Genomic DNA, 56,597 nt, shown 5'->3' with positions numbered 1-56,597 from the left:
CTGGCCCTGCAGATCCCCAAGTCGGAGCTGGCGCTCGGCGGCGACCCCGCGGCCAACCCCGTCATCGGCGTCTGGACCACCGCCTCCCGCAAGTCCAGCGGCGTGCTCGGCTCGGGGGAGGCCGGCTACAAGCAGGTCTCGCGGCTGGGCAACCCCAACTTCAACGAGGTCATCATTCCGCTGAAGCAGCGCGACCGCTTCAACACGCTGCGGCCCGACGGCGACGATAGCGGCGGGCTGGTCGTGCCGTCCACGCTCGACCCCGGCCAGGCCAAGGTCGTCGCGAAACAGGCCAAGGTCGCGGCGCCGCCGGCCCCGCGCAAGGACCTGGAGGAGATCTACCTCACCGGCCTGACCACGCAGGGCGACGGGCCGATCGACCGGAACCTCAACTCCCACCTGCTGAACCGGGACGTTTCGCGCATCGCCAAGGCGGAGGAACTGCGCCTCAACATGAGCACGCCGGTCGCCGCCGAGCCGGACAAGTACGGCCTGCTCAAGGGCGACACGCAGGGCTACCCCAACGGCCGCCGCCTCATCGACGACGTCGTGACCGTCAACCTGCGCATGCTCCTGGGCGAGCCCGCGGGCCCCGGCGCTCCGGGCCTCATCGCCGAGGACAACCCGGCATTCCTCTACAAACCCATCTCCGGCAGCTTCCCCTACCTGGCGCTGCCCGTCACCGCCGGCTGAGCCCGCACCGAGGACACCCGATCAGATGAGTCGTATACGGCGATCGTTGCCCCTGCTGGGATGCCTGCTGCTGGGATGCGTGCTGCTGGCCCTGTACGCCCCTGGCGGCGCCCTGCGCCAGGACGAACCGGCGCCCAGGCAGGCGGGGTGGTCGCCGTACGACCTGGCCGGGTCGATCGAGGACGCCCAGAACCGCCTGCGCCGTCACCCGGACGACGCGGCGGCCTGGGCGGGCCTCGGTTTCCTGTACCTGGAGCAGGTCCGCCGCACCGCCGACGGCGCCTACCACGCCAAGGCGCGTGGCGCGTTCGAACGTTCGATGCGCCTGCCCACGGGCGACGGTGAGCCGTACATCGACGCCGTGATCGGCATGGGCGCGCTGGCCAACGCCGCGCACGACTTCGCCGGAGCGGTCCGGTGGGCCGAACAGGCCCGCGAGGCCGCCCCCTACCGCTGGCCGCTGTACGGCGTGCTCACCGACGCCCACCTCGAACTCGGCCACTACCGCGAGGCCGAGAGCACGCTGCGGCACATGCTCGACGGCCGCCCCGACTTCGCCTCCTTCACCAGGGCCGCACGCCTGGAGCAGGTGCACGGGCGGCCGGAGCCCGCACGCGAACTGCTGCACCGCGCGTGCGCGATCGCCGGCGACCCTGCCGAATATGCCTTCTGCCAGGGGCAACTCGGCGACCTGGCCTGGGAAACCGGTGACCCGCGCTCCGCGCTCGCCGCCTACGCCGAGGCGCTGGCCGCCGATCCCGGGCACGTGCCCTCGCAGGCGGGCAAGGCCCGCGCACAGGCCGCGCTCGGCCACGTCGACCAGGCGCGGCGCGGCTACGCCGCCGTCGTCGCCAAGGCTCCGTCGTTCGTCGTCGAGTACGGCGAACTGCTCGAACACCTCGGCGACCGGGCCGGGGCCAGGCGCCAGTACGCCGTGTTCACCGCCCAGCACAAGCTCCTGGCCGCCGCCGGGAAGACCGACCACCTGGCCATGGGCACGTACGAAGCGGCTCACGGCGATCCGGACACCGCGGTCCGGCACCTGCGGGCGGAGTGGAAACGGCGCCATAGCGTCGAGGTCGCCGACGCCCTGGGCTGGGCGCTGCACCGGGCGGGCCGCCACGCCGAGGCCGCCACGTACGCCGCCCGCGCCGGAAGGCTCGGCGGGCACCGCGCGCTGTTCGCCTACCACCGCGGCGAGATCGAGCAGGCGCTCGGGCACACCGCCTCCGCCCGCGCCCACCTGGCCAGGGCCCTGTCCATCAACCCGCACTTCTCCCCGGCAGGGGCGGCGCGGGCGCGCAGGCTGCTGGCGGCGACGGCGTGATCGCTCCCCTGACCGCCCCTCTGGTCTCGGCGGTGCTGGCCGCGCATCCGCTGGGCAACTTCAGCGTCAACCACTACGACGGGCTGACGATCCACCGCGACCGGATCGAGCACGTCGCCATCGTGGACAGCGCCGAGATCCCGACCCTGCAACAGCCGGTACGCGGCCCCGTGGACGCCCACGCCCGTCGCGCCTGCGCCGAGTTGCGCGACGCCGTCAGGGGCACGGTGGAGGGGCGGCCGCTGGCCTGGCGGGCCACCGAGACGTCCTTCGCCTACCAGGCGGGTGCCGCGGGACTGCGTACGAGCAGGCTGACGTGCCACCTGACCGCGCCCTTGCGGGTGGACCGGCCGCTCACCCTCACCTTCGCCAACGCCCACCGCGCCGGCACCGTGGGCTGGCGGGAGATCACGGCCCGGGGGGCCGGCGTGCGGCTCAGCGCCTCCAGCGTGCCCGCGCACAGCGTGTCGGGCGCGTTGCGCGACTACCCCGCCGACCTGCTCAGCTCCCCCCTCGACGTACGCCGGGCGCGCGTCACGGTGGAGCCGGGCGCCGGAGACGCCGGGACGTCCGTGGCCGTGCCGGGCGTGGACATCATCACCCGCTACACCACCCTGCTGGCCGACCGGCTGAACACGCTGGTGGGCGCCGACCGGCTGACGGTGCCGCTCGGCATGCTGGCCCTGCTGCTGTCGCTGGTGCTCGGAGCCGTGCACGCGGCGATGCCCGGCCACGGCAAGACCGTCATGGCCGCCTACCTCGCCGGGCGTGACAGACGGCTGCGCGACACGGCCGCCGTCGCGGCCACGGTCACCGCCACCCATACGGCGGGGGTGCTGGTCCTGGGGCTGCTGGTCACGCTTACCGCGTCGTTCACGGGGGAGGCGGTGCTGAGCTGGCTCGGGGTGGCCAGTGGCCTCATCATCGCCCTGATCGGCGCCGGCCTGCTCCGCTCCGCCCGCCGCCGCACCCCCGCCCCCGGCTCCGTCCCCGGTCACGGGCATGGCCACGGGCATGGCCACGGGCACGGGCACGGGCACGGGCACGGGCGGCGGTCGGGTGGGGTGGTGGCGCTGGCCGTGGCCGGCGGGCTGGTGCCGAGCCCGTCCGCCCTGGTGGTCCTGCTCGGCGCGGTGGCACTGGGACGTACCGTGTTCGGTGTCATGACCGTCGTCTGCTACGGGCTCGGCATGGCGCTCACGCTGCTGGCCGCCGCGCTCGCTCTGCGCAGGCTGGGTGACCTCGCCCTGGTGGGGCGGCTGCAGCGCCTGCGCCCCTACAGCGCCACGATGACCGCCGTGCTCGTCCTGCTCGTCGGCACAGGCGTCACCCTGCGCGCGGTCGCCGCCCTGGTGTGACCGTCCCACCTCTCCCGGCAGGCGTTCACCAGGACGGCCTCAGCAGTGCCGCGAGGTCGTCCCACCGCGCCAGCAGCAGTCCCGCCACCGCGCCCAGAGTTCCGGCAGCCGCGCTGATCACCAGGTCGGCGGGGTCGTTCGCCAGCGATCCCACCAGCCCGAGCAGGGACGCCGCGACGAGGATCAGGTTGCGCACCACGTGCGCCACGCCGACCGGTGTCCCGGAAGGGCCGAAGCAACGGCACGGCACCGGGGCCGGCCTGCGGGCTACCGCGCCCACAGCCACGGTGAAGCAGCCCAGCAGCACCGCCGCCAGCGCGAATCCCGCCGTCCCGGCCCAGCGTGGCGGCGCCACGACCAGCACGATCACCGCGGTCTCCGCCACGGTGACGGCCACGGCGGCCATCGGGACGACCGCCCAGCCGACCACGGCCATCTCCCTGAGCGACCCGACGAACCCCTCCCAGGCCCGGCGTCCGCGCACCTTGCCCGCCAGGGCGAGCGCGAACACCGTGACCAGTAGCAGCCTGCTCGCCACCTCGACGTACTGCATGATCGATCACTGTTCCCCTCGTCGAGGCAGGGACCTGATGACCGCCACCACGTGAGAGGCGGGCAGCAGGCCGAAGTGCCGGGAATCCACGCTCCGGCCCGGGTTGTCACCGAGGACCGCGACGCGACCGGGGGGTACGGGACCACCGCCCAGCACAGCGGGCAGCTGTTCCCCTTCGCAGGCGGCCAGCCGCTTGACCAGCAGCGGCGGAGCGAAGTGCGGGTTGCGCACGATCACGACGTCGCCCGTCACACCCCGGGTACGCCGGGCCAGCAGCCGCTGCCCTGGACGCACGGTGGGCTCCATGCTGACGCCCTCGACCGTGACCGTGACGAACCGCCCGCGCAGCCACACCAGGGCGGCGACCACCAGCACGATGCCGGCCACGTATCTCATCCGATGTGCTCCGTGACGTAGCCCGCGGACTGCAGGGTGAAGAGGTCGGCGTACGGGCCCCGCAGGTCCATCAGGTCCTCGTGCCGCCCTCGCTCGGCCACCCGCCCCTCCTTCAGCACGACGATCAGGTCGGCGTCGCGCACCGTGTTGAGGCGGTGCGAGATGAGCAGGCTGGTACGCCCTGACCGGCCGGCGCGCATCCGGACGTGGATGTCGTGTTCGGCTTCCGGGTCCAGCCCTGAGCTGGGCTCGTCGAGGATCATCAGGTCGGGCCCGTCGCGCAGCAGCGCGCGGGCGATGGCGATCCGTTGCCACTGCCCGCCGGACAGTTCGACCCCGGTGGACGCGGAGTCCTCGTCGCCGTCGCTGAAGAAGAGCCGGGTCAGCAGGGTCTCGTAGCCGCGCGGCAGTACGGCGAGCGCGTCGTGGATGCCGGCCCGCCGGGCGGCGGCCTGGATGTGGGGTCCGGAGTCGATCAGGGGGAGATTCCCGAGGCCGATGTTCTCGGCGGCGGACAGGTCGTAGGCCATGTGGTCCTGGAAGACGGCGCTGATCCGGGCGCGCAGGTCGGCGGGGTCGCTCTGGCGCAGGTCCACCCCGTCCCACAGGATCGTGCCCTTGCTGGGGTCGTAGAACCGGCACAGCAGCTTGACCAGGGTGCTCTTGCCCGCTCCGTTCAGCCCGACCAGGGCGACGGTGCCGCCGTACGGGATGAACAGGTCGACGCCGCGCAGGATCCAGGGGTGGTCGTCGCCGTACCGGAACCACACGTCGCGCAGTTCGATGCCGCGCCGCAGCGCCGGCAGCGGGGCGGTGGCCGCCATGGGCAGGTCGGGCGGGGTGTGGGTGACGTCGAGGTAGTGGCCGAACATGCGCAGGCTCTGGGCCATCTGCGCGATCATGTGCACCATCGTGTTGAGCCCCAGCTGGGTGCCCGCCACCGCGCCGATGAACATCACCACGTCCCCCGCGCTGATCCCGCCTTCGCGCGCCACCATGCCCGCCCACACCAGCCCGCCGCCGGCCACCAGCGCGGCCAGCAGTTCGAGCGCGCCGTTCGTGGCCAGCCGGCGCAGGTCCAGGCGGCGCTGGGCGCGGTTGACGCCCCTGCGCTCGGCCAGCATCCGCCCGCGCAGGAAGCCGCCGATCCCGAACAGCCGGACCTCCTTGGCGGCCTGGACGCCGGTCAGCAACTGGCCGTAGAAGAACTCCCTGCGCTGGGCGGGGCTGGTCTGCCACATCATCGTCGTGTACTGCCTGGCCAGGCGTAGCTGGGCGGCGAGCGCAGGCGCGAGCGAGGCCAGCACGATCACGGCCATCCACGGGTTGATGAGCGCCAGCGCCCCGAGGAACCCGGCGACCGTGAGCGCGGCCCTGCCGACGTCGAAAGCGGATCCGAGCAGCCCGTGGCAGTCGGTGGTGGACTGCTGGGCCAGGCGCAGCCGGTCGAGGAAGGCGGGGTCTTCGAAGTAGCGCAGCCCGGCGAACCTCCCGGTGGCGGCGAACAGCCGGTCGGTGGCGCGCAGGCCGACCGCCCTGCCCAGGGCGCCGTTGGCGTAGGTGGACAGGCTCGGCAGCACGCCGGCGGCCAGCCCGCTGGCGGCCAGCCCGAGCGCCGCGCCGAGCACGGAGCCGCTGCCGGCGGTCAGCGCGTCGAGCAGCGCCTTGGTGAACCAGGTCGTGGAGATGGGGACCGCGGCCTGGGCCAGGGTGGCGCCGACGTAGAAGATCACCGTCGCGGGCGCGCTGCGCCAGGCCAGCCCCGTGACGGCGGCCAGCGCGCGCGGCCAGGACCACTCAGCCACGCGCGGCGGTCAGGGCCAGCACGTCGGCCAGGTCATGTCCTGTCGCGAGCACGGTACGGCTGTCGTCGATGAGGAAGACCCGGGGGAAGGCCGCCACCTTGAACGCCTTGGCCATCGACCCGCCGTCCGGGCCGGCCGTGTCGACCATGGCGACCGGTTCGAGCAGCTCGCGCATCGGCCCGGTCTCGTCGCGAAGGCCGGCGATCACGGCGATGACCTGTTCACGCGGCATCGTCGAGGCCAGCTCGGCGAACTTGGGGGCCAGCTCCGTGCAGGGCGAGCACGACGGGGAGAAGAAGCCGACCAGCGTACGCCCGCGCAGCGCGTGCCCCGCCTCGAACTCCGCCACCGTCTCACCGGGGAGGAGCGAGGGTGGCGGGGCGCCGCCGGCCTGCTCGTACAGGCCGTTGAGGCGCTCGGTGTGTTCGCGCAGCCTGCGGATGATGCCCAAGCCCAGCGCCAGGTTGAGTGCGCACAACACGGCCAGCACCACCACAGCCGCCCACAGGGCGTAAACCATCACGATCTCCTCATCGCGGAACGGAGGGGCCGGGCCTGATCAGAGGCCCGGCCCGTGGAATCACGACACCGGACCGGCGTCTAGCAGTAGGACCAGCCGTTGCACCTGGTCCCCGTGTTGTAGCTGCAGCACCTGCGGTACTGGCACCGGCCACCCATCACGGTGCGGTATTCCTCCCAGCAGCTGCTGGCGGCGGCCCTGACCTGGGGGACGAGTCGTTCGACGAGCCGATCGGTGAGTCTGGTGAGAACCGTCATGACGTCCTGCTTTCTGTTCCCGGTCAGCAGCGGACCCAGCCGTTACATCTGGTCCCGTTGATGTACTCGCAGCACCAGCGCTTGTAGCACTGCTGCGGCTTGTCGTCCCACTGCCAGTAGCACCCCATGGCTGAGGCCTTGACCTGGGGGACGAGCCGTGCGACCAGGCGGTCGCAGAGTCCGTGTAAGGCGTGCATGAGCCCTCGCTTCCTGAAGAGGAGCCTTCTCCTGGCAGCCTCACCCGGGCACCTCAGTGATTTCTCAATGACTTCTCAATGCTGTTCCGAAGGCATGACAACCTGGGAGGAGTCGATCTCCCTTGACTACGCTGGAAGGCCATGTTGATTCGGTTGCTCGGACCGGTGGAGCTGGAGCGCGCGGATCAGACCAGTGCGGTGCGCCCTCCGCAGGCCGCGCTCGCTCTCGCCGCGCTCGCCTGGGAGGTCGGCCGGGTCGTTCCCGTCGAGACGCTGCTGACCCGGATCTGGGGCGAGCGGATCCCGTCCGGCGCGCGGAACACCCTGTACACGATCATCACCCACCTCCGCCACGAGGTGCTCGGCGACGACGGCGACGTGCTGCGCAAGCTCGGCGGCTACCTGCTCGACGTGGACGAGTCCACCGTGGACCTGTCACGGTTCCGCCGCCTCACCGAGCGGGCGGCAGCCGTACCGGATCCTCGGCCGCTGCTGAGTGAGGCGCTGGCGCTGTGGCACGGTGACCCACTGACGGGGCTGCCGGGCGAGTGGGCCGAGCGGGCCCGCGGGCGGCTGCGGGACGAGCACAAGGAGGTCGTGCTGCGGTGGGCGCGTTCGGTGACCGACGCCGACCCGGGAGCCGCGGTGGCGGCGCTGTCGCCGCTGGCGGAGGAGTACCCGCTGGACGAGCTGGTCGCCGTCGCGCTGATCGAGGCGCTGCACGCGTCGGGGCGTACGGCCGAGGCGCTGACCTGCTTCGCCGGCGTGCGCCACACGCTCGCCGAGGAGCTGGGCGTCGAACCCGGGACGGCGCTGCGCCGGGTCCATCGCCTGTTGCTACGGCACGGCGAGGTGGCCGGGGCCGAACGTCCGGTTCCCGCGCAGTTGCCCGTCCACCTCGGGTGCTTCGTCGGCCGCAAGGCCGAGCTGGAAGGGCTGGCCGCCGCCGGCGCCGTATGCGTGATCTCGGGACCGCCGGGCGTGGGCAAGTCGTCGCTGGCGCTGCGCTGGGCCCACCTGCACCGCGACCGTTTCCCCGGCGGCCAGCTCTACGCCGACCTCGGCGCCCTCCACCCCGCCGGCGCCCGCGCGGTCCTGCCCCGCTTCCTCGGCGCGCTGGGCGTCGCGGAGAGCCAGGTGCCCTCCGGCGTCGAGGCGCAGATCGGGCTCTACCGCAGCCTGGTGTCCGACCGCCGGGTGCTCGTCATGCTCGACGACGCCCGCGGCGCCGACCAGGTCGCTCCCCTGCTGGCCACCGCGCCCGGGTCGCTGACGCTGATCACCAGCCGGTCCGAGCTGCCCTCGCTGTCGGTCACCGTTGGAGCGTCCCTCCTCCATCTGGGTGTCCTTGCCCGTGAGGAGGCCCGCCACCTGCTGGCCGCCCGGGTCGGCGAGGCCCGCCTGGCGGCCGAACCCGAGGCCGCGGAGCTGATCATCGACAGGTGCGGCCGCCTGCCGCTGGCCCTGGCCATCGTGGCGGCACGGATGGTACGGCGGAGCGACCTGCCCCTGGCCGAGATCGCCGCCGACCTCGAACGGGCGGAAACGGACCTGGAGCCGTTCGCCGACACCGACCCCGCGATCGACCTGCGCGTCGTGTTCGCCCGGTCCTACCGCGAGCTCACCGAGGAGGCGGCCGGCCTCTTCCGGCATCTCGGCAGGCAGGCCGGCCCGGACTTTCCGCTGTCCGCGGTGGCGAGCCTGGCCGCCCTGCCCGTGGAGCGTACGCGGAAGCTGATCGACCACCTCGACCGCGCCAACCTGGTCGACCTCTCCGCCCGCGGCCGCGTGCGCCTGCACGACCTGCTGCGCGCGTACGCCGCCGAGCAGGCCCGCGCCACCGACAGCCGCACCGTGCGCCGGTCGGCCACCCGCCGCCTGCTGGACCACTACGTGCACTCGGCCTGCGCGGCCAGCGCCGTCTGCTACCCGCACCGCGAACGCGTCAAGCCGGACCCGCCCGCCCCCGGCGTCGCCGTGGAGCACTTCGCCGGGCGGGCGGAGGCTCTGCGCTGGTACGCCGCCGAGTCGGTGGCGCTGCCCGCGGTGGTGTCGGAGGCGGCCGAGGCCGGGCTGGACCGGCACGCCTGGCAGCTGGCGTGGGGGTTCGGCGAGTTCATGCAGCGCCGCGGCCCCTGGGAGGAGATCCTGCACGTCGAGGCGGTGGCGCTGAGCGCCGCGGCGCGGCTCGGCGACCGCCTGGCGCAGGCCGGCAGCCACAGCCGCCTGGCCCGCGCCCACGCCAAGCTCGGCCACGACCAGGAGGCGGTCACGCACTTCGACCGGGCCATCGAGCTCCACCGCGACCTCGGTGAGCCCGTCCTGGAGGCGCACCTGCACCTGGGCCTGACGGTCCCGGTCAGCCGGGTACGGCCCGGCGAGGAACTCCGCCACGCGCTGCGGGCCCTGGAGCTCTTCGACGCGGGCGGAGACACCATCGGCAAGGCCCGGGCGCTGAACAACGCCGGTTGGTGGCGCGCCCAGCTCGGCGAGTACGACCAGGCGCTCACCGACTGCAGCCACGCGCAGCGCATCCTGGCGGACCTCGGCTACGCCCAGGGCGAGGGGCATGCCTGGGACAGCATCGCCTACGTGCTGGACGCCATGGGTGACCACGCGCGGGCGGTGGCCGGCTACGAGCGGGCGGCCGAACTGTTCCAGGAGTGCGACGACCTCCACCCGGCCGCGCAGACGCTGGTCCGGCTCGGGGAGACGCACACGGCGGCGGGCGACACGGCGGCCGCGCTGGACGCCTGGAAGCGGGCCGTGGAGTGCTACGACGCTGTCGGGGACACCGAGGCGGAGGCGGTCCGCGCCCGCTGCGCGGCGCTGGGCCGCCCCACGTGGCGCTAGGGAGGGATCACCACTCGGCGAGGCCGCCGTCGTCGCGGCGCCAGACGGGGGAGCGCCAGCGGTGGCCGGTCTCGGCGGCGCGTTCGACGGCGGCGGTGTCGATCTCGATGCCGAGGCCGGGGCCGGTCGGCAGCGGCACGTGCCCGTCGGCGTACCTGAACACCGACGGGTCCACCAGGTAGTCGAGCAGGTCGGCGGGCTGGTTGTAGTGGAGGCCGAGGCTCTGCTCCTGGATGAGCAGGTTGGGGGTGGCGAAGCCTATCTGCAGGCTGGCGGCCAGGGCGATCGGGCCGAGCGGGCAGTGGGGGGCGACAGCGGCGCCGTAGACCTCGGCCAGGGCGGCGATGCGCCGGGTCTCGGAGATGCCGCCCGCGTGCGAGACGTCCGGCTGGGCGACCGCGATCCCCGCCTCCAGCGCGGGACGGAAATCCCACCGCGAGTACAGCCGCTCCCCCGCCGCGATCGGGATGGCGGTGGCCGAGGTGACCGCCGCCAGCTCGCCGGTGAGCTCGGGCACGACCGGCTCCTCCACGAAGAACGGCAGGTACGGCTCCAGCAGCGGCAGCACCCGGCGGGCCATGGGCAGGCTCAGCCGCCCGTGGAAGTCCAGCGCGATGTCCACCTCGTCGCCGACCGCGGCGCGCACCGACGCCAGCCGGTCCACGATCGCCTTGACGGAGGCCGCCGTGTCGATGGTGCGCAGGATGCCCGCGGCGTTCATCTTCAGTGCGGTGAACCCGGCCTCCACCAGTTCCACCGCCGCGTCGGACGCCTCGGCGGGCGAGTCGCCGCCCACCCAGCCGTACACGCGGACGCGTTCTCTGACCGGTCCGCCGAGCAGCCGGTGCACCGGCACGCCGTAGGCCTTGCCGGCGATGTCCCACAGCGCCTGGTCGATGCCGGCGACCGCGCTGGACAACACCGGCCCGCCCCGGTAGAAGCCGCCCTTGGTGAGCACCTGCCAGTGGTCCTCGATGCGCAGCGGGTCGGCGCCGACCAGGTAGTCGGACAGTTCCGCCACGGCCGCGGCCACCGTGGCCGCCCTGCCCTCGACCACCGGCTCGCCCCAGCCGGTGATGCCCTCGTCGGTGTCGACGCGCAGGAACAACCAGCGGGGCGCCACCAGGTAGGTGGTGAGCGAGACGATGCGCATGAGTCCCTTTTCGATCAGTAGCGGCTCGGCGGGTTCAGTCGGAGTCCTTCATGACGCTCCAGCCGCCGTCGACGGTCAGCGCGGCGCCGGTGATGAACGACGCCTCGCCGCTGGCCAGGAACGCTATGGCGGCGGCGACCTCGTCAGGGCTGCCCAGCCGCCCGGCCGCCGTGGCGCGGGCGCTGCGTTCCAGGCCGGCCTCGTCGACGCCGTCCCACGCCCCGGTCAGGATGGGGCCGGGCACCACCGCGTTGGCGCGTACCTCGGGGCCGTACTCCACGGCGAGCTGCCTGGTCAGCGAGAGCAGCCCGCCCTTGGAGGCGGCGTAGGCGGGGCGGCCGGGCAGGCCGAAGCCGGCGTGCACGCTGGAGACCGCCACGAGGGCGCCGCGCGCCCGCCGCAGCTCGCCGATGAAGGTGCGCACGCCCAGGTAGAACCCGCCGAGGTTGACCGCGAGCTGGGCGTTCCAGTCGTCCGGCCCCACCTGGTCGGCGGGCCCCTGCCGCAGCAGGTACGCGTTGCCGACCAGCACGTCCAGCCGCCCGAACCGGTCCAGGACCAGCGTGCGCAGGTCGTCCCACGCCTGCGGCGAGGCCACGTCGCAGTTCGCGTACACGGCCCCGGGGACGATGTCCGCCACGTCCCGGCCCGCCGCCTCGTCGATGTCGGCGACGACCACCGAGGCGCCCTCCGCCGCCAGCCGGCGGACCGTGGCGGCGCCGATGCCCCGCGCGCCACCCGTGACGACGGCCGCCTTCCCCTCGAACCTGCTCATCGGACGGTGACCTCCGCCGCCGACAGGTAGGACCCGCCGCTGGCCCGGCTGCCCTCCAGCCGCACGTAGCGGGCGTCCGCCGCCTCGAACGAGGCGCTCTTCAGCCGCGCGTCGGCCGCCCACGATCCGCTGGTGACCTCCGTGAACGTCCGGCCGTCGGTGCTGAGGTAGACCTTGTAGTCCAGGATCGTGCCGTTGAGGTTGCCGTCGAACCGCGGCTGGTAGTCCAGGGCGCTGACCTGCCTGGTCTCGCCCAGGTTGAGGGTGATCGACTGGGGCAGCGGGTGCGGCGGCTGGTACTCCGAGTGCCAGTAGGTCGCGATGTCCCCGTCCACCGCCAGTTCGGGGCCGAAGCCGGAGTGGAAGCTGGTCGCGTACACCTTCGGCTCGACGCAGTCCTCGGTGACGGTGACCGGGATCTCCCGCTTCTCGCCGCCGATCGTCACGGTGACGGTGTGCTCGCCCGGCTCGGTGTCCCTTGGCGCGGTGACGGTCACGATCACGTTCTTCGCCTGGCCCGCGGGCACGTCGAGGGCTGCCTCGGCGGGTGTGGCGGTGAGCGGCTCGGGGGCGCTCACGCGGACCGGCCGCGACAGCGGCGCCGCGGTGTTGTTGACGACCCTGGCCATCACGTCGGCGGTGCGCACGGCGAGCTCGCAGTGGTCCAGGGCGAGCTTCGCCGGGACCACCGACTGCTGCTCGTCGCGGGCGGCCCCGAGGAGCGCCCACCCGAACGGCTCGTCGGCGTAGTACGCGGCGCGGCAGTCCCGGTCCGCCGTGTGCGAGCGCCCGGCGTCGAAGGCCGCCTTGCAGTCCGAGACGTCCGGCATGTCGGTGTCGATCGCGGCTTTCAGCACATCCCCTCTGGTGAAGACGTACCCGCTGTGCCGGCGCGCCTGCGCGTCGCCGCGCTCGAAGTACGCGTCGGTGTAGGCGCGCGGCCCTGTCAGGTCCGCCCAGAACGCCTGCGGCTCGCAGCCGATGGCCTGGTCCTCCGCCGGTACGGCGCAGCGCCCGGCGCGGAAGTCGCCGCCGAGCACGGTGACGCCGTCCTCGCGGGCGAACCGATCGGCGAGCCAGCCGGCGGCCGGCGCGGGATCGCCACCGGGGTGCGCGGCGACCAGCGGTACGCGCAGCGTGCCGTCCCGCCGCGCCGCCACCACGTAGGCCTGGTCCTCGTCCTGCACCCGTTCGAAGCCGCCGCGCGCGGCCGCGCTCATCGTCCCGGTGTTCAGGATGATCGCGTTCTCCCTGACCGCGCCGTCGGGAAGGAAGGCGGAGCGTTCACCCGCCACCTCGGCCCGGTAGTGCTGCCCGGTGGCCCGGCTCAGCGCGTTCGCCAGGTGGCGGGCGCCGGGGCCGAGGATCTCGGTGAGCAGCAGGGCGTCCGGCGCCACGGGGGTTTTCTCGGCCAGCAGCCTGGCGAAGTTGTCCAGGTCTCGGGTGTCGCGGGCGTCCGCCTGGCGTACCGAGTCCTGCAGGTTGGCCTGCACCACCAGGACCTGGCCCGCCGGCGTGACGGGCAGCCGCCGCACCGCGGACCCGGCGGCGGCGGGCGAGCCGGGCAAGGCGGACCCGGCGGCGGCGGGCATGGTGAACAGGCCCGAGCAGAGCGCCACCGCGGCGGCGGCGTGGAACGTCCTTCTCATGATCCGCCTCACATGTCCTGCAGGGCCGGGCGGCCGGATTCGACGACGAACGATCTGCGCACCGACGCCGTGCCACCGGCCGTGGTGACCTTGTCCACCACCACGTAGTCGGTGGTCAGCGTGTCGGCGTCGGCCCGGCAGCGCACGTATCCGCGCTGGTTGTTGAAGAACTTCAGATGGGGGTTGGAGGCCAGCCACTCCTGGCCTCCTGGAGTGCTGTCGGATCCGTCGCCGCCGGAGGTGATCGAGGTGCCGACGAACTCCACGCCCACGCTGGGCGAGCCGGGATCGGCGAAGTCCGCCTTGAGCTCCGCGGCGCAGTTGACGTGGGCGTCGCCGGTGAGCACCACCGGGTTGGACACGCGGCGCTCGCCGATGCCCGCCCACAGCCGGTCGCGCGCCGCCGCGTAGCCGTCCCAGGTGTCGGGGTTGAGCTGCTGCAGCCCGGGGTCGGTGAGCCGGTCGAGCTGGAACATCATGACCTGGTTGGCCAGCAGGTTCCAGGTGCTCGACGAGTCGGCGAGCCCTTCGAGCAGCCAGCGTTCCTGCTCCTCCCCCAGCATGGTGCGGGAGGGGTCGAGCCGCGCCCCGATGTCGATGGGGCTGCGGAACTGCCGCGCGTCCAGCACGAAGAAGCTCGCCAGCCGCCCGTAGTCGATCCGGTGGTGCATCGCCATGTCGGGCCCGACCGGCAGCGCGGAGGGACGCATCGGGTTGTTCTCGTAGAAGGCGCGGAACGCGGCGGCGCGGCGGCGCAGGAAGTTCTCCGGGGTCGCGCCGGTGGGCGACCGGTCGGCGCCCCAGTTGTCCTCCACGTCGTGGTCGTCGAGGGTGAAGAACCAGGGGGCGGCGGCGCGGGCGGCCTGCAGGTCGGGGTCGGTGGCGACGAGCGAGTGCCGCAGCCGGTACTGCGACAGGGTCTGGACGAGCGCGCCGTGCGCGGGCGACAGCGGCGTGCCGCGCCTGCCTCCGGTGGCGCCGATCCCGTTCTCGTAGATGTAGTCGCCGAGGTGCCCCACGAGGTCGAGGTCCTGGGCCGCCATGTCGCGGTAGGCGGTGTAGAAGCCGACGTCCCAGGCCTGGCAGGAGGCGAAGGCGAAGCTGACCGGCACGGACGCGCGCGGGTCGGGCGCGGTCTTGGTACGGCCGACCGGGCTGTCGTCGGAGCCGGCGGTGAACCGGTACCAGTACGCCCGGCCGGGGCGCAGCCCGTGCACCTCCACGTGCACGGCGTGCGCCAACTCCGGGCGCGCGGTGGCCACTCCTCCGCGGACGACCTTGCGCATCCCGTCGTCCTCGGCGACCTCCCAGCGCACCGGTATCGGGGTGCGCGGCATGCCGCCGAGCCCGTCGTCGGCGAGCGGCTGCGGGGCGAGTCTGGTCCACAGGACCACGCCGTCGGGCCGGGGATCTCCTGAGGCGACGCCGAGCGTGAACGGCGTGCCGGGCAGGGCGGGTGCGGAGTCGGTCCAGCCGCCGGGCACCTGGGCCACGGCGGCCAGCCCGGCGAGCCCTGCGGCGTAGGCGAGCATGCGCCGCCTGGAGGTCATGTGGGGGGTGGTCATAATGCGGCTTCGTCCTTTCCGGCCTGCGCGAGCAGGTCCCGCATGGCGGATTCTGCGGCGTCTGGATCGGCGCGGCGGACCGCGTCCAGGACCGCCCGGTGCGTGGCGGCGAACCCCGGGCGCTCGCCGCCGGCGTGCACCAGCCGGTCCCGCGCGTAGAGCGCGGCGGCGATCACGATCTGGAGGCAGTCGAGCACCTCGTTGCGCGCGGCGGCGAGCAGCGTGCGGTGGAAGGCGATGTCCGCCTCGGTGTGCGCGACGGGGTCGGAGACGGTGTCGGCCATGCGGGCCAGCGCGGCCTCCAGGACGTCCAGGTCCTCGTCGGTGCGGCGCTGCGCGGCCAGCCGGGCGCCGGCCGGCTCCACCACGGCCCGGACCTCGGCGAGGTCGCGGAGCATCCGCTCGTCGCCGCGCTGGGTGAAGCGCCACCGCAGGACGTCCGGATCGAGCATCGACCACTCGGCGCGCGGCCGGACGTACGTGCCGCGTTTCGGCCGCGCGTCCACGAGCCCTTTGGCCGCGAGGGTCTTCAGCGCCTCCCGCATCACCGTCTGGCTGACGCCGTAGTGCCTGGCCAGTGCGGTCGGGTCGAGGGTGCCCCCGGCGTCGGGATCGCCTCCGAGAATGCGCCGGCCGAGGTCCTCGACGACCTCACCGTGCATGCCGCGCCGTGGATAGCTCAAGGCCGCACATCCCTTCCGATCCTCTTGTGAAGATGATAAAAGCATATTTTATGGTTATTTGGCCACGACGCTTGGGATCCCCCCTCCTCAGCCTGGCCGCGGTGGCGATGCTGCTCGTGAGCGCCTGCGGGGGCGGCGCCGCTCAACCCGGACGGGATCCCGTCCGGCTCACCTTCTGGGCGTGGGTTCCCGGGATGGACAAGGCCGTCGAGCTGTTCAACCGCACCCATGACGACGTCCAGGTCACGCTGGACAACATCCCGCCGGGCCCGAAGGGCGGGTACGCGAAGATGCACGCCGCCGTGCTGGCCGGCGACGCCCCGTGCCTGGCCCAGATGGAGTTCCAGGAGTTGCCGTCGTTCCTGCTCAACGTCGAGTTGATGGACCTCGGCCCCTATCTCACCGACGCCGACCGGGCCGACTTCCAGCGCAACACCTGGGACCTGGTGACGTACGAGGGCGGCACCTACGCCGTGCCCCAGGCGACCGGCCCGATGGCTCTCTACTACCGGGCCGACCTGTTCGACAAGTGGGGCATCGAGGTGCCGAAGACCTGGGCGGAGTATCGCGAGGCGGCCGCCCGGGTCCGCGAGGCCGACCCGGACGCGTACGTCACGAACTTCCCCGCCAACGACACCTCGCCCTTCATCAGCCTCGCCTGGCAGGCCGGCACGCCGTGGTTCGACACCCGCGGCGGCGTCTGGAACGCCAGGATGACCAGCCAGGAAACGCTGAAGGTGGCCGACTACTGGCAGGGCATGGTCAACGACGGGCTGGTCAAGGTCGCCCCGCACTTCGCGCCCGGCTGGTACAAGGACCTCGCGTCCGGCCACCTGGTGGCGATCCCCCTCGCGCAGTGGGCCGAGGCCATCCTCGCGGCCAACGCGCCGGACACCGCCGGCAAGTGGCGGGCAGCGCCGCTGCCCCAATGGGAGGCGGGCGGCAAGGCCTCCGCCAGCAACGGCGGCTCGTCCACCGCGCTGCTGCGCGGCTGCGAGCATCCCCGCGAGGCCGTCGAGTTCGCATTGTGGATCAACCGCGACCCGCGCAGCGTCGCGATGCTGATCGAGAGCGGCTACGGCTGGCCCGCCGCGATCGACGGCATGTCCAGCCCGTCGCTGACCAAGCCCTCCGCGTTCCTCGGCGGGCAGCGTACCGACCAGCTGTTCACCGAGTCCTCCAGCCAGGTGCCGGGCGGCTGGGTGTGGTGGCCCGGCTACGAGGAGACCAGGCAGCGGCTCAACGACGCCTTCCCGCGGGCCGTCGCCGGCGAGGGCACCTTCGCGAGCGCGCTGCGGGCGGCGCAGACGCAGGTGGTCGAGCAACTGAGGGAGAAAGGGCTGAGGGCCCAATGAGGAAACGCACCGCCGCGGTGTTCCTGGCGCCGTTCGTGCTGCTGTTCGCCGGGTTCTTCGTCACACCCATCCTGTACGCGCTGGCGCAGAGCTTCACCGTCGTCGAGCGCTCCGGCCTGCTCGGGCTGCGCGGCCAGAGCACGCGCTTCGCCGGCCTGGCCAACTACGGCAAGGCGCTGTCCGACCCGGGATTCGTGGACAGCCTCGGCCGCATCCTGCTCTACGCGGCGATCATGGTGCCGCTGATGGTGGTCGGCTCCACGGTGCTGGCGCTGATCCTGGAGGCCGGCATGGCACGCTGGCCGCGCTTCTTCCGCACCAGCTTCTTCCTGCCGTACGGCATCCCCGGCGTGATCGCCTCGATCATGTGGGGCTTCCTGTACGCGCCCGGCACGTCACCGTTCACCCCGGTGCTCAGCGCGTTCGGCATCGAGATCGACCTGCTCGGACCGGGCACGGTGTTCTGGTCGGTCATGAACATCGTGGTGTGGTTGTTCGTCGGCTACAACATGCTGGTCGTGGTGGCCCAGTTGCAGTCGATCCCCCGCACGCTGTACGAGGCGGCCAGGATCGACGGCGCGGGACGGTGGGGCATCGCCTGGCGCGTCCAGATCCCGCTGCTGCGTCCCGCGCTCGTGCTGATCACCGTGTTCACCATCATCGGCTCGCTGCAGCTGTTCAACGAGCCGCTGGTCCTGCTCCCGGTGTCCGGCGGCCTGTCCACCACCTACACGCCCACGCTGACCGCGTACCACGACGCGTTCAACGGCAACGACATGGCCCTGGCCGCCGCGGAGTCGATCATCCTGGCGCTGGTGACCGCCGTGCTGTCCTTCGGGTTCCTGCGCTTCGTGGGAAGGGGACGCCGTTGAGAACGGTCAGCCTCCGCTGGCTCACCACCGTCCTGCTGCTGGTGCTCGCGGCGTACTTCCTGCTACCGCTGTACTGGCTGGTCGTGGCGGCCACCAAGAACACCGGCGACCTGATCAACTCCTCCCCGCTCTGGTTCGCCAACCCGCAGCTGTGGACCAACCTCGGCGACCTGTTCTCCTTCAGCGACGGGATCTACCTGCGGTGGATCCTCAACTCGGTGATCTACTCGGGGCTGGGCGCGGCCGGCGCCACGCTCATCGCCGCGTGCGCCGGCTACGCGATGGCCAAGTGCGAGTTCCGCGGCAGGGAGGCGCTGTTCAACGTCATCCTCGCCGGGGTGCTGCTGCCCACCACCGCCATCGGCCTGCCGCTGTTCCTGCTGATGTCGGACGCCGGCCTGGCCAACACCTACTGGGCGGTTCTGCTGCCCAGCCTGGTCAGCCCGTTCGGGGTCTACCTGTCGCGGGTGTACGCGGCCACGGTGCCGGACGACGTGCTGGACGCCGCCAGGGCGGACGGCGCCGGCGAATGGCGGATCTTCCTCACCATCGCCCTGAAGATCATGTCTCCGGCGCTGGTGACGATCTTCCTGTTCCAGTTCATCGGGATCTGGAACAACTACTTCCTGCCGCTGGTGATGTTGTCGGACAGCAGCCTCTACCCGCTCACCCTCGGGCTGACCAGCTGGCAGGGCTTCGCCGACCGGGAGCCGATCCTCCAGACGCTGGTGGTGGTCGGTTCGTTCGTGTCGGTCATCCCGCTGATCGTGTTGTCGGGGGCCCTCCAGCGGTTCTGGCGGGCCGGCCTGACCGAAGGGAGCGTACGCGAGTGATCCGCTATGGCGGGGACTACAACCCCGAGCAGTGGCCACGCCCGGTCTGGGCGGAGGACGCCAAGCTGATGCGCGACGCCGGCGTCAACTTCGTGACGCTCGGCATCTTCGCCTGGGCCCAGGTGGAGCCCGTCCCTGGCGACTACCGGTTCGCGTGGCTCGACGAGGTCATGGACCTGCTGCACGACCACGGCGTGGCGGTGTGTCTGGCCACGATGACCGCCTCGCCGCCACCGTGGCTGGGCCACCGCCACCCCGAGTCGCTGCCGGTCGACGCCGGCGGCGTGCGCCTGAGCTACGGGTCGCGCTGCCACATCTGCCCGTCGTCCACCGCGTACAGGGAGGCGGCGCGGGCCCTGGTCACCGAGCTCGCCCGGAGGTACGCGGGCCACCCGGCGCTGGCCGCCTGGCACATCGGCAACGAGTACGGCTGCCAGGTGCCCCAGTGCTTCTGCGACCTGTGCGCCGAGGCCTTCCGCGACTGGCTGCGCCGCCGGTACGAGACCCTCGACCAGCTCAACGAGGCGTGGACCACGACCTTCTGGAGCCAGCGCTACTCCGCGTGGGAGGAGATCCTCCCGCCCCGCCGCACCACCGGCATCCCCAACCCGGCGCACACGCTGGACTTCACCGCGTTCTGCTCCGACGCGCTGCTGGACTGCTACCGGCTCGAAGCGGACGTGGTACGCCGCGCCACGCCGGACGTCCCGGTCACCACCAACCTGTGCAACGTCGCCCCCACCACCGACTACCCGGCCTGGGCGGCGGAGATGGACGTGGTCAGCGGCGACTGCTATCCCGACCAGCGCGAGCCCGAGCCGCAGCTGCAGAGCGCGCTGTTCTTCGACGTGTGGCGCGGGCTCGGTGACGGCCGGCCGTGGTGGCTGCTGGAGCAGGCCACCTCCGCGGTCAACTGGATGGGCACCAACCCGGCCAAGAAGCCCGGCGGCATGCGGCTGGACAGCCTGCAGGCGGTGGCCCGCGGCGCGGACGCCGTGCTGTTCTTCCAGTGGCGCGCCTCACGCGGCGGCGCGGAGAAGTTCCACTCCGCCATGGTCCCGCACGCGGGCCCCGACCATCCGCTGCACCAGGCGGTCCGCGACCTCGGCGGCGACCTGCGGTCGCTGGGCGCGGTCGAGGGATCGCGGGTGCGGGCCGAGACGGCGCTCGTGCTGGACTGGCGCAACTGGTGGGCGGTCGAGCAGGAGTCGCACCCGAGCGACCGGATCCGCATGATGGACCGGCTGCGCGACCACTACGACCCGCTGTGGCGGCTCGGCGTCACCACCGACGTGGTGCGCTCCACCTCCGACCTGAGCGGCTACCGGCTGGTGGTGGTGCCCAACCTCTACCTGCTCCCGGCGGAGGCGGCGGCGAACCTGGCCGCGTACGTCGAGCGGGGCGGTCACCTCGTGGTGTCGTTCTTCTCCGGCATCGTCGACGAGAACGACCGGGTGTGGCTGGGCGGGTATCCGGGGCCGCTGCGCGAGCTGCTCGGCCTGTCGATCACCGAGTTCGATCCGCTGCACGCCGGGGCGACCGTTCCGATCGTCGTGGACGGCTCGGAGTCGCGGGCCACGCTGTGGTCCGAGCGCATCGAGCTGGAGGGCGCCGAGGCGGTGGCCTCGTTCGGCGACGGCGGCCCGGCCGTCACCCGGCACGCCTACGGCGAGGGCGTCGCCTGGTATCTCGGCACCCGGCCGGACCCGGCGGTGATGCGGGAGCTGACCCGCCGCGTCGCCGCCGAGGCCGGCGTGACGCTGCCCGGCCTGCCGGAGGGCGTGGAGGCGGTCACCCGGGCCGGCGCGGATGGTGTGCGCCACGTGTTCCTGCTCAACCACACCTTCGAGGAACGCCGCGTGCCGGTCCCCGGCGGCGGGAGCGTGCTGCTCGACGGCGAGCGGTCCGGCGACGTGCTCGTCCTGCCGCCCCGGGGGGTCGCCGTGCTGGCGGGCGGATGAAAGTTTCAGCGGCGGTTGACGGGGGGAAAGCGCTTTCCTACTGTGGCATCCGTTTCTGCTTTGCCCGGGCAAGGGACGCCGTACCCAACCCATTGGAGCAGCATGATGCGCCTCACCTCCGTCATCGCCTGCGCCGGCCTGTTAGCCGGCACGCTCGCATTCGCGCAACCGGCACACGCCGCACCCACCCGCTACGAGGCCGAGACCTCGCCCGCCGTCTGCAACGGCAGCATCGACAACAACCACTCCGGATATTCGGGCAGCGGGTTCTGCAACGGCGACAACAACACCGGCAGCTACGCCCAGTTCACCGTCAACGCCGCCGCGGCCGGCACCACCACCCTCGCCATCCGCCACGCCAACGGCACCACCAGCGGCCGCCCCGCCGGCCTGATCGTCAACGGCGCCACCACCCAGACCGTCCCGTTCGCGGCCACCGGCGCCTGGACCACCTGGACCACCACGACACTGACCGTGCCGCTGAACGCGGGAAGCAACACCATCCGGCTCAGCCCCACCACCTCGAACGGCCTGCCCAACATCGACTACATCGACGTGGAGGCGGGCGGCACGACCGAGCCGCCCGCCGACACGTTGTACGTGGCGCCGGGCGGCAGCGACAGCGCGGCCGGGACGGAGTCGGACCCGACGACCCTCACCTCCGCGATCTCCCGCGTCGCCCCCGGCGGGACGATCTACATGCGCGGCGGCACCTACCGGTTCTCGCAGACGGTCACCATCCCGCCGGGCAACGACGGCACCTCCGGCGACCGCACCGAACTGTTCGCCCATCCAGGCGAGACGCCGGTGCTGAACTTCTCGGCCCAGAGCGAGGACTCGGCGAACCGCGGGCTGGCCGTGGGCGGGTCGTTCTGGCACATCCGCGGCATCGTCGTCGAGCGCGCCGGTGACAACGGCATCCTGCTCGCGGGCAACAACAACATCATCGAGCGCACGGTGACGCGCTTCAACCGCGACTCGGGCCTGCAACTCTCGCGGCTGGTCGCCGGGGCGCCCGCGGACCAGTGGCCCTCGGGCAACCTCGTCGTGAGCACGGTGTCGCACGACAACGCCGACTCCGACGGCGAGGACGCCGACGGCTTCGCCCCGAAGCTCACCGTCGGCCCCGGCAACGTCTTCCGCTACACGGTGTCCCACAACAACATCGACGACGGCTACGACCTGTTCACCAAGGACGACACCGGACCCATCGGCGCGGTGACCATCGAGGACTCCCTCGCCTACGACAACGGCACCCTGAGCGACGGCAGCCAGGCCGGCAACGGTGACCGCAACGGCTACAAGCTCGGCGGCGAGGACATCGGGGTCGACCACGTCATCCGGCGCAACATCGCCTACGAGAACGGCAAGCACGGGTTCACCTACAACCGCAACCTCGGCACGATGACGGTGTCGGGCAACGTCAGCATCGGCAACGAGGAACGCAACTTCAACTTCGACGGCGGCTCGTCGGTGTTCCGGAGCAACACCTCGTGCGACAGCGGGTCGAACGACCGGATCATCGGTGACGCCGACGGCTCGAACCAGTTCTGGTCCGGCTCGAACGGGTCGCGCTGCTCGTCCTACAGCGGCTCGCTGAGCTGGTCGTTCGCCTCGGACGGCCGCCTCGTCGTGACCTTCGGCGGCAGGCAGGTGACGCCGTAACAGGCATCCCCGTGGCCGGTACGGCTGTCGTACCGGCCACGGGGCCAGGGCTCTCACCCGTCCGCGGCTTCCGGCACGTCACGGCTGACGGTCACCCCAGGGTGCTCCAGTCGCGCAGGGTCCTGGGGCCGTCGACCACCGTGTCGGCGTAGGTTCCGTCGGCGACGCGGATCTTCATGTACTGGGTGCCGGAGAACACCCAGTAGTCGTTCCTCTTTCCCGGCACGGGCATCACCGCGTCGATCCCGTGCCGGAACGCGGCGTGCTCGAAGAACGTGCCGGCCCACCCGTCGAGACCCGACGGCCCGTTCGCGACCTCGCCGCCGGGTCCTTCGCCGTCCAGCATGGTCCTGACGTACTGGTCGCCCGCGAACACCCAGTACTGCTTCGGGTCGTCCGGCGTGCGCATCACCGCGTCGATGCCGCCGTCGGGAAGGCCGCCGAAGGCGCTCTCCCAGTCGCGCAGCGGCCTCGGACCCGCCACCAGCGTGTCGGCATACCCTTCCTCGGCGCCGGCGATCCGCATGCGGAGATACTGGCTGCCGGAGAAGACCCAGTACTCGTCGCGGGAGCCGGGGACGCGGAGCGTCGCGTCGATCCGGTCCCGGAAGCCCGGCAGGCTCCGGAACGTGCCTTTCCACGCGTCGAGTGGCGAGGGCTCGGACAGTCGCTCGCGCACCGGGTAGCCCGAGGCCGACATGCGGGCCCTGATGTAGCGGTCACCGGAGAACATCCAGTAGTAGCCAGGGGCCCTGAGGCTGGGATCGTCAGGCATCGGCAACACCGCGTCGGTGCGGGTCAGGTGGGTGGCGTTCGCCGTCCCCGCCGCGTCGGTGGGGGAGGTGTGCGTGGCGGCCGGCGAGTTCGTGGCGGTCCTCGCCGCGCCGGCGCCGGCTTCCGAGCGGCTCATCAGCACACCCGCTCCGACGGCCGCGGCGACCAGGACGACCGCCGAAACCGCCGCCACGCCGAGCAGCCGCCGGCGCGGGACGGCGCCGGCCATCGGAAAGTGCTGCGTGCCCGGCACCGTCGCGGCGAAGGGTCGCAACATCTCGCTCGCCTGCTCGACGGAGGGACGATCGGCCGGGTTCTTCCGCAGCAGCGCTTCGAGCGCGGGACGTAGCGGTCCCGCGCCGGCCGGGATATCCGGTTCGTCCCGGATGACGGCGTTCAGCACGCCGACGGGCTCCGGACGGGCGAACGGGGACCGTCCGCCGGACAGCAGCACGCACAGAGTGGCGCCCAGCGAGAACAGATCGCTGGGCGGCCCCACCGGCAGGCCGCTCACGCGTTCAGGGGCGATGTACTCGAACGACCCCACCACCGCGCCGCTCGCGGTGAGCGACTCGCTTCCGGCCAGCGCCGCGATGCCGAAGTCGCAGAGGACCACCCTGCCGTCGCGGCGCAGCAGGATGTTGCCCGGCTTGACGTCCCTGTGCAGCGCGCCGGCGGCGTGCACGGCGTCGAGAGCCGACAGGAGTTGCAGGCCGATCCCGGCGACGGCGGCGGGATCCATCGGGCCGGCGGAGGCGACATGGTCCTTCAGGGAGGGCCCGTCCACGTACTCCATCACCAGCCACAACCGCTGATCGTGGTCCACCAGGTCGTGGATGTTGACGACGTTGGGGTGGGAGATGCGGGCGATGGCGTGCGCCTCCCTGCGCGCCCGGGCCGCATGTTCGGCGCCCTTCACGCCCGTGGCCCGGACATGCGTCTCCTTGACGGCGACGGTGCGGTCCAGGAGCCGGTCGGTCGCGCGCCACACGGTCCCCATGCCTCCGCTGCCGAGGCGATCCAGCAGCACGTACCGATCGAACAGCGCTAACGATGCACGGTTATCAGCCACACGACAAACCTACTGATCGTCCGTGTATCCGGTGCGGTGATCAGAGATCCGTATCAGGCGGCATGCTCAGCGGGCCGGTGCTGGAACTGGCCGGCAGGCTTACCGCGACCCTGCCCGGCGCGCTGGGCAAGACGCTGCTGCTCACCACGGGAGCCGAGGCGAACGAGGCGGCGATCAAGATGGCACGGTCACCGGTACGCGCGCCGCGGCGCCACGGCGTGGCCGTCACAGCGGCCAGAGGCTACGGTGGCCTCCCGGTTTCCCGACCGCTCCAGAACCGTGATCCAGGCCGACTCCACAGGACGGACCGCATGCATTCTCCCCTGCCGCGTTCACCGGTCGACGACGACCGGTCTCTGGTCGTCCATGTCGTTGCGCCGGAGACCGTGGAGGATGTCCTGGACTTCCGGGACTGGAGGGCGGCGGGGCTGGCCCTCTCGCCGTCGCGTTTGCGAGCCGCGAGCCTGGACGGGCGCTGGCACACGCAGTGGGCGGTCGCTCGGCGCGGCGCGCACATCGTCGGGTTGCTTCCGATGCATCGTTCGAAGACCGCGACGGCCGGCGATCCGATCTATGACCCTCGCGTGGTCGCGCCAGCGCTGTGGGGCGCGTCGCCCGATGACGCCAGGACGTGGTGCTATGTCGGCGGATTCATGGATCTCATGGCCGGGCTGACGCTCAGCTCGACGGACGAGCCGGCGCAGCGGGAGATCGTCGGCCGGCGACTCGTCAGGGCGGCGTACGACACGTGCCTCGACGCGGGGGTGAAACCGGTGAGCCTCTACCTCCGGTCCGAGGACTTCGAGATCTTCCGCCGCGCGCTCGGACCTGAGGCCGTTTTCGCCTCACTCTCCACCAATGCGATCATCGATGTCCTGGGCACGTCCGTGGACGGCCACGTGGCCGCGCTCGACAAGAAACGCAGATATCGCATGCGCCGGGAGTGCGCGCAACTCGACGCCCTGGGTATGCGCGCGATCAGGGCCGCGCCGTCCCGCATCCTGGCGGAGGCCGCTCCGCTGATCGCCAACATCAAGGCGCGGCACAAGGTGGCCGATCATCCGGCGTTGATCGAGCTGAGGCTGAGGCGGTGGGCGGCGGGGGACGCCGACGAGGTCTGTGCGCTGCACGTTCGCGACGGCCGCGGGCGGCTGGTCGGCGTGTCCTTCGTCGCCCGGCGCGATCGACGTGTCGAACTGTACGAGATCGGCCTGGCCGACGATCAGGACCATCGGCACCTCGTCTATACCGAACTGCTCGTGCACGCCCCTCTGCGCTACGCCATCGACCACGACTGCTCGATGGTGGACCTGGGCATGGACTCCCAGCAGCCGAAGACCCTGAGAGGAGCCCGTCTGGAGCCGGTCTGGGGCCTCGGCGTGCGATGAGGGCCCCGCCGCCGCCCGCGGCCCGGCCGGCGTTCTCAGTCTGCGGTGTTCGCCACGATCCGCAGGCGCTTCAGGTGCCGGCGGTGGTTGGCGGGGCGCAGGCGGGCCGTCCGCCCGTGGAAGAAGACCCGATTGTCGAACACGACGAGCAGCCCGGGCTCCCACTGAACCGCCATGGCGCTGCTGGGGTCGTACATGGAGGTCAGCAGCGCGCCGATCGCGTCGTTCACCGCCGGCACCGCGACGTCGTCCTCGTTGATCCACTCCAAGGGCTGTGACATGAAGTCCCGGAAGGAGAGGACGAGCCGATCGTCCTCCGCCCGGACGAGCCGCAGAGCGGGGTCGCCGTGACGGTACCGGGTTGTCCGCAGCAGGGCGATGTCCTGCTCGGCCAACCGCTGAGCGATGCGCTCCATGGGCGTCAGCACGGTCAGCGCGGCCTGGGGATCGTCACCGGGCTCGCAGCACATGAGGGCCAGGTAGCGGGGCTGCTCGGGCACCGGCCGGCCGCTGCTCTCGGTGTGCAGGGACAGGTAGTTGGCCGCGAACGGCTGCAGGCTCGCGTCAGCCGTCTCCTCGTGCGAGCTGATCAGGTTGAGGACGACCTGGTCCTCGACGAACGGCTGCACCGCGGGGTCGGTCTCCGGCATGGGGTTCCCCAGTGCCTCACCCAGTTCGCGGTATTGGTCGTTGGTCAGCGGCCGGTCGAATCGGCGCAGCGCCACTCCCGTTCGGGCCAGGTCGGAGCGCAGGTCTTCCGAAAGCTCGCGCGCCGGTACGGACCGCCGCACGGCCGGAAGAGGGCCCACGCGAGGCAGGCCCGATCCGTCTTTCAGCAGTTTGCCCCTGAGGCTCACATGCGGGTCGGTGGGATTTTCCATGAATGTGCCGTAGACCACGCTGCGACTCCTTTACCGGCAGTAACTCGAACACGATGACCGCCCACTCTGTAAGAAAAACGGCCGGCGGACAAGAAGTGTGTTCTCCCGCTGCGTTCGCGAAGTCGCCGATTGACCGCTGATCGTCACGGCTGTTACTAGATGACGATATGGAAGAAAGCATCAAGGAGATCACCGCCGCCGTCCGCCGGCACCTTGCGGATGAGCAGGAGGCCCAGCCGGTGAGTCCCGACACCGCGCTTTCCGATCTCGGGTTCGGGTCGCTCGGCCTGGTCGCCCTCATGGTCGACGTGGAGGAGAGCCTGTCCCTCTCCTTCCCCTCGGAGATGATCAACCCCGAGACTTTCCGGAGCATCAGGAGCATGGCCGAGGCGGTCGTCACGTTGCGTTCGGCATCGTCATGACGGAACACGCAGCGGCTTCTGGATGCGTACCCAGCGCCGCGGCCCGTCCGACTCCACCTGGCCGTGCTGCTTGAACCCGAGGCCGCGCAGCAGGGCGAGAGTGTCCGCGAGGTCGGGGTTGGCCTCGGCTCGCAGTGCGTCGGCACCAGCGGTGACGGCGAGTTCGATCGCCTTGCGCACGCACTGGACGCCGACGAGCCGGCCCGCGTCGATCAGGCCCGGTTCGACACAGAGGCGGCTCAGGTGGCCCGGATGGCGCGCGGGAGGGTAGCCGCCGCCGGTCCCCGCCCCGGGTCGGGGCCAGGTGAGGGTGAAGGAGCCGGCGATCTGGTCACCGGCCAGGAGCAGGTGCACGGCTCCTTCGGCGACCAGCTGCTCGGTTCGCGCGATCCGGCGCACCGGCACCGGCGAACCCCATCGGGCCGCCTGGTGGGCGTCGCAGTCGCGAAGCAGCGCGTGGACCCGCCGGGGATCACGTGCCACATGCCACGTCCAGTCCACGACCGGCATTTCCGGAACTGACATACATCACCTGTTCGTCCGGGGCATCGAGAATCATCGGCGAACAATCTTCCTACCTGCCTTCTCCAGAAAAAGCGAGGCGAGAACGCATATGCACAACTCCGCGGTCAGATTCGGACTGCACTCGGGTCAGCAGTACCGGCGAATCGAAGACTGCCGTGAACTGTGGCGGCGGGCCGAGGCGCTGGGTTTCGACCTCCTGTCGGTCTTCGACCATTTCCGGCCCCCGTTGGGCGGCCCCGACGGCCCTTGCTTCGAGAGCACGACGAGGATCCGTTGCGTCATGCTGGTCTCGGCCGTGACCTGGAGACATCCGGCGGTCACCGCCGCGGTGGCCGCCACCGTCGATCACATCTCGCAGGGCCGGCTGGAGTTCGGCATGGGAGCGGGCGGCCCTGATCTGGGCTACCAGCAGTACGGCATCGGCTTTCCACGGCGTGCGACGCGGCTGGAGATGCTCGACGAGGCATGTGAGGTGCTGCGCAGGCTGTGGGCCGACGAGGAGACGACCTTCGCCGGGACTCACTACCGCCTCGACCGTGCCCGGCTCCAGCCGCCGCCGGTGCAGGAGCACCTCCCCCTGCTGATCGGCGGGGAAAGTGACGAGATTCTGCGGATCACCGCACGCCATGCCGACGTCTGGAACACCATCGTGGCCGACGCCGGCGAGTATCAGGAGAAGCTTGAGCGTCTGGCGCACCACTGCCGCGCCATCGGCCGCGACCCGGACGAGATACGGAAATCGGTGACGTTCCGGGCGGCGCTTTCCGCCGATGAGGCCGACGCGCAGCGCCGTCGCGCCCACATCACCGCGACGATGCCACCTGAGGTCGTCCAGGAGTACCTGACCTTCGGCACTCCCGCGCGATGCGTCGAAGATCTGCTGACCTACCGCAAGCTCGGGGTCAGCGACTTCGTGCTGGGGGCCAGGCCGCCGATCGACTGGCAGACGGTGGAGCTGGTCGCACGCGAGGTCGCCCCCGCGATGCGCGAAACCTGTTGAGACGCGGCGATCGGGGTTAACGTCACCCCGTGTCTCCCAAAACCTTCACTCTCAGCGATGAACTGCATGCCTACGTCGTCGCCCACGGCAGCGAACCGGACGAGGTGGCCAAGCGTCTGACCACGGAGACCCGCGAGCGGTTCCCCGACGACGCGGGCATGATGATCTCTCCGGAACAGGCCAGATTCCTCACCCTCATCACGAAAGTGAGCGGGGCCGAGCGTGCCGTCGAGGTCGGCACCTTCACCGGGTACTCGTCACTGGCCATCGCCCGCGGGCTGCCCCCAGGGGGGAAACTGACCTGCTTCGACAGCTCGGCCGAGTACACCCACGTGGCGCGCCGGTTCTGGGACGAGGCCGGCGTCTCCGACCGCATCGAGCTACGTGTCGGGTGGGCCGAGAACACGCTGCGCGAGTTGCCCCCGGAGCGCGAGATCGGCCTGGCGTTCATCGACGCGGACAAGGCCGGATACAAGCTCTACTGGAAGGAGATCGTCAGCCGGATGCGGCCGGGCGGACTGGTCTTCGTGGACAACGCGCTGCGGGGCGGGCGGGTCCTGCATCCGGGCGACTCCGCCGACGTGCGGGCCGTTGTCGAGTTCAACGCCATGGCTCGTGAGGACGACCGCGTCGAGATCGTGTTGCTGCCGATCGGCGACGGCCTGCTGATGGCCCGCCGCCTGTGAGCGCGTGGGAGGGGCGGCCGCTGGACCGCCCCTCCCAGAGCGTGGTCAGCCGGCCGCACTCACTGCGTGGTCAGCGCCTGGTACAGGTCCGCGACGAGGAGGTTCTCCAGGCCGCGCAGCAACGGCTCGCGCACCGTGGTGTTGGCCGCGTAGGCGATCACAAGCCCGCGGTCGAGATCGGCGACGGACAGGACCGTCACATATCCGGTGTGCCCGGCCACTCTGGCGCCTGAGGGCGCGCCGAACCAGCCCGGCTCGGTGCAGAAACCGCGGCTCCAGCTCAGGTCCAGGCCCTGGAAGTACTCATCGCCCACCCCCACGCGGAGCGGCGCGCAGAAGTGCTCGACGGCCCGCTCGGACAGCAGACGCCTACCTTCCCGCACGCCGCCACCCACGATCGTCTCGAGGGGTCGCGCCAGTTCCTCGACCGGGCCCCACATCTCGGTGCCCGGCCACCGCTCCTCGTCGGGGAAGGCGGCCACGGAGCGCAGGTCACCTTCAGCCGTGCGCTCGAACAACGCTCCCTCGGGCACCGGCACCTCATCGAGGTCGAAGCCCTTCCCACGGAACGCCACGGTTTGCGACATGGCCAGCTCGGCCAGCACGTCCTCGCGGATGACGTCATAGTAGTCACGGCCGGTGATCCGCTGGATCACCTCTGAGAGCACCAGCCACGAGCCGAAGGCGTTGTACGCGGCCCTTTCTCCGGGGGGAGCGACGATCGGCGTCTCGCAGACGTGCTGCAGTGCCGTCTCCCGATCCATCCGCCAGGGAGGCTCTGCGCCGGTCTCGTAGATCACGGTGTGCGTCAGGAGGTGATCAAGTGTCACATCCTGCTTCCCGCCGGCCGCGAACTCGGGGATGACGTCGGAGACCCGCATCTCGGTGACGAGCCGGCCTCGGTCGAGAAGCCGGCCCAGGGCGATCACCGTCAACGGCTTGCCCGCGCACATCCACGGCATCCGATGCTCCACGGTCAGCGACTCGCCGGGCCGGAACTCCCCGAACGCCTCGTGCCACAGCGGCCGTCCGTGCAGCGACGCGTAGACCTGCACGCCCAAGCGGCCGCCGGGGCCCACCGCGGCGGCGGCCCGTGCCCGCGCCCGCGCCAGTAGGTCGGTCACAGTAGAGAGCTCCCGTCACGTTGTGGGCCGTTCACGAATGTGTGTCCCGCAGCGCCGCCAGGCGCTCGGCGAACAGCTGCGGGGTCGATGCGGTTATCAGGGCGTCCAGCGGGATGCGCAGGCCGAACGTGTCCCGAGCGCGCTGCAGCAGCTGGACCGCGAGGATCGAGCTGCCACCCGCGTAGAAGAAGTCCGTGTCCTGGCCGGCCTCGGGCTGGTCCAGCAGTTCCCGCCACATCCGCAGCAACGCGGGCAGGAATTCGTCAATGGCCGTGGTCATGCGCGGCGCTCCTCGGCGTCAGGTTCTCGGCGATGGCCACCCGGTCGAGCTTTCCCGCGGTGGTGCGCGGCAGCGACCCGGCGAGGTGGAGAGTACGGGGCAACATCGGGCCGGGCAGCCGGTGGGAGAGCCACTTACGCAGGTCACGTGTGGTGACCTCGCCGCTGGTGGTGACGGCCGCCGCCAGCCTGCCGCCGTCGTGCCCGTCGCCCGCCACGTGCACGACGATCGCGTCCACCACCGACGGGTGCTCCTCCAGCACCGCCTCGATCTCGCCCAGCTCGATCCGGTGGCCTCGGAGCTTGATCTGCGTGTCGGACCGACCGAGGAACTCGAGTGACAGGTCGGCCCGGTAGCGGGCCCGATCCCCGGTGCTGTAGGCCGGGACGTCGGCCGTCCCCCGGCAGGCGAACCTCGTGTCCAGGTCCGCGCCGAGATAGCCGTCGGCGATGCCGGCTCCCGAAAGGACGATCTCGCCGGCCGCCCCAGGCTCGGTCACCGGGCGATCGCCGTCGAAAAGTCGCAGCGTCGTGCCGGGAAGGGGGTCGCCCAGTGAGATCTCGTTGTCGGGCAGCGCCCGCCAAGCGGTGGCCCAGATGGTCGCCTCCGTCGGGCCGTACAGGTTCCACAGCTCGTCACCGCACGGCAGCAGCGCCTCGGCCAGGGGTCGCGTCATCGGCTCCCCGCCACACCACAGGGTGAGCCCGCGCTGCCCGGACCAGCCGGACGCGAGCATCAGCCGCCAGAACGAGGGCGTCGCCTGCACGACCTGCGGCCGGTAGGTCTCCAGAGCCTCTTGGAAACGTGCCGCGTCCACGCGGGCACGCCGATCCACGGCGACCACGCTGCCTCCGGTCACCATCGGCAACAACGTCTCCGCGAGCGCGATGTCGAAGGAGATGGCGGTCAGCGCGAGGAACGACGAACCGGCGCCGAAGCCGGGCACCTGGCGCAGGCCGTCGAGCCGCTCGACCAGTGACCTGCTCGAGACGTGCACGCCCTTGGGACTGCCGGTGGAGCCGGAAGTGAACATCACGTAGCCCGGATCGGCCAGCGGCCAGGCCGGTCCCGGCTCCGCGACCCGGGCGACGCCCAGGGCGAACGGCCCTGTCTCCGTGAGAACTGCGCGGGCACCGGCCGCCGCCACCACGTGGCGCCGCCGGGCGGCCGGCATAGTGGTGTCGAGCGGCAGGAAGGCCATGCCCAGCCGCTGCGCGGCGAGCATCCCGACCAGCGCGGTTTCGGGCGCGGTCACCTCGAGCGCCACCACGTCGCCCGCCTCCGCGCAGCTCAGCAGGTCCGGGGTGAGCGCCTCCACCCTGCCGACGAGCCGGGCGTAGGTGAGGTCGTGCAGCCCGGTCACCGCCGCCCGCTCAGGGGCGCGGCGTGCGTGACCGATCACGAGGGACCAGAGGTCACCCATGGCTCGCCACCGCGTTCGGGGCACCGGCGTCGGCGAGCAAGGCCACGAGCCCGGTCACGGTGGGATCGGCGAAGAAGTCACCGAGGTCCACCGTGACGCCGAACTCGCGCCCTACGCGGTCGAGCAGCGCCACGGCCATAAATGAATTGCCGCCCAATTCGAAGAAATTGTCGTCGTCGACGACCTCATCGCCGTCGAGGATCTCCTGTACGAGACGTCGAACGGCAACGAACAACTCTTCGCCCACGATTTCCCTCCGTTTCGAAAAGGCTTCCGCCGGTATCGCAGCGGACCTTAGCCGGTATCGCTCACACAAGAAATATCGGCGGGCGTACAAGGAAATCCGAGATCGCCGTGGCGACCCCGGCATCGGCGAGCAGGCGCGCCCTGGGGACGTCCGTCCCGATCCGCTCGCCCCTGTCGCGTGCCTCTTCCAGGGTGAATCCGCTCGACGTGATCGTGAGGGTGTGTGATCGCCCCTGGGGCCGGTCCGCGGCGAGCCCCGCGACCACGAGGTAGGCCATGTACCGCTCGAAAAGCCGCGCCAGATCCGCCGTGAGATCCTGGCTCACCCCGAGCCGCTCGGCGACGCCGCCCGCGTGGTCACGATAACTCCGGCTCAGCCGCCGCGCGAGAACCGCCAACCCGAGCGGCTCGCCGAGGCCGTCCGTGAGATCCACGCCCGCCGGGACCGGCTCCGCCGGCGCGGCCGGCAACGATGCGAGCGCCGTCCGATACGCCTCCACGAGCACGTCGGCGGAGGCGGCCGCCGGGTCGAGCAGCACCAGCCTCGGCGCGGAGGCCGCCCCGCCCAAGGACTCGGCGAGATACCCGGCGATCGGGGCGCCCGCGCAGTTGGCGAGAACGCCGGCAACCTCCACGCCGCCGGCCGTGATGTCGTCACGCCACCTGGCGAGTGCCCGTGACGCCTCCTCCTCGTCGCCCGGCACCCGTTCCGGCGGCCGAGCGGCCAGCACCGTCCACTCCTGCGGCAGGAGCTTCGCCAGCGCGCGGAACCCGGCCACCGCGCGCCCGCCCTCGAAGTCGACCGTCAGCATGACAGGACCGTTCGCGTCGCCGGTCCTGAGTTCGTCCCATGTCGTGAGCACCTGACTTCCCCTCATCGTTTTCCGACTGCGGAAAATCCGCAGTCGCCCCCTCTGCTCTACGATCTGCGCCGGTGGACATTCGTCATGAAATAGCGGGGTGGACCACCGGCGGCGGCGCGGCCCCAAGCGAACCAGTTGATTCCTACACGATCTCTACGGACGGCTCCATTGCCGTCACGGTGTGGAGCTACGGCGCGACGCTCGTCGAGGTCCTGGTGGAGGACAACATGGGTCACCCCGCCAATGTGGTCAAGCGGTTGCCCGACCTCGCCGCCTACGAGAACCGGGCCCTGAACGCCTACGTCGGATGCACGATGGGCCGGTTCTGCCGTTGCGTCGCCGAGGGACGGTTCGTGCTCGACGGCGTCGAGTACACGCTCGACCGCAACGAAGGGCTCCATCACGTGCACGGCGGACCGGACGGCTTCGACCGGAGGGTGTGGCGCTCGCGGGTCGAGGAGACCCAGGACGAGATCTCGGTGGTGTTCCTGCTCATCAGCCCGGACGGGGACCAGGGCTACCCGGGCGAGGTCGCGGTGGAGGCGGCGTACCGGCTGCACGAATCGGGGCGGCTGACCTTCGAATACACCGCCACCACCACGGCGCCCACCATCGTGGGCCTCACCAACCACGCGTTCTGGAACCTCGCCGGCGAAGGCACGATCGACGATCACGTGCTCGCCGTGAACGCCGCGCGGGTCCTGCGGTTCGACGACGAACTGATCCCCATGGGGGGAGAGCTCAGCCCGGTCGCGGGCGGCCCACTCGACTTCCGCGTGCCACGACGGCTCGGCTCCACCCGGGTGGACAACTACCTGGTGCTGGACGGCGATCGGAGCTGGACGGCGGAACTACGTGACCCGCGGAGCGGGCGCCGGATGCGGGTCACCACCGACCAGCCGGGCTTCGGTGTCTACTCCGGCGACTGGCTCGCCGAACCGCGAACCGGGCTCTGCCTGGCGGCGAGCGCGTGGCCGGACGCGCCCAACCTGCCGCGGGCGCCCAGCGTGCGCCTGGACCCGGGCACGACCTATGCCCACCGCACGCTGCACGAGTTCCCGCCGGCCGTCGGGACGGCATGAGGCGGGGGCCTTCTCGTCCGGAGACCCTGGCCAACGTCCTGAGGCGGACACCCGCCGCTCATTCGTAGCGCAAGGTGATCGTCTTGGGACGCTGGTACTCGGTGAGCGCCAGCACGCTCAGATCCGTGCCATGGCCGGAGCGCCGACGGCCGCCGTGCGGGAGTTCCGCGGTCTGTTCGAGGTGGCAGTTGATCCAGACCTCCCCCGCGTCGAGGCGGGTGGCGACGGCCATCGCCTCACCTGCCTGGCCACCCCACACGCTGGCGGCCAGCGCCAACTCGCTGCTGTTGGCCAGGCGGACGGCGTCCGCTACGCCCGCCGCGGCCTGCACCGTCAGCACGGGCCCGAACACCTCCTCGACCACGGCCGGGTCGTCCTCCTCCACATCGGCCAGGATCTGTCCCGGCCGCCAGAACCCGCCGGCCTCCCCGTCCGCCACCTCGACCTTGGCGACATGCCGGACGCGGGCGGTGCTGCTGTCGATGACGCGGTCGAACCGGGCCAGCTGGCCGGCGTTGTTCAACGGTCCGAAGTCGATTCCGGCGCGCCGGGCCGACATCGCCTCCGCCAGGCGCTCCACCGTCTCGTCGTGGTTCTCCGCCAGCGTGATCACCCGGGCCGGTGCCGCGCAGCTCTGGCCGGCGTTGTAGACGCAGGCCGCGACGATCGCGTCGTAGCTGTACTCCGGCGCACCGGGCAGGACCACGACCGGGCAGTTGCCGCCGAGTTCCAGGCTGACGCGGCGAAGACCGGCCCTGGCCACCACGTCCAGCCCGCCCGCCTGGCTGCCGGTGAAGGCGACGGCGTCGACGGCGCTCCCGACGAGCAGCCGGCCGGTGTCGCGGTCGCCGGGCAGAGCCGTCAGCACGCCGGGGCCCAGAGTCTCGGCCGCGTGCGCCGCCAGCAGCAAGGCGCTGTCGGGCGTGGTCTCCGCGGGCTTGAGCACCACGGTGTTGCCTGCCGCGAGCGCGGGCCCGATCCGCCACGCGGCCATGAGAAGCGGATAGTTCCACGGGACTATCGCCGCGACGACCCCCAGCGGTTCCCACCGGACCCAGCTCTCCCGTCCGGGGAGGCGCTCGCCGCTCGCCGGGGTCAGCTCCGCCCTGACGGCGCCCGCGTAGAACCGCAGCACCTCGGCGCTCGCGGCGATCTCCAGCATGGCCTCGTCCCGCGGCTTGCCCGTGCCCGCCAGCTCAGCGCGGCCGTAACTCTCGGCCGACGACTCCACGAGATCGGCCAGGGCGAGGAGGCGCCGGGCGCGGTGCGCCGGAACCTGCCCTGCCCAACCCGGCAGGGCCCGGCGGGCGGCGGCCACGGCGGCGGTGACCTCGCCCTCGTCGCCGCGCGGTGCCTCCCCGCGTACGGTGCCGGTGCGGGGGTCGACCAGCTGGGTCACGCTCAACATGGCCGGGAGCATAACCGCGATCACGCGCGGCGGGCAGTGTGTGCCAGGAACGGCGATCGCGCCGCCTACGAGGAGGTGTGGGCGGCCAGATCACCCGCGTCGGCGGACGGCCGGTCGACGTGCCTTCGGACGGCCCAGACACTGGGCAGCAGCAGCCCGGCCAGCCTGGTCAGGACGAGCGTGCCCGCCGCCACCGCCAGGACGGTCGTGACGCCGGCGTGGGCACCAAGGCTGCCGGCCACGGCGTACCCGATGGGGCGCAGAGCGAACGACCCCATCCAGTCGTAGGACGAAACGCGGGCCAGAACCTGGGGGGCGAGCTGCTGCTGGAGCGTGGTGAACCACAGCGCGTCCGGGAGCGTCATCGCCAGGCCGCCGGCTATGGCGGCCATGATCAGCACCGGTAGCGGTGCGTCGAGAACGAAGGCGACGAACAGCGGCACCGCCAGCAGTTCGACCACTCTGGCCGTCACGATCGGCCGGCGCGGCTTCACGTGCAAGGCCGTGACGTCCCCCACCGCCTGCCCCACGCTGATGCCCGCCACGACGGCGCTCCAGGTCAGGACTCCCCGGTCGTTTCCCACCATCGAGGTCGGCCCGAGCACGAAGAGGATCGCGGTGGTGAGGTGGGTGAACATGAACGCCACGATGCTCGACCAGACCCAGCCCCGGCTGGTGACTTCGCGCAGTCCCTCGGCCAGCTGCCCGAGGAACGACGAGCCGTCGGTGGCGGACGGCGTGTTGTCGACGCGCAGCCGCCTCAGGAACATCGCCGCCACCACGAACGACGCACCATCGATGAGGAGGGCCCACCCCGCGCTCGCCGAGACCACGAGGAGCCCGGCCAGCAGGGGGCCCAGGCTGCCGGACAGGCTGGTGGCGAGCGACAGCAGCGCATTCGCCTTCTGCAACAGCCCTTTCGGTACGGTCTGCGCGGTCAGGGCTCCGGTGGACGGCAGGAAGAATGCCATGGCGGTGCCGTACAGGATCTGCAGCGGGATGGCCGCCTCCACCCTGAACGTGCCGGTGATGAGCATGACGGCCAGCGCGCCCTGTGTCATGGCGCAGACCAGGTTGCTGACCATCATGACTTTCTGGCGCGGCAGCCGGTCGGCCCAGACACCGCCGACGAGCAACATCACCACCGTCGGGACGCCGCCCGCCGCCAGGACGGCGCCCAGCATCGCCGGGGAGCCGGTCGCGTCGAGGACGCCCAGCGACAACGCGACCGGGCTGAGCGTGCTGCCGACCATCGAGATCGCGTGGGCGGTGAACTGCCGGCGGAAAGCGGTGATTCGCAGGGGCGCAAGAGAGGCTCGCACCGCCGTCCTCATGAGTTCTCCCTTTCCTCCTGGATCGATGGGCAGACCCGCCCCATCCAGGGGTCGCGGATCAGACCGTCGGCTTCGAACAGCCGTGCGACACCGGCGAACACGTCGCGTAGACACCGGTCGAACGTGTCCTGGTCCTCGGCGAACACGGTGAAGTTGGCCATGCGATATCCATGAGCCGAGCGTGGTTCGCCCTGCTTGGCCACCTCGTCCACCCCGACGACGCCGGGTAGCCGCCGGATGTCACCGCGGCCGACGTCGGCGCGCACCAGCCCGTCCCGTTGCGGGAACGGCATGAAGAGGCCGGCCGCGTACCCGGTGGCAAGCGGTACGTCGGCGGGCAACCGGATTCCGGCGGCGGCCGCGAGGGCGCACCGCACCAGGTCCGGCCCGCCGGTGAGCCGGAGCAGCCGGTTGAGGTGACCGCCGACACGCCCGTTGACCTCGATGATCTCCACGTCGTCGCCCATGATCCACAGCTCGGTGTGTGTCACGCGCCAGCGCACGCCGAGCGCGTCGAGAGCCGCGTCAACCCGGCGCAGCGCCTTCTCCCGCAGATCGGCGCCGAGCCGGGAGGGGGTCAGGTCACCTGTCGTGGCAATGGAGTCTCCGCCGTCCTGCCCGGCCCGGCGGACCAGCGAGATCGGCGTCTTGTCGAACATCGCGACGTGGTGGCGGGCGCCCGCGTGGCTGACGGTCTCCACCGAGGTGAAGTCACTCAGCCAGGGAATCCCGGTCGGGTGGCCGGTGGCGGCGATCATCGTCTCCACCAGGTGCCCCGTCCACTGCCGCCGCGTGGCGAGCTGGTAGGCGACGTCCTCACCGTCTTCGATGAAGGCGATGCCCCGGCCGCTCGCCCCTCGGCGTGGCTTCAGCACGCATGGCCCCGCCAGTACGTCGCAGGCGGCGACGAAGTCGTCCGCCGACTCCACCGGCAACGCGGTCACCCGCGATATCCCGGACCGGGCGAGGACCTGCCGCTGCACCAGCTTGTCCCACGCCGACGCGAGGGCGGGGGCGGTGCGCAGGCCGAGGTCCGCCGCGATCCGGTCGCAGTGGTCCAGTTCGGCGTCGTGGAAGGTCACGACGCCGTCCAGGCGCAGCGCCCTGCCGTGGTCCTCTCCCGGGGGGAGCACGCGCACCTCGAAGATGCGCTCGGCCGCCGCGACGAGCTCCGGGTGCGCGGCCGCGACCGGTGCCCGGACGAGCAGCACCACGTCGCACAGGCCACGTGCGGCGGCGAAGATGTCGTGCAGCCCTGCCGCTCCGTGCGGCGCGTGCAGCACGCCGACACGAGGGCGCGGCGCCGCGGCACGACCGGCCCGCTCGGCGGCGGAGGACGTGACGGCCGGGTCAGGAACCGTCGTCATGCGTACTTGGCCGCCACGAAGGCGGTGATGGCGTCGATCGAACCGAAATGCTCCGGCAGCAACTCGTCGTCGCGCACCTCGACGGTGAAGCTGCTCTCCAGGAAGTCGACCAGACTGTAGATGCCCAGCGAGTCGAGCACGCCGTCCAGCAGGGGATGGTCTCCGGCAAGGTCATCACCCGCCATCCCCTGACCGGGTCCGCTGAGAAGGTACGCCCGCACCTTGGCCTCGATGTCCGCCGTCGTTGTCGTGCCCGTCATTTCGCTCCTCACTTGGTGCTACGCGCTCATCAGCCGAGGGCCTCGGCCGCAGATCGATGGTTCGTACGCGACGCGGCCTCGTCCCGGCCACGGGCGGAGACGCGCGCCGCGCGAGGCCGAGGTGGCTGTAGACCGCATCGCTGACGGCTCGCCAGATGCGTTTCCCGACCACCCGGCCGGGCAGCCCGTTGCCGTTGAACGACACCACCAGCTCGTGTGCCGGGTCGGCGAAGGCCATGGGGGACCCGTGCCCCTGATGGCCGAAGGTGCCGAGCGAGGTGTGCGAGCCGAAGTACGCGTACGGTTCTCCGTGCCGGCGGCTCTCGAGCGTGAGACCGAGACCGAAGTCGATCAACGGGGCCTCCTCGAAAAAGCTCGGTCGTTGCGGCCGTACCATCTCCGCCGCGGTCCCCGCGCTCAGCACGTCGCCGTCGTGGCCGGCGGCACGGAGGCGAAGCAGCTCGTAGAAGCGGCCCACGCCGCGTGCGCTCGCCCACAGCCCGGCGCCCGGATCGACAGAACGGTGGAACGTTCCGCTCGCGAGGATGTCCTGGATCGCCGCGCCCTCGGCCGCGTCACCGTCGTGCACGTAGTGGGCCGACCGCCTGGTGCGGTACGAGGTGAGCCGGGCGCCGAGCGAGTCGAGTTGCGCCTGCGTGAAGCCGTAATAGCTCTCGATGCCCAGTGGCGCGCAGATCTTCTCGGCCACGTAGGTGTCGAAGGAGCGTCCCGCGACGCGTCTGACCACTTCTGACAGGAGGATCCAGCTCAACGTGGACGATGAGTACGACGGCTGGCGCCCTGGCCTGTCGTCCGGGTGCAGACGTGCCCCGAGGACTGTGCGCAACGCCGGCCCGTAGTCGACGCTGAACGCCGACGTCACACCGTCCGGATCCGCGACGATCAACCGGCCCGCGGAGTGCGTCAGCAGGTGCCGGCACGTGATCTCCTCCGCCCTCCCCCGGCCGAATCCGGGCACGTAATCGCGTACGGGGGCGTCGAGGTCGAGCAGGCCGGCGTCCCACAGCCGGCACACCGCGGCCGCGAGGAACGGTTTGCCGCCGCTGAACCACACGAGCAGGTCGTCGACGTCGATCGGTGAGCCGTCGTCCCGGATGCCGGCGGCGAGGTCGCAGACGACCTCGCCCGCCACGGAGACGTAGAGTTGCACGCCGAGGTGGCGGGCGGGCCCCAGGGCAGCGGCGACGGCCTCGGTCAGGGTGTCCACCGCGGCTCCTTCGTGACCGGCACCGAGCGCTCCGCCAGTGACCGTCGGTCGATCTTGCCGGTGGACGTCCTGGGAAGGTTCCCGACGAACGTGAACGTCACGGGGATCATGTGCTTCGGGAGCCGGTAGGCGCAGAAGCCGATCAGCGCGGGGAGCGTCACCTCCCGCCGGGTCACCACGTACGCGTGCAGAACGTTGGTGACCAGCTCGTCGGGAACCGCCACGACGGCACACTCGATGACGTCGGCGTTCTGGTCGATGACTTTCTCGACCTCGCCTAGCTCGATGCGGTAGCCCCGGCTCTTGACCTGGCTGTCTCTGCGCCCGAGGAACCGGTACTGGCCGTCTCCGAGCCGGACCACGAGATCGCCGGTGCGGTAGACGGGGTGCGGCAGGCCGGGCCGGATCGGGTGCGGAACCAGCGCGGCCGCGGTGCGGTCGGCGTCGCCCCAGTAGCCCTGCATCACGGTCGGACCGCGGACCACCAGTTCGCCGGCCTCACCGACGGCCGCCTCGAGGCCGTCATCGGTGACCGCGAGCACCTCCACGCCGTCGATCGCGCCTCCGATGGGGAGCTCGTTCACGGCCTCGGCCCGGTCCTCGGTCAGTGGCGGCACGTCGTACCACGTACAGACGTTGGTCTCGGTCGGGCCGTACAGATTGCAGAAGCGCGCGTGCGGCAGCAGGGCCATCAACCGCCGTAGATGTTTGATCGGGAAGACCTCTCCGGCGAAGAGGACCACGCGCAGGCTCGGGAGATCCCCCACGGTGAGACCGCCCCGGGTGGCGAGCATGGTCAGGGCGGAGGGCACCGAGTACCAGACGCTGATCTCCTTGTCGGCGATCAGCCGGGCCAGCAGCGCGGGGAAGGCCATGGTCCGGCCGCGCACCAGCACCACCGCCGCGCCGGCGCGTGCCGCCGCGAAGACGTCGAAGATCGACAGGTCGAAGTGCAGCGGCGCGTGGCTGGACACCCGGTCACCCGCGTGGACGCCGAACGTCCTGACCGCCCACTCCACGAAGGTGGCGCCGTTGAGGTGGGACAACATCACGCCCTTCGGCGACGCGGTCGATCCGGAGGTGTAGAGGATGTACGCCAGGTCGAAGCAGGTGGAACGCTCGGGCGGCGGCCCTGTGGGCTGCGCGCGGACGACGTCGGCGGCGATGGCCGTCATGCCCTCGACAAGCGGCGGCGTGGGTGCGTCGATCACTATCAGGGTGGTGAGGGGCGCCCCCGTGCGCTTGAGTTCGGGCCAGCGCGCCCCCAACCGGGATTCCGTCACCAAGCAGGTGACCGCGCAGTCGGCGAGGATGGCGCCGAGCCGCGCCGGCGGGCCGTCCGAATCGAGAGGCACGTAGGCGCACCCGGCCTTGAGAACGGCGTAGAGACCGACGAACGACTCGATGGACTTGTCGAGGTACAGGCCGATCCGGTCGCCACGCGACGCGCCCGCCACGAGGAGCGTGCGCGCGAGCTGATTGGCCCGCTCGTCCAGCTCCTGGTACGTGATCACGCGGTCGCCGTCGACGACCGCGACGGCGTCGGGCGCGCGTCGCGCGGACTCCTCCAGCATCTGGTGCAACAGCGCGCTCATAGCCCGAGACTCCTGGCGACGATGTTGCGCTGGATGTCGGACGTCCCCGAGTAGAGAGGTGCCGCCAGGGCGTCGCGAACCTGGCGTTCCAGTCCCTGCTCGGTGAGGTAGCCGGACCCGCCGTGAATCTGGTACGCGTCCATGCTCGTCTGGACGAGCGCCTCGCTGAGATGCAGTTTGACCAGCGCTGAGGCGCCGGGAAGGCGGCGTACGCCGGTCAGCGACCAGGCCACGTGGTACAACAGCAGCCGGCTGGTCTCCAGCCGCAGTTTCATGTCGACCACCTTGTGCGCCACCGCCTGGAACCGCCCGATCGGAGCATCGAACCGTTCGTGGCGGCTCGCGTAGGAGAGGCAGCGTTCGAGCAGGTGGCGCATGGTTCCCACGGCGCTCGCCAGAATGCAGGCGCGCTCCCACTCCATGGCGACGGTGAAGACGGACATCCCCGCGCCCACCGGCCCGAGCCGCGCCTCGTCCGGCACCCAGCACTCCGACAGGGTGACCGCGCCCATCGGCGCGGTACGCAGGCCCATCTTCTGCACGGGTGGGCCCGTGCGCAGCCCGGGAGTGGCGTGGTCGACCAGGAACGCCGAGAACGAGCCGGGGCCGTCGGCCGGATCGGTACGGGCGATGACCACCAGAACGTCCGCGACAGGTGCGTTCGTCACGAACACCTTGTCCCCGTTGAGCACGTATCCGCCGTCGCGGGCCTCCGCCGTGGTCTGGATGTTGTACGCGTCGGAGCCGGATCCGGCCTCCGTCATCGCCAGTGCTCCGACGAGTGAGCCGTCGCACAGGCCGGCGAGGTAACGCTCCTTCTGCTGCTCGCCGCCGAAGGCGAGCAGCGGTGTGACACAACCCCACAGGTGCGCGTTGAGGGCGAAGAGCAGGCCGTTGTCGCGGCAGGCGTACCCCAGCTCCTCCAGAGCTCCGACGATGGTGAGCCGGTCACGACCTCCGCCGCCGTGCTCGACGGGAACGGGCAGTCCGAGGATGCCGAAGCGGGCGCACCGCTGCCAGCCCTCTCGCCAGAAAACGCCCTTGGTGTCGCGCTCCGCGAGATCGTCGGCGGCCAGGCTCTCACGCGCGAAGTTGCTCACGGAGGCGAGATAGTCCTGCTGCGCGGCAGACCATCGGAAGTCCATCCCGAGACTCCTCCTCACCCGTGCCGCTGGGGGGTGTAGCCGCGGGCGACCAGCTCGTCTCCGATGAGCCGGTCGTAGGAGCCGTAGCCGGGGGTCGTCACGCCGGGCCAGACGTTGAAGGGCAGGGTGAAGGTGGCCGCCTCGCACCGGGCCCGCGCGGGGAAGGAACCGCGGATCTGGCGGCCGGTGTCGCGGAAGACGACGCCGCCCAGTTGCACGGCGTCCGCCGCCCGGTACTGGAAGATGAGGCCCCGTCTCGGACGGCCGCTCGGGTTCGGGCTGGACGAGTGCAGCGCCAGGCAGTGGTGGATGCTGATGCCCCCGGCGGGCACCTCGACCAGGGCGATCCGGCTCTCGTCCGCCCACATCTCCGGCGTCTGGCAGCTCGCCAGGAACGTGCCCTTGCCGTCGGTGTGATCGAGCAGACCGGCCTTGTGGCTTCCCCTGACGATCCGCATGCAGCCGTTGTCCACCGTGGTGTCGTCCAGATAGATGAACGCCGCCACCAGGTCGGTGTTGCTGTGGGGCAGGAACGCGAAGTCCTGGTGCCAGCGCACCCCGCCCTTTCCCGCCTCCCTGGGGGTCGCGGCGAGCTTGGAGTGGTGCAACTGGATGTGCTCACCGATGATCGACGCGACAGCGTCCAGCACGCCGGCATGGGTGGCGAAGTCCCACAAAAGGGGTTCGGAGCAGGCGATGTCATAGTCGTGCACCGTCCGTTCCGCACCGCCCTGCTCCAGCCGGCTCTGCTGCACGCTGGGGCTCTCCGCCACCTCTCGCAGCACGGCCAGCTCGTCGCGGCTGAGCACGTCGGGCACGACGACGAAGCCTTCCTCGTCGAACTGCGCCGTCTGCTCGATGGACAACCTGTGTGATGTCACGGTTCTCTCCTTTCTTCTTCGGCGGCCGGGGCTACTCGGCGGCCGGCGGGGACAGCAGGCGCCGCAGCTGCGGTCGCAGGATCTTTCCTGTGGCGGTCCGCGGGACGGCGTCCACGATCTCGAAACGACGCGGCACCACCGCGCCCGCGAAAGCGGTCAGCAGATGCGCGCGAAGGTCCGGCCGCTCGTCGCGGTCGAGCACGACCGCCGCGACGATCTCGTCGCCGACGAAGCGCCGCGGCACGCACGCGCACGCGGCGTCCCGCACGCCGGGCACGGCCCGCAGCGCCCGTTCCATCTCCTCGAGCGACACCGTCTCGCCACCGACCTTGGCGATGTTCTTGGTACGCCCGGTGATCCGGAAATATCGGTAACCGGTGTCGGTGTCCATCTCTTCGAAACCGAGGTCCTGCGAGTGGAACCAGCCACCGCGGAACGCCTCCGCGGTGGCGTCGGCGTTGCCGGCGTAGCCGCTCATGACGTTGTGCCCGCGCATGCAGAGTTCGCCCACCTCGCCGGGTGCGGCGCGGCTGCCGTCCTCCCGCAGCACCGCCACCTCGTTGCCGGCTATCGCCACGCCGACCGAGGGGATGTCGGCGTCCAGGACGAGCCGTCGGTAGGCGTCCTCGGAGACGTCGCGTGGCATGGTCGTGGAGAAGTTGGTCGTCTCGGTCAGCCCGTAGCCCTGGAGGATGCGCGCACCCAGCCTGGTCAGCACGTCCCGTGCGGTGCCGGAGTCGAGGGGCGCGGCCGCCGAGACGAAATACTCGAAGCTCGAGGGCAGACTCGGTCCGCGCCACAACTCCGCGAGACCGTCGAGCAGGCTGGGCACGACGCTGGCGATGCGGGGCCGGTGGCGCCGCAGCAGATCCGGATACTCGAACGGGTCGAAGGCCTGTGTCTGCACGAGGTGCGCGCCGGCCACGAGGGCCGCGAGCACCGTCAGGTGCAGCCCGTTCACGTGGTGGACGGGGAGGCAGCCGAGGATCCGGTCGCCCGGCCGGAGCCCGTGGTGCAGGCCCACACCGACCGCGTTGACGATGGCGTTGTAGTGCGACTGCGCCACGAGTTTGGACGACGCCGTGGAGCCGGAGGTGCCGAAGTACAACGCGTCGGCGGCGGGGTCGTCCGGTTCATGAGAGGTGGTGCCCGGCTCCGGAAGCCGAGACGGCACCGGGAGGACGATCGCCTCGGGAAACGCGGTGACCGACGCCGCACGCAGAACGGTACGCGCCCCGATCGCGGTGACCTGCTCGCGCAGCCGGCTCGGCGGATCAGCGGGGTTGAGCAGCAGCACCGGGCATCGGAGCCGCAGCATGGCGAGGATCGCGATGATCGAGTGCGGCTCGTTGAGAGGCAGCAGGGCCAGCGTTTCCCCGCGGGTCACCCCCACGTCGTGGCGTAGCCATCCGGCGACACGCGAGGACAACTCCTCGGCCTGGCCGTACGACAGGGTGATCTCGCCGCCGTCGCGCCCGATCGAGGTGAGGAAGGGCGCCGCCCCGCGTACCCGCGCGTGCTCGGCGAGACGTGAGCTCACCGAGCCGGGAACAGCCCAGGGCGGGCCGTAACGCATGCCCCGGTATGTGCGGGCAAGGTGAAGATCCGTCAGCTCCGCGGTCATCCCAGTTCGCCTCGCACTCTCGCCACGTACGTCCGGACCCGTTCCTCATCGATGCCGCTCCCCCAGCCGTCGCGTTCCCAGCAGGTGCCGACGAAGGCCCCGTCCGCCGCGGCGAGCAGGCGTGCGGCATTGTCGTGGTCGGTGTGCCCGGCCAGGATGACGGGCAGTTCCGGGGCCACGGCCCGCACCTCCGCGATCTTGGCGAGGGCCGTCTCCGCGTCCGGATGGCAGAGGGCCACCGCGTCCGCGCCGGCCGTTCTCGCGTGTCGCGCCACGCGCCCGACCGGCAGTTCCTCGCCGTACCAGCGGAAGTGCATCGAGTCGATGTCCGCGATCACCTTCACGTCCCACGCGTCGATCTTGCGGCGGTATTCCATGACCTCCAGCGGGTTCGCCTGGACCATGCCCTGCGGGCTCAGGGTGGTGCCGACCAGAGCCCCGAGCCGGACGAACGAACCCCCGGCCACCTTCGCCACCGCGAGCGAGGCGCGGGCCGCGTTGCGCATGATCTGCACCCCGACGGGGAAGTCGTCTCCGACCGTCCGCCGGATCTCGGCCACCACGATCCCCATCGCGGTCGTCCGAGCGGGGTCGCACTCGTCGGCCACGCCGTAGACCCGGTCCGCCGTCTGCACGTGACATCCGTCGGCACCACCCGCGCGCAGTGCGAGCGCCGACCGCACCGCCGTGTCGATCGCCTCCCGCAACGACGCCGGCGTGGCGAACGGGGTGCCGGGCAGGGGCGGCAGATGGATCATCCCCAGGAGCAGCTTGCCGCCTGTGAGCCTCATCGTGACGCCTCCACCAGGCCGGTGGACGCGACGAGACCGGACTCGCGCCTCGCGAGATACGCGTGGATGCGGTCGAGCGCCAGCGACTGCTCGCGCCAGTTACGCGAGGTGGTCACCCGGCCGAAGCCGCCGGAGAAGCAGAAGGTGAGCACCCCTGGGAAGACCGAGACCCCGGTCTCCCGGAGGAGATCACGAAAGCACAGGTAGGAATCGTTCCATCCGTGGAACTCCGCCACCGCGTTGATCGAATATCGCGGCACGTGCACCACCGCTCCCGCCTCGGCCAGGCGGGAGACCGTCGCGTCGCGCAGGATCCCCAGCGACTCCTCCCGCTCGCCGCGGTCACGGCGGTAGGACTGGTAGGCGGCGTCGAGGCCGCCGGCGCTGAGCCCGTAGTGAGGCTCGAAGCCGTCCAGCTGGGCCGCGCCGACCTCCTCGACGTTCGTGATCAGCCAGTGCTCCATCCTGGCCAGGACCTCGACGACGGTGTAGAAGAACGACGGCGGCCCGCCGAAGGTCGTCGACGCGTACTCGTAGTACTCGTCGATGAAGGCGGCGTCGGCAGTGATCCAACCCACCTTCAGACCCGGAGCCGACCAGGTCTTGGACAGGCTGGACACCCGGATCACGTTGGGGGCGGCGCGTCGGGCGCTCGCCGTCCGCGCGGGTCCCAGCCATTCATGACACTCATCCAGGATGATCATCGTCGTCGGGGCCGCCGCCGCGATCAGCCGCGCCAGCTCCTCCTCACACACCATCGCGCCCGTCGGGTTCCCCGCCGTCTGCAGGAGCACCAGCGGTGTCGAAGGCGTCAGCGCGGCGATGAGCGGCTCGAGCGAGACCAGCCCGTCGACCGAGGGCAGCGGGACCAGCGTGACCGCCTGCCGCCGGGCCACGGTCTCGACCAGCGGCGGGTAGTTCGGGGTGGCGCACAGCGCGGGCTCCCGAGGGTCACCGGCGTTCAGGATGAAGTCGGCCAGGGTGCTCACGGCGAAGGTCGCGCCGATCGTGAGCGCGATCTCACCCGCCGTGTACGGCTCCCCCTCGATCCGCGCGTTCTCGTACTCGGCGACGGCCTGGCGCGCCGATGCCCGGCCCCGGGAGTCGGAGTATCCGTACCAGTCCTGGTCCAGGGCGTACCGGATGCACTCCTTGAGCGATTCGGGCAGCCCCCAGTGCCGTTCCTCGACCGACCCGCTGGACATGACCAGGTTGTCCGGGGAGGCGAACTCACCGTAGAGGTCGTCACGGAAGTAGGCGTTGAACAGCTCCTTGACGAACCGTACGGTGGCCCTCGACCGCAGCACTTCCTCGACCGTGACGTCCCGCACGGGCCGCGCCGCCCGCCACCGCTCCGCCAGCCCTGGGCGGGTGCCGGCGGCGCCGAGTTCGTGCTCCACCCGGCCGAGCCAGAGGTCGCGCAGTTCCATGGCGTCGTCGGGACGCCGGGCCCGGCGGAACACGTCCAGGACCCGATCGTCTACGGCGGGCGCGAACGACAGGCTCTCCGTTTCCCGCATGCGAGCCCGCCAGGACGCCGCCACGGCGTCTTCCGGCACCGTGATAGAGCGGCGCGCGGGCAGCCGGGAAAAGAGCTGCACTTCATCTCCAATCGTCGACGCATGGTGCGTGTGGACCTGAGGCAGGGTGTACGGCACGGCGAGCCGGGACCAGCGGAATGCGATTGCGCACGCTGTCTCTTCGCGGGCCGGGTATGCATTCGGAGTCGTGCGACGAGCGCCGATCTTCATCCGGCACCGGAATCTCACGTGGAAAAGGCGATGCTCGGCCGCCCCCGACGGCGTGAGAGCCGATCACCACGACGATTTTTCGTCGGAAATGCGGGGGGCGACGGGCTCCTGGCTAATCGACGAACTCCATCCGGTGTTCGGAGTCTATGGGCATATGGGGCACGCCGAATGCGAGTATCTCGAACGCCTCCCTGGCCTTGGGGTTCGTCTTCACCCCGTGCGCGAACCGGGCCGGCACGTACACGGTGTCCCCCTGCGCCATCTCGTAGTCGACGCCGTCCACGTGAATGAAGCCGTGGGAGCGGAGAACGTACAGGATGTGCGCACCCGGATGGGTGTGCAGGGCGAATTCGGATCCTGACTGCATGATGATCCGGTCCACGCCGATTTCCACGCCCGGTTTCAACAGCTCGCTGACCCCGGCTACGCCGAGGATTCCCGGCAGGACCGATCCGTCCGAGCCGAGCAGCTTCACCTCCGACCCGGTGAACACATTCTGGATGTGCTGAGTTGCCTCGAATTCGCGGCTCACGAATCAGCCTCCCGTGATCGGTATACCCGTGTTCGATGGTTAAAAGACTTACCGCAGGACGACGTACGGCGTCGATATGTGCACGGGCGCCGGCAATTCCAGTCAGTGAAATGGCGTGCGCGGTGAGGCCCTCGGCTCTGTTTCGTTTGACTGCGCTCGCCGAGCGCATCACTGTGCAGCAATGGTTCTTGAAGCGATGAGTGTCGTCGCGGCCAACGCCGGCGACAGCTGCGATCCAGACGTCATGGCCCGATCACTGGGGGCGATGGTCGACGCCGGCGCCTTCGGCGCTTGGCTGCCCCGCGAGGACCGGCAGCCGGGCACCCCCGAAGTCGACGGCTTCGCCACGATCGAGCGCTACGCCGAATGCGATCTGGCCGCCGCCTTCGTCCTCAGCCAGCACCCCATGTTCGTGGAGACCGCCTTGAGGAGCGGCAACGACGTCCTGGTCGCCGACGTCGCGCCGCTCGTCCGTGGCGAGGGCATCTCCGCGGTCGGGTTCAGCGACATGCGGCGGGGGCGGTCACCCGAGGTCCTGGTGCGGAACGGCGAGGTCGTGCTGACCGGCTCGGTCAGCCGGATCAGCGGCACGCCCTGGGCGTCGTGGCTGCTCGTGGGGGCCATCGACCGCAGCGGGAGCACCGACGAAGTGATCTTCGCGTTCATCGAGCTCGACCGGGGCAACAAGAGCAAGATTGCCTACAGTCCGCGGGAGGAAGCGGCCGGGCTGACGGCCAGCGACACGCGCACAGCCGTGCTCGACGGCGTGCGCGTCCCGCTCTCCCACGTCACCGGCCGCCGGCCGCTCCTCGCGTGGCTGGCCGACGATCACAAGCGCATCGTGAACGTCAAACCCTTCCACTACGGCTACGGCCGGCGGCTGCTGACGCTGATCGAGGGATTCGGCGACGGCGCGACGGCCCGGCGGCTGCGGTTGAGCCTGGAGCGCAACCGGGCCGAGGCGTTGAAACTGCAGGCGGCCGTCGGCACGCGCCGGAGTCGCGAGCGCATGGTGCTGCGGCTGCGCTGTTACGCCATCCTTCGCGAGATCGCCGAGGCGTACGCGGGCTGCCACGGGGCGACCGCGGGCGCACCGTCCCCCGACCTGGTGGCCCGTACGGTCCGCATCCTGGAGTTTCCCGCCACCAACCGGTACATCCAGCAACAGGCGGCATTGTTCTTCTCCGACCCTCGGTGGCGGGCCGAGGAGATGCCGGAATTCGACGCCTCCGAGATGCTCGCGAGCATTTCCTGACGGTCGTCCGCACGACTGCGGATATTCCTCAGTCGAAGGGCACTGCCTGGGCGGATCGCCGGAAGGCATCGAGTGAGCCGGGGAAGGCCGGCGGGTCACCGTCGAAGGCCCGCCGGCCCAGCCGTCGCGCGACCTGAGCCGCCAGGGACGCGGCGAAGACGTGGTAGAGCAGGGGCGAGAACTCCTCGCGGATGTCGGCGGCGACAGGAACGGCCTGACGCGATCCGATCCCGGCGGTCGGGCCGGTCACCCCGATCACGTGGCGGCCCAGTTCCTGCGCGGCGACGGCGACGGCGCGCGCATGCTCGAAGGAGCGGCCTGGCGGAGCGAGCACCACGAGCGGCGCTCCGGCCGGCCGGAATCTGCGCTCCACGTGCCACCATTCGTCGAGGTCCTGAGCGACCGCCGTCATCCCGGCCGTCTCGACGAGTTTGGCCGCGACGAACTGGGCCGTGCCGTGGCTCGGCCCGCCGCCCGTCACCAGGACGGCCTGCCACCCGGCGACCACCTCAGCGACGTCCGCGGAGACCGCGCGCGCGGTCCGGGCCGTGGCGGCCACATGCTCCGGGAGCATCTCGAGCTCGGCGAGGGCGCCGTCGAGCCGCGCCGGCCCCAGCTCCGCGGCGAGCAGCAGCATGGCCAGCAGCGTGGCCTGATAGGTGCGTACCCCGGGGGAGCTCTCCAGCTCCCGCAGCGGCAGTGCGACGCCGTGCTCGGCCGCGTCCGCCACCGGGCCGGTGAGGTCACCGGTGAGCGCGACGGTGAGAGCGCCCGCGCGTCGCGCCGTCCCGAGCGCTGCCGCCACCACCGGCGTGCGGCCCGAGGCTGACGCGCCGACGACGACGGCCGGTGCCCGGCGGAAGGCCGGCGCGGCCACGTCGTAGTCGAGAAACCGTCGCGCGCTCACTGCCTCGCAGGCGACTTCTCCCATGCTCTGATAGCTCATCCGGGCGGCGTTGGCGGCGTGGAACGAGTCGCCGCATCCCACGAGGTAGACCGGACCGTGCGGTTTTGAGCGCAGGTCCGCCGCGACGGCGCGCACCTGCTCACCGACCGTCGGGATGAGCGTGTGCAGATCGTCGGCGAGCCCTTCGGACTGCCGGAAGAGAACATCGATGTCGATGGGTGCCACCATCGGCGGCCACCTCCGTGATCCGAGTCGAAGCCGCGGCCGGTCTTCAGCCGGCGTCCGAGATCATCAATTCCTCGACGTGCTGCGCGAGATCGTTCCAGTCACCAGCGAAGCGGCGCGCCAGCCGGACCACCGCCGGGAGGCAGTGCGGAGGGATCGCCGAGACGGTGTTCTGCCACGACGACTCGTCCACGACAGGATGCCCGTGCAGCCACCGCAGCAGGGTACGGCCCGCGTCGGTGTACCGCAGCGACGGATCACGCATGAGATGGGAGAGGGTTCGCCGCGGATCGGGATCCACCTCGTTCGTGCCGCCCGCGCCGGGACGCGGCGCCCGCCCGGCGATGGTCTCGATCGAGCCGCCCGACTTCAGGTGCCGGCGGATGACGCTCACTGTCGAGGTGGACAGGCCGGTGAGCTCGGCGATCTCTCGCAGGGGCGCGCCGGGCCGTTCGGTCACCAGTCGCGCGGCGAGTCGGCGGTGTTCGGCGCCGTCGACGGCCCGGACGCGCCCGTCCCGTCCCACCCGCGCGGTGGGCTGCGGCAGGTCGTCGAGGGTCCTTCTCAGCGAGCCGACCGTCTTGCCGGAGAGTCCGACCAGCTCGGCGATCGCGCGGTCGGACTTGTCCGGACAGATCCTGAGCAACCGTTCGGCCCCGGACTTCCGGTCCTGCAAGGTGAGGGGCAGCCCATGAGCGATGTTGGCGGTGAGCGACCGGATATAGGCCTCCGTGCCGCTCTCGTCGAGCACCACCGCCAGGATGTGCGACTCCCCCCGCAGCCGGACGGCGCGCACGCGGTGCATGCCGTCGATCACATGCATCGAGCGCTGCACCAGGATCGGCGGCAGCGGCGTCGGCGACTCTGCCAGCACCCGTACGTGGTCCTCGTCGACACCGCCCGACCTGGGATAGTGTGGCGCCGGCATCAGCATGTCCAGCGGGACCAGCCTGGTGTCGTTCGCCCGGGTAATACTGTCGTCGATGCGGTCAGCCGCCATCGTGAGCACACGTCCTCCACTTCGTTCGGCATCGTCGGGACCGAGCCGTTCACTCCCGCAGTGCACGGCAGGGCCTCCGGCGCCTCGGCGGCGTCGGCCCTGCCCGGCACCCCAGGTGCGGAAGTCGTGAACGGCGACGAACATCTCCGTCGTGGAGTTCAACCCCTGCGTTCCATTCGAGCGAGCGGTTCTTGCGAGCCGGCCGCAGCCGACAGAATCACAGATTCCCCACGTCTAACAACAACGATCTGCGTGTCGAGGCGAAACCGGAACGCCGTCGAACATTTCCGCCATGCGCCTTGTCTTTATGTCAGCAGGATCCCCACTCGCATTCACCTGCCTGCACGCTGGTCGGCTCCTGCTGGTGGGCGTCGACGTACGCGGCGGCCCCCGCAACGAGGCCGGCACCCACCGACAGTGCCAGCACGAAAGTCATGAGCTTGCTTTTGATCACCGAGATCACCTCCCATATTCGCGATCACGAGTATGGTGCCGAAACCCGATTTCAGTTCGTTTACAGCGCATCTAAATCGCCTCTCCTTACGCTGTTCAGCAACTCGTCGCGGAGGGCAGCACACGGGTAAGGAGCATGCATGGTTCGCCAGGACGAAACCGGTACGCCGGCCATTCGCATCCTCGGGCCCTTGCAGGTCGTCATCGCGAGACGCGAGATGACCGTGCCCGGGCGCAACGGCCCATGGCTGCTGGCCGGGCTGTCCCTCGGCGGCGGCCGTCCGGTGCCGGACGACCAGCTGATCGAGTGGGTGTGGGGCCCGGGCGGCGCGAGCGTGGGCGCGCTGCGCACGGGGGTTTCCCGCATCCGGACCTGGCTGCGCGACCAGACGTCACTGCCCGACGTCATCGAGCTGACCTGTCACGGCTACCGGCTCGACCTCGAGCGGGTCCGGCTGGACGCGGCGCGGTTCCTCGAGCTGGCCAGGGCGGCGGAGGCCCGGCACGACCCGGCCGACCGGCTCGATCTGCTCCAGCTCGCCATGGCGGAGTGGCGGGCGCCGGTGCTGCTCGGCGCCCCCGAGAGACTGTGCGCCGGTCCGGAGGTCAACCGGCTGGAGACGGCCAGACTGGCGACCGTGATCGAATTGGCGGATCTGGCGCTGCTCCTCGACCGTGCTGAAGAGGCCGTCCATCACCTGACGAACGTGGCCGAGCTCCATCCCTATGACGAGCGCCTGCACACGCGCCTCATCGCCGTGCTGGGCGCATCCGGGCGGCGTGCACAGGCCCTGCGCTGGTTCGAGGCCACCAGAAGAAGGCTCGCCGACGAGCTCGGGGTCGATCCCTCCCCCGAGCTCCGTGACGTTCACGCCGCGCTGCTGGCGGAGGAGGCCCGCGCCGGCGCCCCGCGGAAGAGCGCCCGCACGACGCCGAACATGCTCCCGCCGGACGTGAGCGACTACACGGGGCGTGAGATCCTCCGGCGGAACCTGCGGCAGCACCTGTGCGACGCGCGCAGGACGACCGCGTCGATCGTGACCGTCTCGGGCATGGGCGGCATCGGCAAGACCGCACTCGCCCTGCACCTGGCGTACGAGGTGCACGCTCGGTTCCCCGACGGGCAGCTGTACATGGACCTGCACGGCACCGGGAGCCCGGGCGAGCCGATCGCGCCCGCCGAAGTGCTCAGCCGGTTCCTGCGCTGCCTGAACGTGAGCGGCGACGCCATCCCTCCGACCCTCGACGAGCGCGCGGAACTGTTCCGCACGCTGGTGTCGGACCGCCGCACACTGATCATCCTGGACAACGCCGCGGACGCGACCCAGGTGATGCCGCTTCTTCCCGGAAGCCCGTCCTGTGCCGTCGTCATCACGAGCCGCAGATCCTTGGGGCTCCCCGTGGCCCGGCAGGTCGACCTCGACGTGCTCAGCCCGTCGCAGGCCTCCTCGTTGCTGGAAAGGATCGTGGGCCGGGAACGGCTCGATCGAGATCCCGCCGCGGCCCAGGAGCTGCTGTCTCTGTGCGGCCACCTCCCGCTCGCCCTGCGCATCGCCGGGGCCCGGCTCGCGGCGAAGAGGCACTGGACCGTCGCCATGCTCGTCGCCCATCTCCACGATGAGCGGCACAGGCTCGACGAGCTCGCCCACGGGGCGTTGCACGTACGCGCCGTCTTCGCGCTCAGTTACCTGGGCCTGGAGGAGGAGGAACAGCGCGCCTTCCGGCGGCTCGGCCTCATCGAGGTCACCAGTTTCCCGTCATGGATGGCCGCCGCGCTCCTCGACGTCGACATCCAGGAAGCCGACAGGCTGCTGGAAACCCTGGTCGACGCCCAGCTACTCCAGGTCGCCGCGAGCGACCCCGCAGGGCGCATCCGCTACCGCTTCCACGACCTGGTGCGGCTGTTCTCGCGGGAGGCCGCCGAGGCCGAGGACCCCGCCCAGGTGCGCGCCGACGCCGTCGAACGCCTGCTGGGCGCCCTGCTGTCGGTCAGCAGGGCCGCATACAGCGCGCTGTACGGCGGCGAGCACCAGATCGTACGCGGCGCCTCCGCACGTTGGAACCCGCCCACCCCCTACCTGCACGACCTGGTGCGCGATCCGGTGGACTGGTTCGAGACGGAGCGGCTGACCATCGTCCACGGCGTACGGCTGGCCGCGAGCGCCGGCCACCAGGACCTCTCGTGGGACCTGGCCTGCGCGACGGCGATCTTCTTCTCGCTCCGCAAGTACCTCGACGACCTGGAGACGACACTCGGCATCGCCCACGCCGCGGCCGAGCAGGCCGGCGACGTCCGGGGCATGGCCGCCGTGCTGCACCGTCGTGGCATGCTCCACTCGGACAAGGCGCTCTACGACCTGGCCACGGCCGACTTCGAGCGCTCCCTTGAGCTGTTCCTGTCGGCCGGCGACGTGCACGGCAGCGGCATCGCCCGCGCCTATCTGGCCATGGTCGACCGCTTCGTGGGCCGCCCCGACCAGGCCATGGCCCGCTACGAGCGGGCGTTGGAAGAGCTGAGAGCCGCGGGCGACGCGGGCACCGAAGCCTATGTCCTGCGCTGTGTCGCCCAGATCCAGCTGGGCGACGACGAGCTCCGGCTCGCCCGCGTCAACTTCGAGGCCGCGCTGGCGATCTACGAGCCGCTGAACGCGCAGCGCGGCCTCGCCCAGACGCTCTACTGGCTGGGCACTCTCGAACTGCGCGAGAAGAGGTACGACCGGGCCGGCGACGCCTTCGCCAGGACGCTGGACCACGTACGCGCGATCGGTGACCGCGTGGGAGAGGCGCTGGCGCTGCACGGCCTGGGAGTGTCGAACCTGGGGAAGGGGCTTCTGGACAAGGCGGAGGACCCCCTCATCAGGGCCGTGCACATCACCAGGAGCGTCAAGAGCCGGCTCAACGAGGTCCGGGCCAGGACCTCGCTCGGCGAGTTCTACCAGGCGGTCGGGCGTGTCCCGGAAGCCGTCGCCGAGTTCGAGACCGCGGTGGCGATCGCGAGGGACATCGGGGCCAGGCCCCTCGAGGAACAAGCCGCGCGCCTCCTCGACGAATGCACGGGCTGACTTCCCCGTGCCGGCGGCCGGTCGGTCTCCCCTTCTACGACTACTCCATCCGCGTCGAGGCGGACACCCGTTACTCCGGGTGGGGCCGCCGGGCGGCGGTGCTCCTGCCGCCCCCCTCGTATGTCGCCGCGTCCTGCGGCGGGCCACCCCTGCCGATCATCAAGGAGTACATCGGGAATCAGAAGCGGCCAGGCTGAGCCACCCGCACAGACCGGCTGTCAGAGCACCGCTCGGGCCTGGAGGTCCACCAGCTCCTCGCGCAGCCCGTGCCGGACGTCCCGCTGCCCATCAGCAACCAGCTGTGAGCCGCCGCCCGCGAGCGTCGCCGGGTCAGGGCCCGCACAGCTCGGCGAAGCGCCGGGCGTCGACGTTGCCGCCCGAGATGACGACGCCGACCCGGCCGAGCGGCTGCTCCACGCGCCCCGCGAGCAGGGCCGCCAGGCCGCCGGCGCCGCTCGGCTCGACGACGATCTTCAGGCGTTCGAAGGCGAAGCGCATGGCCTGGCGGATCTCGTCGTCGGTGACCAGCGCGACGGCCTCGACCAGGCGCTGGTTGATCGAGAAGGTCAGCTCGCCCGGCGTGGACACGGCCTGGCCGTCGGCGATGGTACGCGGCACGTCGATGGTGACGCGCCGGCCCGCCTCCAGGGAACGTTTGGTGTCGTCACCGGCCTCCGGCTCGACGCCGATCACGCGGATGCCCGGGTGCAGGCCCTTGGCGGCGGTGGCGCAACCGGCGATCAGCCCGCCGCCGCCCACCGGGGCGAGGAGCAGGTCGAGCCGCCCGGCGTCCTCCAGCAGTTCGAGGGCCGCCGTGCCCTGACCGGCGATCACGTGCGGGTGGTCGTAGGGCGGGATCAGGGCCAGGCCCCGCTCGGCGGCGAGCTCCGCGCTGAGCGCGGTGCGGTCACCGGTGTAGCGGTCGTAGGTGACGATCTCGGCGCCGTAGCCGGCGGTCGCCTCCATCTTCGACGGCGGGGCGTCCTCGGGCATGAGGACCACCGCGGTGGTGCCGAGCTTCCTGGCGGCCAGGGCGACGGCCTGGGCGTGGTTGCCCGAGGAGTAGGCCGCGACGCCCTTGACCAGCTGCTCGCGCGGCAGGCGGGAGGCGGCGTTGTAGGCGCCGCGGAACTTGAACGCGCCCACGCGCTGGAAGTTCTCGCACTTCAGGAACACCTCGGCGCCCACCAGCCGATCCAGGGTCCGCGAACGCAGCACCGGGGTGCGGTGCGTGACGCCCTCGATCCTGGCCGCGGCGTCGCGGACGTCGTCCAGGGTGACCGGGGGAATGGACGTCATCAGATACCTCCGTGGAAACCCCCGCCTTCAGGCGGGGGAGGAATCGGACCCCTGCGGAGCAGGACAGGGGCAGCCGATTCGCCGTCAGGCGAACCGGCGTATCGAACACACACGCGTCCCTTAGCTGATCGTGGGGTAGCATGTGAGGCGTGGCGCAGATCGTGAAGCGGGCCTACAAGTACCGCTTCTACCCGACCCCCGAGCAAGCCTCCGAGCTTGCCCGGACGTTCGGCTGTGTCCGCCT

Annotated in this window: 53 protein-coding genes (1 of these 53 running past the window's edge); 18 read left to right on the top strand and 35 right to left on the bottom strand. The window is 71.2% G+C overall.

Annotated elements, in window-relative coordinates:
* The 3 genes in view from ABGB01_RS35375 to ABGB01_RS35365 are tightly spaced (at most 46 nt apart) and all read left to right on the top strand, a layout consistent with a single transcriptional unit that may run on beyond the window.
* A protein-coding gene (locus tag ABGB01_RS35375; RefSeq protein WP_347777925.1) for a DUF4331 domain-containing protein crosses the window boundary here: on the top strand, window positions 1–693 show its 3' portion. The gene continues 684 nt to the left of window position 1, outside the view; the window shows 693 of its 1,377 coding nt (coding positions 685–1,377); its start codon lies beyond the left edge, outside the window; it ends in the stop codon at window positions 691–693.
* A 46-nt stretch (window positions 694–739) separates the two neighbouring features.
* A complete protein-coding gene (locus ABGB01_RS35370) occupies window positions 740–2,020 on the top strand; it encodes a tetratricopeptide repeat protein (RefSeq protein WP_347777924.1) in 1,281 nt (426 codons plus the stop codon).
* Window positions 2,017–3,378 carry a High-affinity nickel-transporter gene (locus ABGB01_RS35365; RefSeq protein WP_347777923.1) on the top strand — a complete coding sequence of 454 codons (1,362 nt, stop codon included), beginning with the start codon at window positions 2,017–2,019 and terminating at the stop codon, window positions 3,376–3,378. The genes ABGB01_RS35370 and ABGB01_RS35365 overlap by 4 nt, the downstream gene beginning before the upstream one ends.
* A gap of 25 nt (window positions 3,379–3,403) precedes the next feature.
* On the opposite strand, the gene ABGB01_RS35360 is transcribed toward ABGB01_RS35365, so the two are convergent.
* From ABGB01_RS35360 to ABGB01_RS35335, 6 genes are all read right to left on the bottom strand, one after another.
* Entirely contained in the window at window positions 3,404–3,931 is a 528-nt protein-coding gene (locus ABGB01_RS35360; RefSeq protein ID WP_347777922.1) for a MauE/DoxX family redox-associated membrane protein, read from the bottom strand.
* Window positions 3,932–3,937: 6 nt separating this feature from the next.
* Window positions 3,938–4,327, bottom strand: a complete 390-nt coding sequence (locus tag ABGB01_RS35355) for a S26 family signal peptidase (protein ID WP_347777921.1) — start codon at window positions 4,325–4,327, stop codon at window positions 3,938–3,940.
* Complete coding sequence (locus ABGB01_RS35350; protein ID WP_347777920.1) at window positions 4,324–6,132, bottom strand: ABC transporter ATP-binding protein; 1,809 nt, start codon at window positions 6,130–6,132, stop codon at window positions 4,324–4,326. Before ABGB01_RS35350 ends, ABGB01_RS35355 begins: the two co-directional genes overlap by 4 nt.
* A complete protein-coding gene (locus tag ABGB01_RS35345; RefSeq protein WP_347777919.1) occupies window positions 6,125–6,652 on the bottom strand; it encodes a thioredoxin domain-containing protein in 528 nt (175 codons plus the stop codon). Before ABGB01_RS35345 ends, ABGB01_RS35350 begins: the two co-directional genes overlap by 8 nt.
* Window positions 6,653–6,732: 80 nt before the next feature.
* Complete coding sequence (locus ABGB01_RS35340) at window positions 6,733–6,909, bottom strand: hypothetical protein (RefSeq protein WP_347777918.1); 177 nt, start codon at window positions 6,907–6,909, stop codon at window positions 6,733–6,735.
* A 23-nt stretch (window positions 6,910–6,932) separates the two neighbouring features.
* Window positions 6,933–7,106, bottom strand: a complete 174-nt coding sequence (locus ABGB01_RS35335; protein ID WP_347777917.1) for a hypothetical protein — start codon at window positions 7,104–7,106, stop codon at window positions 6,933–6,935.
* A gap of 141 nt (window positions 7,107–7,247) precedes the next feature.
* Here ABGB01_RS35335 and ABGB01_RS35330 point away from each other — a divergent pair, with 141 nt between their 5' ends.
* Complete coding sequence (locus tag ABGB01_RS35330) at window positions 7,248–9,959, top strand: BTAD domain-containing putative transcriptional regulator (protein ID WP_347777916.1); 2,712 nt, start codon at window positions 7,248–7,250, stop codon at window positions 9,957–9,959.
* Between the two features lie 7 nt (window positions 9,960–9,966).
* On the opposite strand, the gene dgoD is transcribed toward ABGB01_RS35330, so the two are convergent.
* Genes dgoD through ABGB01_RS35305 form a run of 5 tightly spaced genes read right to left on the bottom strand, consistent with a single transcriptional unit; the run spans window position 9,967 to window position 15,784 of the window.
* Entirely contained in the window at window positions 9,967–11,112 is a 1,146-nt protein-coding gene (gene dgoD / locus ABGB01_RS35325; RefSeq protein WP_347777915.1) for a galactonate dehydratase, read from the bottom strand.
* A gap of 34 nt (window positions 11,113–11,146) precedes the next feature.
* Entirely contained in the window at window positions 11,147–11,887 is a 741-nt protein-coding gene (locus ABGB01_RS35320; protein ID WP_347777914.1) for an SDR family oxidoreductase, read from the bottom strand.
* Window positions 11,884–13,536: a discoidin domain-containing protein gene (locus ABGB01_RS35315; RefSeq protein ID WP_347777913.1), complete on the bottom strand. Its 1,653-nt coding sequence runs from the start codon at window positions 13,534–13,536 to the stop codon at window positions 11,884–11,886. Before ABGB01_RS35315 ends, ABGB01_RS35320 begins: the two co-directional genes overlap by 4 nt.
* An 8-nt stretch (window positions 13,537–13,544) precedes the next feature.
* Window positions 13,545–15,101, bottom strand: coding sequence for an alkaline phosphatase D family protein (locus ABGB01_RS35310; protein WP_347777912.1), 1,557 nt, complete (start codon window positions 15,099–15,101; stop codon window positions 13,545–13,547).
* Window positions 15,098–15,784, bottom strand: coding sequence for a FadR/GntR family transcriptional regulator (locus ABGB01_RS35305; RefSeq protein ID WP_347777911.1), 687 nt, complete (start codon window positions 15,782–15,784; stop codon window positions 15,098–15,100). Before ABGB01_RS35305 ends, ABGB01_RS35310 begins: the two co-directional genes overlap by 4 nt.
* Window positions 15,785–15,891: 107 nt before the next feature.
* On the opposite strand from ABGB01_RS35305, the gene ABGB01_RS35300 reads away from it, so the two are divergent.
* The 5 genes from ABGB01_RS35300 (at window position 15,892) to ABGB01_RS35280 (ending at window position 22,470) form a co-directional block, all read left to right on the top strand.
* Entirely contained in the window at window positions 15,892–17,139 is a 1,248-nt protein-coding gene (locus ABGB01_RS35300) for an extracellular solute-binding protein (RefSeq protein ID WP_347778008.1), read from the top strand.
* Complete coding sequence (locus tag ABGB01_RS35295) at window positions 17,136–18,011, top strand: sugar ABC transporter permease (protein ID WP_347777910.1); 876 nt, start codon at window positions 17,136–17,138, stop codon at window positions 18,009–18,011. The genes ABGB01_RS35300 and ABGB01_RS35295 overlap by 4 nt, the downstream gene beginning before the upstream one ends.
* Window positions 18,008–18,844 carry a carbohydrate ABC transporter permease gene (locus ABGB01_RS35290; protein ID WP_347777909.1) on the top strand — a complete coding sequence of 279 codons (837 nt, stop codon included), beginning with the start codon at window positions 18,008–18,010 and terminating at the stop codon, window positions 18,842–18,844. The genes ABGB01_RS35295 and ABGB01_RS35290 overlap by 4 nt, the downstream gene beginning before the upstream one ends.
* Window positions 18,841–20,805 (top strand): beta-galactosidase, encoded by a 1,965-nt coding sequence (locus ABGB01_RS35285; RefSeq protein ID WP_347777908.1) that lies wholly within the window; start codon window positions 18,841–18,843, stop codon window positions 20,803–20,805. The genes ABGB01_RS35290 and ABGB01_RS35285 overlap by 4 nt, the downstream gene beginning before the upstream one ends.
* A 105-nt stretch (window positions 20,806–20,910) precedes the next feature.
* Window positions 20,911–22,470 carry a CBM35 domain-containing protein gene (locus ABGB01_RS35280; protein WP_347778007.1) on the top strand — a complete coding sequence of 520 codons (1,560 nt, stop codon included), beginning with the start codon at window positions 20,911–20,913 and terminating at the stop codon, window positions 22,468–22,470.
* 91 nt (window positions 22,471–22,561) lie between these two features.
* Here ABGB01_RS35280 and ABGB01_RS35275 read toward each other — a convergent pair whose 3' ends face one another.
* Complete coding sequence (locus tag ABGB01_RS35275) at window positions 22,562–24,274, bottom strand: protein kinase (protein ID WP_347777907.1); 1,713 nt, start codon at window positions 24,272–24,274, stop codon at window positions 22,562–22,564.
* A gap of 104 nt (window positions 24,275–24,378) precedes the next feature.
* On the opposite strand from ABGB01_RS35275, the gene ABGB01_RS35270 reads away from it, so the two are divergent.
* Window positions 24,379–25,704, top strand: a complete 1,326-nt coding sequence (locus ABGB01_RS35270; protein ID WP_347777906.1) for a GNAT family N-acetyltransferase — start codon at window positions 24,379–24,381, stop codon at window positions 25,702–25,704.
* Window positions 25,705–25,739: 35 nt separating this feature from the next.
* Here the strand turns inward: ABGB01_RS35270 and ABGB01_RS35265 are convergent, their stop codons facing one another.
* On the bottom strand, window positions 25,740–26,603 hold the full coding sequence (locus tag ABGB01_RS35265) for a TauD/TfdA family dioxygenase (protein ID WP_347777905.1): 864 nt from the start codon (window positions 26,601–26,603) through the stop codon (window positions 25,740–25,742).
* Between the two features lie 149 nt (window positions 26,604–26,752).
* Between ABGB01_RS35265 and ABGB01_RS35260 the strand changes: the two genes are divergently transcribed.
* Complete coding sequence (locus tag ABGB01_RS35260) at window positions 26,753–27,007, top strand: phosphopantetheine-binding protein (protein WP_347777904.1); 255 nt, start codon at window positions 26,753–26,755, stop codon at window positions 27,005–27,007.
* Here ABGB01_RS35260 and ABGB01_RS35255 read toward each other — a convergent pair.
* A complete protein-coding gene (locus ABGB01_RS35255) occupies window positions 27,002–27,532 on the bottom strand; it encodes a hypothetical protein (RefSeq protein WP_347777903.1) in 531 nt (176 codons plus the stop codon). The genes ABGB01_RS35260 and ABGB01_RS35255 overlap by 6 nt on opposite strands.
* Window positions 27,533–27,620: 88 nt before the next feature.
* On the opposite strand from ABGB01_RS35255, the gene ABGB01_RS35250 reads away from it, so the two are divergent.
* Together ABGB01_RS35250 and ABGB01_RS35245 are read left to right on the top strand one after the other, a co-directional pair.
* A complete protein-coding gene (locus ABGB01_RS35250; protein ID WP_347777902.1) occupies window positions 27,621–28,532 on the top strand; it encodes an LLM class flavin-dependent oxidoreductase in 912 nt (303 codons plus the stop codon).
* Window positions 28,533–28,561: 29 nt separating this feature from the next.
* Entirely contained in the window at window positions 28,562–29,218 is a 657-nt protein-coding gene (locus ABGB01_RS35245; RefSeq protein ID WP_347777901.1) for an O-methyltransferase, read from the top strand.
* A 59-nt stretch (window positions 29,219–29,277) separates the two neighbouring features.
* Here the strand turns inward: ABGB01_RS35245 and ABGB01_RS35240 are convergent, their stop codons facing one another.
* From ABGB01_RS35240 to ABGB01_RS35220, 5 genes are all read right to left on the bottom strand, one after another.
* The gene (locus ABGB01_RS35240; protein WP_347777900.1) at window positions 29,278–30,342 is read right to left on the bottom strand and encodes a serine hydrolase domain-containing protein; all 1,065 of its coding nucleotides are present in this window, start codon (window positions 30,340–30,342) and stop codon (window positions 29,278–29,280) included.
* 31 nt (window positions 30,343–30,373) lie between these two features.
* Window positions 30,374–30,622, bottom strand: a complete 249-nt coding sequence (locus ABGB01_RS35235; protein WP_347777899.1) for a phosphopantetheine-binding protein — start codon at window positions 30,620–30,622, stop codon at window positions 30,374–30,376.
* The gene (locus ABGB01_RS35230) at window positions 30,606–32,045 is read right to left on the bottom strand and encodes an AMP-binding protein (RefSeq protein ID WP_347777898.1); all 1,440 of its coding nucleotides are present in this window, start codon (window positions 32,043–32,045) and stop codon (window positions 30,606–30,608) included. Before ABGB01_RS35230 ends, ABGB01_RS35235 begins: the two co-directional genes overlap by 17 nt.
* Complete coding sequence (locus ABGB01_RS35225) at window positions 32,038–32,292, bottom strand: acyl carrier protein (protein ID WP_347777897.1); 255 nt, start codon at window positions 32,290–32,292, stop codon at window positions 32,038–32,040. Before ABGB01_RS35225 ends, ABGB01_RS35230 begins: the two co-directional genes overlap by 8 nt.
* 61 nt (window positions 32,293–32,353) lie before the next feature.
* Window positions 32,354–33,154, bottom strand: coding sequence for a hypothetical protein (locus ABGB01_RS35220; protein WP_347777896.1), 801 nt, complete (start codon window positions 33,152–33,154; stop codon window positions 32,354–32,356).
* A 71-nt stretch (window positions 33,155–33,225) separates the two neighbouring features.
* Between ABGB01_RS35220 and ABGB01_RS35215 the strand changes: the two genes are divergently transcribed.
* Window positions 33,226–34,236 carry an aldose epimerase family protein gene (locus tag ABGB01_RS35215; RefSeq protein ID WP_347777895.1) on the top strand — a complete coding sequence of 337 codons (1,011 nt, stop codon included), beginning with the start codon at window positions 33,226–33,228 and terminating at the stop codon, window positions 34,234–34,236.
* A 58-nt stretch (window positions 34,237–34,294) separates the two neighbouring features.
* Here ABGB01_RS35215 and ABGB01_RS35210 read toward each other — a convergent pair whose 3' ends face one another.
* The 12 genes from ABGB01_RS35210 to ABGB01_RS35155 all read right to left on the bottom strand — a co-directional run bounded on the left by ABGB01_RS35210 (window position 34,295) and on the right by ABGB01_RS35155 (window position 48,152).
* Window positions 34,295–35,644, bottom strand: a complete 1,350-nt coding sequence (locus ABGB01_RS35210) for an aldehyde dehydrogenase family protein (RefSeq protein ID WP_347777894.1) — start codon at window positions 35,642–35,644, stop codon at window positions 34,295–34,297.
* A gap of 65 nt (window positions 35,645–35,709) precedes the next feature.
* Window positions 35,710–36,978 carry an MFS transporter gene (locus ABGB01_RS35205; protein ID WP_347777893.1) on the bottom strand — a complete coding sequence of 423 codons (1,269 nt, stop codon included), beginning with the start codon at window positions 36,976–36,978 and terminating at the stop codon, window positions 35,710–35,712.
* Window positions 36,975–38,345: a hypothetical protein gene (locus ABGB01_RS35200; RefSeq protein WP_347777892.1), complete on the bottom strand. Its 1,371-nt coding sequence runs from the start codon at window positions 38,343–38,345 to the stop codon at window positions 36,975–36,977. Before ABGB01_RS35200 ends, ABGB01_RS35205 begins: the two co-directional genes overlap by 4 nt.
* Complete coding sequence (locus ABGB01_RS35195; RefSeq protein WP_347777891.1) at window positions 38,342–38,530, bottom strand: acyl carrier protein; 189 nt, start codon at window positions 38,528–38,530, stop codon at window positions 38,342–38,344. Before ABGB01_RS35195 ends, ABGB01_RS35200 begins: the two co-directional genes overlap by 4 nt.
* Window positions 38,520–39,833 (bottom strand): serine hydrolase domain-containing protein, encoded by a 1,314-nt coding sequence (locus ABGB01_RS35190; protein WP_347777890.1) that lies wholly within the window; start codon window positions 39,831–39,833, stop codon window positions 38,520–38,522. The genes ABGB01_RS35195 and ABGB01_RS35190 overlap by 11 nt, the downstream gene beginning before the upstream one ends.
* Entirely contained in the window at window positions 39,821–41,428 is a 1,608-nt protein-coding gene (locus ABGB01_RS35185; protein WP_347777889.1) for an amino acid adenylation domain-containing protein, read from the bottom strand. The genes ABGB01_RS35190 and ABGB01_RS35185 overlap by 13 nt, the downstream gene beginning before the upstream one ends.
* Complete coding sequence (locus ABGB01_RS35180; RefSeq protein ID WP_347777888.1) at window positions 41,425–42,573, bottom strand: acyl-CoA dehydrogenase family protein; 1,149 nt, start codon at window positions 42,571–42,573, stop codon at window positions 41,425–41,427. Before ABGB01_RS35180 ends, ABGB01_RS35185 begins: the two co-directional genes overlap by 4 nt.
* A gap of 14 nt (window positions 42,574–42,587) precedes the next feature.
* The gene (locus tag ABGB01_RS35175) at window positions 42,588–43,454 is read right to left on the bottom strand and encodes a phytanoyl-CoA dioxygenase family protein (protein WP_347777887.1); all 867 of its coding nucleotides are present in this window, start codon (window positions 43,452–43,454) and stop codon (window positions 42,588–42,590) included.
* 31 nt (window positions 43,455–43,485) lie between these two features.
* Complete coding sequence (locus tag ABGB01_RS35170; RefSeq protein WP_347777886.1) at window positions 43,486–44,994, bottom strand: class I adenylate-forming enzyme family protein; 1,509 nt, start codon at window positions 44,992–44,994, stop codon at window positions 43,486–43,488.
* 80 nt (window positions 44,995–45,074) lie between these two features.
* The gene (locus tag ABGB01_RS35165; protein WP_347777885.1) at window positions 45,075–45,869 is read right to left on the bottom strand and encodes a BtpA/SgcQ family protein; all 795 of its coding nucleotides are present in this window, start codon (window positions 45,867–45,869) and stop codon (window positions 45,075–45,077) included.
* Window positions 45,866–47,470, bottom strand: a complete 1,605-nt coding sequence (locus tag ABGB01_RS35160; RefSeq protein WP_347777884.1) for a pyridoxal phosphate-dependent aminotransferase — start codon at window positions 47,468–47,470, stop codon at window positions 45,866–45,868. Before ABGB01_RS35160 ends, ABGB01_RS35165 begins: the two co-directional genes overlap by 4 nt.
* Before the next feature lie 262 nt (window positions 47,471–47,732).
* Window positions 47,733–48,152: a cupin domain-containing protein gene (locus tag ABGB01_RS35155; protein WP_347777883.1), complete on the bottom strand. Its 420-nt coding sequence runs from the start codon at window positions 48,150–48,152 to the stop codon at window positions 47,733–47,735.
* Window positions 48,153–48,348: 196 nt separating this feature from the next.
* On the opposite strand from ABGB01_RS35155, the gene ABGB01_RS35150 reads away from it, so the two are divergent.
* Window positions 48,349–49,407, top strand: a complete 1,059-nt coding sequence (locus ABGB01_RS35150; protein WP_347777882.1) for an acyl-CoA dehydrogenase family protein — start codon at window positions 48,349–48,351, stop codon at window positions 49,405–49,407.
* 28 nt (window positions 49,408–49,435) lie between these two features.
* On the opposite strand, the gene ABGB01_RS35145 is transcribed toward ABGB01_RS35150, so the two are convergent.
* The 3 genes from ABGB01_RS35145 to ABGB01_RS35135 form a co-directional block, all read right to left on the bottom strand.
* Window positions 49,436–50,542: an SIS domain-containing protein gene (locus ABGB01_RS35145; RefSeq protein WP_347777881.1), complete on the bottom strand. Its 1,107-nt coding sequence runs from the start codon at window positions 50,540–50,542 to the stop codon at window positions 49,436–49,438.
* Window positions 50,543–50,585: 43 nt separating this feature from the next.
* Complete coding sequence (locus ABGB01_RS35140; RefSeq protein ID WP_347778006.1) at window positions 50,586–51,539, bottom strand: ParB/RepB/Spo0J family partition protein; 954 nt, start codon at window positions 51,537–51,539, stop codon at window positions 50,586–50,588.
* 310 nt (window positions 51,540–51,849) lie between these two features.
* Window positions 51,850–51,993, bottom strand: coding sequence for a hypothetical protein (locus tag ABGB01_RS35135; RefSeq protein ID WP_347777880.1), 144 nt, complete (start codon window positions 51,991–51,993; stop codon window positions 51,850–51,852).
* A 139-nt stretch (window positions 51,994–52,132) separates the two neighbouring features.
* Between ABGB01_RS35135 and ABGB01_RS35130 the strand changes: the two genes are divergently transcribed.
* Both ABGB01_RS35130 and ABGB01_RS35125 read left to right on the top strand, forming a co-directional pair.
* Window positions 52,133–55,054 carry a BTAD domain-containing putative transcriptional regulator gene (locus tag ABGB01_RS35130; protein WP_347777879.1) on the top strand — a complete coding sequence of 974 codons (2,922 nt, stop codon included), beginning with the start codon at window positions 52,133–52,135 and terminating at the stop codon, window positions 55,052–55,054.
* Complete coding sequence (locus tag ABGB01_RS35125) at window positions 55,042–55,251, top strand: hypothetical protein (RefSeq protein WP_347777878.1); 210 nt, start codon at window positions 55,042–55,044, stop codon at window positions 55,249–55,251. The genes ABGB01_RS35130 and ABGB01_RS35125 overlap by 13 nt, the downstream gene beginning before the upstream one ends.
* A 133-nt stretch (window positions 55,252–55,384) precedes the next feature.
* Here ABGB01_RS35125 and ABGB01_RS35120 read toward each other — a convergent pair whose 3' ends face one another.
* Window positions 55,385–56,353 (bottom strand): threo-3-hydroxy-L-aspartate ammonia-lyase, encoded by a 969-nt coding sequence (locus ABGB01_RS35120; RefSeq protein WP_347777877.1) that lies wholly within the window; start codon window positions 56,351–56,353, stop codon window positions 55,385–55,387.
* A gap of 149 nt (window positions 56,354–56,502) precedes the next feature.
* On the opposite strand from ABGB01_RS35120, the gene ABGB01_RS35115 reads away from it, so the two are divergent.
* On the top strand, window positions 56,503–56,597 hold a 95-nt coding region (locus ABGB01_RS35115), incomplete at its 3' end, for a helix-turn-helix domain-containing protein (RefSeq protein ID WP_347778005.1).

Source organism: Nonomuraea sp. B5E05, from assembly GCF_039880665.1.
Taxonomy (GTDB): Bacteria; Actinomycetota; Actinomycetes; order Streptosporangiales; family Streptosporangiaceae; genus Nonomuraea.
Note: the sequence above shows the minus strand (reverse complement) of the source record. Positions and strands in the feature narration are given on the sequence as shown.

Excerpts from the sequence above, each read along its gene's own strand:
- ABGB01_RS35360 (WP_347777922.1), bottom strand. The coding sequence starts at position 3,931 with ATGCAGTACGTCGAGGTGGCGAGCAGGCTGCTACTGGTCACGGTGTTC.
- ABGB01_RS35355 (WP_347777921.1), bottom strand. The coding sequence starts at position 4,327 with ATGAGATACGTGGCCGGCATCGTGCTGGTGGTCGCCGCCCTGGTGTGG.
- ABGB01_RS35345 (WP_347777919.1), bottom strand. The coding sequence starts at position 6,652 with ATGGTTTACGCCCTGTGGGCGGCTGTGGTGGTGCTGGCCGTGTTGTGC.
- ABGB01_RS35340 (WP_347777918.1), bottom strand. The coding sequence starts at position 6,909 with ATGACGGTTCTCACCAGACTCACCGATCGGCTCGTCGAACGACTCGTC.
- ABGB01_RS35335 (WP_347777917.1), bottom strand. The coding sequence starts at position 7,106 with ATGCACGCCTTACACGGACTCTGCGACCGCCTGGTCGCACGGCTCGTC.
- ABGB01_RS35330 (WP_347777916.1), top strand. The coding sequence starts at position 7,248 with ATGTTGATTCGGTTGCTCGGACCGGTGGAGCTGGAGCGCGCGGATCAG.
- dgoD (WP_347777915.1), bottom strand. The coding sequence starts at position 11,112 with ATGCGCATCGTCTCGCTCACCACCTACCTGGTGGCGCCCCGCTGGTTG.
- ABGB01_RS35320 (WP_347777914.1), bottom strand. The coding sequence starts at position 11,887 with ATGAGCAGGTTCGAGGGGAAGGCGGCCGTCGTCACGGGTGGCGCGCGG.
- ABGB01_RS35315 (WP_347777913.1), bottom strand. The coding sequence starts at position 13,536 with ATGAGAAGGACGTTCCACGCCGCCGCCGCGGTGGCGCTCTGCTCGGGC.
- ABGB01_RS35310 (WP_347777912.1), bottom strand. The coding sequence starts at position 15,101 with ATGACCACCCCCCACATGACCTCCAGGCGGCGCATGCTCGCCTACGCC.
- ABGB01_RS35300 (WP_347778008.1), top strand. The coding sequence starts at position 15,892 with ATGCTGCTCGTGAGCGCCTGCGGGGGCGGCGCCGCTCAACCCGGACGG.
- ABGB01_RS35295 (WP_347777910.1), top strand. The coding sequence starts at position 17,136 with ATGAGGAAACGCACCGCCGCGGTGTTCCTGGCGCCGTTCGTGCTGCTG.
- ABGB01_RS35280 (WP_347778007.1), top strand. The coding sequence starts at position 20,911 with ATGCGCCTCACCTCCGTCATCGCCTGCGCCGGCCTGTTAGCCGGCACG.
- ABGB01_RS35270 (WP_347777906.1), top strand. The coding sequence starts at position 24,379 with ATGCTCAGCGGGCCGGTGCTGGAACTGGCCGGCAGGCTTACCGCGACC.
- ABGB01_RS35260 (WP_347777904.1), top strand. The coding sequence starts at position 26,753 with ATGGAAGAAAGCATCAAGGAGATCACCGCCGCCGTCCGCCGGCACCTT.
- ABGB01_RS35255 (WP_347777903.1), bottom strand. The coding sequence starts at position 27,532 with ATGTCAGTTCCGGAAATGCCGGTCGTGGACTGGACGTGGCATGTGGCA.
- ABGB01_RS35250 (WP_347777902.1), top strand. The coding sequence starts at position 27,621 with ATGCACAACTCCGCGGTCAGATTCGGACTGCACTCGGGTCAGCAGTAC.
- ABGB01_RS35235 (WP_347777899.1), bottom strand. The coding sequence starts at position 30,622 with ATGACCACGGCCATTGACGAATTCCTGCCCGCGTTGCTGCGGATGTGG.
- ABGB01_RS35230 (WP_347777898.1), bottom strand. The coding sequence starts at position 32,045 with ATGGGTGACCTCTGGTCCCTCGTGATCGGTCACGCACGCCGCGCCCCT.
- ABGB01_RS35210 (WP_347777894.1), bottom strand. The coding sequence starts at position 35,644 with ATGTTGAGCGTGACCCAGCTGGTCGACCCCCGCACCGGCACCGTACGC.
- ABGB01_RS35205 (WP_347777893.1), bottom strand. The coding sequence starts at position 36,978 with ATGAGGACGGCGGTGCGAGCCTCTCTTGCGCCCCTGCGAATCACCGCT.
- ABGB01_RS35200 (WP_347777892.1), bottom strand. The coding sequence starts at position 38,345 with ATGACGACGGTTCCTGACCCGGCCGTCACGTCCTCCGCCGCCGAGCGG.
- ABGB01_RS35195 (WP_347777891.1), bottom strand. The coding sequence starts at position 38,530 with ATGGCGGGTGATGACCTTGCCGGAGACCATCCCCTGCTGGACGGCGTG.
- ABGB01_RS35185 (WP_347777889.1), bottom strand. The coding sequence starts at position 41,428 with ATGAGCGCGCTGTTGCACCAGATGCTGGAGGAGTCCGCGCGACGCGCG.
- ABGB01_RS35180 (WP_347777888.1), bottom strand. The coding sequence starts at position 42,573 with ATGGACTTCCGATGGTCTGCCGCGCAGCAGGACTATCTCGCCTCCGTG.
- ABGB01_RS35165 (WP_347777885.1), bottom strand. The coding sequence starts at position 45,869 with ATGAGGCTCACAGGCGGCAAGCTGCTCCTGGGGATGATCCATCTGCCG.
- ABGB01_RS35150 (WP_347777882.1), top strand. The coding sequence starts at position 48,349 with ATGAGTGTCGTCGCGGCCAACGCCGGCGACAGCTGCGATCCAGACGTC.
- ABGB01_RS35145 (WP_347777881.1), bottom strand. The coding sequence starts at position 50,542 with ATGGTGGCACCCATCGACATCGATGTTCTCTTCCGGCAGTCCGAAGGG.
- ABGB01_RS35140 (WP_347778006.1), bottom strand. The coding sequence starts at position 51,539 with ATGGCGGCTGACCGCATCGACGACAGTATTACCCGGGCGAACGACACC.
- ABGB01_RS35130 (WP_347777879.1), top strand. The coding sequence starts at position 52,133 with ATGGTTCGCCAGGACGAAACCGGTACGCCGGCCATTCGCATCCTCGGG.
- ABGB01_RS35125 (WP_347777878.1), top strand. The coding sequence starts at position 55,042 with ATGCACGGGCTGACTTCCCCGTGCCGGCGGCCGGTCGGTCTCCCCTTC.
- ABGB01_RS35120 (WP_347777877.1), bottom strand. The coding sequence starts at position 56,353 with ATGACGTCCATTCCCCCGGTCACCCTGGACGACGTCCGCGACGCCGCG.